This is a genomic window from Thermophilibacter sp. ZX-H3, assembly GCF_052599055.1.
On record NZ_JBQXES010000003.1, the window covers coordinates 111,142 to 162,617 of the forward strand.

General features: G+C 68.6%; 41 protein-coding genes and 2 tRNA genes. 31 read left to right on the forward strand and 12 right to left on the reverse strand.

Annotated elements, in window-relative coordinates; translation table 11 throughout:
• The first annotated feature begins 288 nt into the window (after positions 1-288).
• The 8 genes from ACULPM_RS02280 (at position 289) to ACULPM_RS02315 (ending at position 7,589) form a co-directional block, all read left to right on the forward strand.
• Positions 289-1,230 carry a phosphate ABC transporter substrate-binding protein PstS family protein gene (locus ACULPM_RS02280; RefSeq protein ID WP_167929552.1) on the forward strand — a complete coding sequence of 314 codons (942 nt, stop codon included), beginning with the start codon at positions 289-291 and terminating at the stop codon, positions 1,228-1,230.
• 71 nt (positions 1,231-1,301) lie between these two features.
• Positions 1,302-2,201, forward strand: coding sequence for a phosphate ABC transporter permease subunit PstC (pstC, locus tag ACULPM_RS02285; protein ID WP_445331238.1), 900 nt, complete (start codon positions 1,302-1,304; stop codon positions 2,199-2,201).
• A complete protein-coding gene (pstA, locus tag ACULPM_RS02290; protein ID WP_167929554.1) occupies positions 2,194-3,123 on the forward strand; it encodes a phosphate ABC transporter permease PstA in 930 nt (309 codons plus the stop codon). The genes pstC and pstA overlap by 8 nt, the downstream gene beginning before the upstream one ends.
• Positions 3,120-3,926, forward strand: coding sequence for a phosphate ABC transporter ATP-binding protein (locus tag ACULPM_RS02295; protein WP_445331237.1), 807 nt, complete (start codon positions 3,120-3,122; stop codon positions 3,924-3,926). Before pstA ends, ACULPM_RS02295 begins: the two co-directional genes overlap by 4 nt.
• Before the next feature lie 11 nt (positions 3,927-3,937).
• Positions 3,938-4,732, forward strand: a complete 795-nt coding sequence (gene pstB / locus ACULPM_RS02300; protein WP_167929556.1) for a phosphate ABC transporter ATP-binding protein PstB — start codon at positions 3,938-3,940, stop codon at positions 4,730-4,732.
• A complete protein-coding gene (locus ACULPM_RS02305) occupies positions 4,732-5,427 on the forward strand; it encodes a phosphate signaling complex PhoU family protein (RefSeq protein WP_167929557.1) in 696 nt (231 codons plus the stop codon). Before pstB ends, ACULPM_RS02305 begins: the two co-directional genes overlap by 1 nt.
• Before the next feature lie 38 nt (positions 5,428-5,465).
• A complete protein-coding gene (locus ACULPM_RS02310) occupies positions 5,466-6,146 on the forward strand; it encodes a response regulator transcription factor (protein WP_445331236.1) in 681 nt (226 codons plus the stop codon).
• 51 nt (positions 6,147-6,197) lie between these two features.
• A complete protein-coding gene (locus tag ACULPM_RS02315; protein WP_445331235.1) occupies positions 6,198-7,589 on the forward strand; it encodes an ATP-binding protein in 1,392 nt (463 codons plus the stop codon).
• 165 nt (positions 7,590-7,754) lie between these two features.
• Here the strand turns inward: ACULPM_RS02315 and ACULPM_RS02320 are convergent, their stop codons facing one another.
• Together ACULPM_RS02320 and ACULPM_RS02325 are read right to left on the reverse strand one after the other, a co-directional pair.
• Entirely contained in the window at positions 7,755-9,248 is a 1,494-nt protein-coding gene (locus tag ACULPM_RS02320) for an alpha/beta fold hydrolase (RefSeq protein ID WP_445331234.1), read from the reverse strand.
• Positions 9,249-9,653: 405 nt separating this feature from the next.
• Entirely contained in the window at positions 9,654-11,681 is a 2,028-nt protein-coding gene (locus tag ACULPM_RS02325) for a class I tRNA ligase family protein (protein WP_445331233.1), read from the reverse strand.
• 165 nt (positions 11,682-11,846) lie between these two features.
• On the opposite strand from ACULPM_RS02325, the gene ACULPM_RS02330 reads away from it, so the two are divergent.
• The 4 genes from ACULPM_RS02330 (at position 11,847) to queA (ending at position 15,794) form a co-directional block, all read left to right on the forward strand.
• Positions 11,847-12,377: a DUF3267 domain-containing protein gene (locus tag ACULPM_RS02330; RefSeq protein WP_445331232.1), complete on the forward strand. Its 531-nt coding sequence runs from the start codon at positions 11,847-11,849 to the stop codon at positions 12,375-12,377.
• Positions 12,378-12,475: 98 nt separating this feature from the next.
• Positions 12,476-13,198, forward strand: a complete 723-nt coding sequence (locus tag ACULPM_RS02335) for an epoxyqueuosine reductase QueH (protein ID WP_445331231.1) — start codon at positions 12,476-12,478, stop codon at positions 13,196-13,198.
• A gap of 100 nt (positions 13,199-13,298) precedes the next feature.
• On the forward strand, positions 13,299-14,273 hold the full coding sequence (locus tag ACULPM_RS02340; RefSeq protein WP_445331230.1) for a magnesium transporter CorA family protein: 975 nt from the start codon (positions 13,299-13,301) through the stop codon (positions 14,271-14,273).
• A 354-nt stretch (positions 14,274-14,627) separates the two neighbouring features.
• The gene (gene queA / locus ACULPM_RS02345; RefSeq protein ID WP_445331229.1) at positions 14,628-15,794 is read left to right on the forward strand and encodes a tRNA preQ1(34) S-adenosylmethionine ribosyltransferase-isomerase QueA; all 1,167 of its coding nucleotides are present in this window, start codon (positions 14,628-14,630) and stop codon (positions 15,792-15,794) included.
• Between the two features lie 17 nt (positions 15,795-15,811).
• Here the strand turns inward: queA and ACULPM_RS02350 are convergent, their stop codons facing one another.
• Positions 15,812-17,083 (reverse strand): hypothetical protein, encoded by a 1,272-nt coding sequence (locus tag ACULPM_RS02350; RefSeq protein WP_445331228.1) that lies wholly within the window; start codon positions 17,081-17,083, stop codon positions 15,812-15,814.
• A 247-nt stretch (positions 17,084-17,330) separates the two neighbouring features.
• Between ACULPM_RS02350 and ACULPM_RS02355 the strand changes: the two genes are divergently transcribed.
• The 6 genes from ACULPM_RS02355 (at position 17,331) to ACULPM_RS02380 (ending at position 26,956) form a co-directional block, all read left to right on the forward strand.
• A complete protein-coding gene (locus ACULPM_RS02355) occupies positions 17,331-17,603 on the forward strand; it encodes an HPr family phosphocarrier protein (RefSeq protein WP_075280393.1) in 273 nt (90 codons plus the stop codon).
• Positions 17,604-17,830: 227 nt separating this feature from the next.
• On the forward strand, positions 17,831-18,970 hold the full coding sequence (gene tgt / locus ACULPM_RS02360; RefSeq protein WP_445331227.1) for a tRNA guanosine(34) transglycosylase Tgt: 1,140 nt from the start codon (positions 17,831-17,833) through the stop codon (positions 18,968-18,970).
• A 113-nt stretch (positions 18,971-19,083) separates the two neighbouring features.
• Positions 19,084-20,499, forward strand: coding sequence for a SecDF P1 head subdomain-containing protein (locus ACULPM_RS02365; protein WP_445331226.1), 1,416 nt, complete (start codon positions 19,084-19,086; stop codon positions 20,497-20,499).
• The gene (gene recJ, locus ACULPM_RS02370; protein ID WP_445331225.1) at positions 20,500-23,790 is read left to right on the forward strand and encodes a single-stranded-DNA-specific exonuclease RecJ; all 3,291 of its coding nucleotides are present in this window, start codon (positions 20,500-20,502) and stop codon (positions 23,788-23,790) included. It abuts the gene before it with no gap.
• A gap of 17 nt (positions 23,791-23,807) precedes the next feature.
• Positions 23,808-26,171, forward strand: coding sequence for a RelA/SpoT family protein (locus ACULPM_RS02375; protein WP_167929569.1), 2,364 nt, complete (start codon positions 23,808-23,810; stop codon positions 26,169-26,171).
• 149 nt (positions 26,172-26,320) lie between these two features.
• Positions 26,321-26,956, forward strand: coding sequence for an MBL fold metallo-hydrolase (locus ACULPM_RS02380; protein ID WP_445331790.1), 636 nt, complete (start codon positions 26,321-26,323; stop codon positions 26,954-26,956).
• A 265-nt stretch (positions 26,957-27,221) separates the two neighbouring features.
• On the opposite strand, the gene ACULPM_RS02385 is transcribed toward ACULPM_RS02380, so the two are convergent.
• A tRNA-Leu gene (locus ACULPM_RS02385) sits at positions 27,222-27,303 on the reverse strand.
• A gap of 110 nt (positions 27,304-27,413) precedes the next feature.
• Here ACULPM_RS02385 and ACULPM_RS02390 point away from each other — a divergent pair.
• The 5 genes from ACULPM_RS02390 (at position 27,414) to ACULPM_RS02410 (ending at position 31,002) form a co-directional block, all read left to right on the forward strand.
• Positions 27,414-27,932 (forward strand): ferritin, encoded by a 519-nt coding sequence (locus tag ACULPM_RS02390; RefSeq protein WP_445331791.1) that lies wholly within the window; start codon positions 27,414-27,416, stop codon positions 27,930-27,932.
• Positions 27,933-28,278: 346 nt separating this feature from the next.
• Positions 28,279-28,851, forward strand: a complete 573-nt coding sequence (infC, locus tag ACULPM_RS02395; RefSeq protein WP_075280386.1) for a translation initiation factor IF-3 — start codon at positions 28,279-28,281, stop codon at positions 28,849-28,851.
• A gap of 1 nt (position 28,852) precedes the next feature.
• Positions 28,853-29,050: a 50S ribosomal protein L35 gene (gene rpmI / locus ACULPM_RS02400; protein ID WP_075280385.1), complete on the forward strand. Its 198-nt coding sequence runs from the start codon at positions 28,853-28,855 to the stop codon at positions 29,048-29,050.
• A 46-nt stretch (positions 29,051-29,096) separates the two neighbouring features.
• Positions 29,097-29,462 carry a 50S ribosomal protein L20 gene (gene rplT / locus ACULPM_RS02405; RefSeq protein WP_075280384.1) on the forward strand — a complete coding sequence of 122 codons (366 nt, stop codon included), beginning with the start codon at positions 29,097-29,099 and terminating at the stop codon, positions 29,460-29,462.
• 178 nt (positions 29,463-29,640) lie between these two features.
• Positions 29,641-31,002 (forward strand): LuxR C-terminal-related transcriptional regulator, encoded by a 1,362-nt coding sequence (locus ACULPM_RS02410; RefSeq protein WP_445331792.1) that lies wholly within the window; start codon positions 29,641-29,643, stop codon positions 31,000-31,002.
• A gap of 593 nt (positions 31,003-31,595) precedes the next feature.
• On the opposite strand, the gene ilvC is transcribed toward ACULPM_RS02410, so the two are convergent.
• The 7 genes from ilvC to ilvA all read right to left on the reverse strand — a co-directional run bounded on the left by ilvC (position 31,596) and on the right by ilvA (position 40,344).
• Complete coding sequence (ilvC, locus tag ACULPM_RS02415; RefSeq protein ID WP_445331793.1) at positions 31,596-32,594, reverse strand: ketol-acid reductoisomerase; 999 nt, start codon at positions 32,592-32,594, stop codon at positions 31,596-31,598.
• Between the two features lie 133 nt (positions 32,595-32,727).
• Positions 32,728-33,207 (reverse strand): acetolactate synthase small subunit, encoded by a 480-nt coding sequence (gene ilvN, locus ACULPM_RS02420; protein WP_075280381.1) that lies wholly within the window; start codon positions 33,205-33,207, stop codon positions 32,728-32,730.
• Entirely contained in the window at positions 33,207-35,087 is a 1,881-nt protein-coding gene (gene ilvB / locus ACULPM_RS02425; protein ID WP_445331794.1) for a biosynthetic-type acetolactate synthase large subunit, read from the reverse strand. The genes ilvN and ilvB overlap by 1 nt, the downstream gene beginning before the upstream one ends.
• A complete protein-coding gene (ilvD, locus tag ACULPM_RS02430) occupies positions 35,084-36,748 on the reverse strand; it encodes a dihydroxy-acid dehydratase (protein WP_445331795.1) in 1,665 nt (554 codons plus the stop codon). Before ilvD ends, ilvB begins: the two co-directional genes overlap by 4 nt.
• Before the next feature lie 620 nt (positions 36,749-37,368).
• Positions 37,369-38,544, reverse strand: a complete 1,176-nt coding sequence (locus ACULPM_RS02435; RefSeq protein WP_445331796.1) for a hypothetical protein — start codon at positions 38,542-38,544, stop codon at positions 37,369-37,371.
• A gap of 133 nt (positions 38,545-38,677) precedes the next feature.
• The gene (locus ACULPM_RS02440; protein ID WP_445331797.1) at positions 38,678-39,079 is read right to left on the reverse strand and encodes a hypothetical protein; all 402 of its coding nucleotides are present in this window, start codon (positions 39,077-39,079) and stop codon (positions 38,678-38,680) included.
• 44 nt (positions 39,080-39,123) lie between these two features.
• On the reverse strand, positions 39,124-40,344 hold the full coding sequence (gene ilvA, locus ACULPM_RS02445) for a threonine ammonia-lyase (protein WP_445331798.1): 1,221 nt from the start codon (positions 40,342-40,344) through the stop codon (positions 39,124-39,126).
• A 119-nt stretch (positions 40,345-40,463) separates the two neighbouring features.
• On the opposite strand from ilvA, the gene ACULPM_RS02450 reads away from it, so the two are divergent.
• A complete protein-coding gene (locus tag ACULPM_RS02450) occupies positions 40,464-41,312 on the forward strand; it encodes an ABC transporter ATP-binding protein (protein WP_445331799.1) in 849 nt (282 codons plus the stop codon).
• A gap of 149 nt (positions 41,313-41,461) precedes the next feature.
• Here the strand turns inward: ACULPM_RS02450 and ACULPM_RS02455 are convergent.
• Positions 41,462-41,537, reverse strand: a tRNA-Ala gene (locus tag ACULPM_RS02455).
• A 498-nt stretch (positions 41,538-42,035) separates the two neighbouring features.
• Here ACULPM_RS02455 and ACULPM_RS02460 point away from each other — a divergent pair.
• The 7 genes from ACULPM_RS02460 (at position 42,036) to rho (ending at position 51,385) form a co-directional block, all read left to right on the forward strand.
• Positions 42,036-43,205, forward strand: a complete 1,170-nt coding sequence (locus tag ACULPM_RS02460) for a glycosyltransferase family 4 protein (RefSeq protein WP_445332312.1) — start codon at positions 42,036-42,038, stop codon at positions 43,203-43,205.
• 1 nt (position 43,206) lies between these two features.
• Positions 43,207-44,193 (forward strand): radical SAM protein, encoded by a 987-nt coding sequence (locus ACULPM_RS02465; protein WP_445331801.1) that lies wholly within the window; start codon positions 43,207-43,209, stop codon positions 44,191-44,193.
• Positions 44,194-44,231: 38 nt separating this feature from the next.
• On the forward strand, positions 44,232-44,522 hold the full coding sequence (locus tag ACULPM_RS02470) for a hypothetical protein (RefSeq protein WP_167929580.1): 291 nt from the start codon (positions 44,232-44,234) through the stop codon (positions 44,520-44,522).
• 8 nt (positions 44,523-44,530) lie between these two features.
• Entirely contained in the window at positions 44,531-46,018 is a 1,488-nt protein-coding gene (locus ACULPM_RS02475; RefSeq protein WP_445331802.1) for a nicotinate phosphoribosyltransferase, read from the forward strand.
• Positions 46,019-46,416: 398 nt separating this feature from the next.
• Complete coding sequence (locus ACULPM_RS02480; RefSeq protein ID WP_445332309.1) at positions 46,417-48,261, forward strand: arginine--tRNA ligase; 1,845 nt, start codon at positions 46,417-46,419, stop codon at positions 48,259-48,261.
• Positions 48,262-48,504: 243 nt separating this feature from the next.
• Positions 48,505-49,212, forward strand: coding sequence for a MarR family transcriptional regulator (locus ACULPM_RS02485; RefSeq protein WP_445331804.1), 708 nt, complete (start codon positions 48,505-48,507; stop codon positions 49,210-49,212).
• A gap of 196 nt (positions 49,213-49,408) precedes the next feature.
• Positions 49,409-51,385 (forward strand): transcription termination factor Rho, encoded by a 1,977-nt coding sequence (rho, locus tag ACULPM_RS02490; RefSeq protein ID WP_445331805.1) that lies wholly within the window; start codon positions 49,409-49,411, stop codon positions 51,383-51,385.
• Positions 51,386-51,476: the final 91 nt, after the last annotated feature.

The window sequence follows — 51,476 nt, forward strand, 5'->3', positions numbered from 1 at the left end:
GCTTCTGTCCCCCTTTCAAATAACGTGGGAAGGGGGGACGGCAATTTTTCCACGGTCGGCGCCGTTTGTAAGGCGCGCCAAGAGAGAAGCCCCAGCTCGGCGGCAATTGTAAGCTCGCCTCGGCGCGAGCTTACAAACACCCCAGCGTTTGTAAGTCAAATGTAAGCCGCCGTCAGCCCCCCGTAAGAGATGGCCGATCAGAGCGGGGAGAAGAACGCGCCGCCCTAGGATGCACTTGACACGGCCGGGGTCGGGGACCCCAGGCCCACATCCTTGGGAAGGAGAACCATGTCTGATATCTCTCGTCGTCAGTTCCTCGGCCTCTCGGGCGCCGTCGCCGCCGTGGCCGGTCTCGGCCTCGTCGGCTGCGGTGGGTCCGGTGACGCCGCCCCCGAGGGCGACGCCTCCGGCGAGGCCGCGCTCGTCGGCTCCATCTCCTGCTCCGGCGCGACCTCGTTCCAGCCGCTCGTGGAGAAGGCCTCCGACGCCTTCTGCGAGGCCAACCCCGACGTCTCCATCGCCATCTCCGCCGGCGGCTCCGGCCAGGGCCTCTCCCAGATCGCTGAGGGCTCCGTCCAGATCGGCCGCTCTGACGTCTACGCCGAGGAGAAGCTCGAGCCCGAGCAGTGCGAGGGCCTCGTCGACAACCAGGTCTGCATCGTGGGCATGGGCCCGATTGTGAACGCCGAGGTCGACGTCGACGACCTCACGCTCGACCAGCTCAAGGGCATCTTCCTCGGCCAGATCACCGACTGGTCCGAGGTGGGCGGCACCGCCGGCACCATCCAGGTCATCCAGCGCGAGGCCGGCTCCGGCACCCGCGCCACCTTCGAGGCCGCCGTCCTCGGCGGCGAGGTCGCCCCGGACAGCTTCCGCCCGGTCGCCGAGGTCGACTCCTCGGGCACCGTCGTGGAGCAGGTTGCCGCCACCGCCGGCTCCATCTCCTACGTGGCCTTCAACTACATGGAGAACGACGGCGTCAAGGCCCTCACCGTTGACGGCGTCGAGCCCACGCAGGCCAACGTCGAGTCCGGCGACTTCACCATCTGGGCGTACGAGCACATGTACACCCGCGAGGACGAGGACGAGTCCACGGCTGCCGTGACCAAGGCCTTCATCGAGTTCATGATGTCCGAGGACTTCGCGGCCACGGTCGTGGAGGAGGGCTTCATCCCCATGACCGACATGCAGGTCAAGAAGGACGCCGACGGCAACATCACCGCCGCTTAGCACGGATTCTCCCTCCCTTCGGCGGCATCCCCCTGCGGGATGCCGCCGCGCTATGAGAAAGGCTCCTCCATATGGCAAACCTCATGCCCAAGCGGAGGCTCGAGAACATCGGACTGGGGATCACGGGCTTCTGCGTCGCGCTCGTGGCCCTCGTCGTCGTCACGCTGATCTTCATGGTCGCCCAGCAGGGCCTCACCACGTTCTTCGTCGACGGCATCAACCCGATTGACTTCTTCTTCGGCCAGAACTGGATCCCCGAGCAGGAGCGCTACGGCGCCCTCCCGATGATCGTGGGCTCCTTCGCCGTCACGCTGCTCTCGACCGTCTTCGCCCTGCCCGTCGCCATCGGCTCCGCGATCTTCGTCGTCGAGGTGGCCCCCGGCTTCGGCCGCCGCGTCTTCCAGCCGTTCATCGAGCTTCTCGTGGGCATCCCGTCGGTCGTCTACGGCGTGCTCGGCCTCTACGTGATCAACTCGCTCATCAAGGCCGTCTTCGGCGAGGCGGCGCCCACCGGTGCGGGCATCCTCTCCGGCTCGCTCGTGCTCGCCATCATGATCCTGCCGACGATCACCACGCTCTCCATGGACGCGCTGCGCGCCGTGCCCAACCAGTACCGCGAGGGCTCCTACGCCCTCGGCTGCACCCGCTGGCAGACGGTCTGGCACGTGGTCCTCAAGAGCGCCACGCCCTCGCTCATGACGGCCGTCATCCTGGGCATGACCCGCGCCTTCGGCGAGACCCTCGCCGTCCAGATGGTCATCGGCGGCGTGGAGCGCTCCATGCCCACCGGCCTTCTCGACCCGGCCTCAACGCTCACGGCCGCGCTCACCGCCGGCCTCTCCAACGCGACCTCCGGCTCGGTCTACTACCACGCGCTGTGGTCGCTCGGCCTGATCCTTCTGGCCATGTCGCTCGTCTTCATCCTGATCATCCACCTCATCGGCCGGAAGGGGGCGAAGGCCAATGGCTAGCGAGAACAGCCGCGCGCTCTCCCTGGACGCCCACGTCAAGCGCATCAACTCCCAGGACAAGGTCGCGACCGGCGTCCTCACCGTCATCGTGGGCCTGGTCATGCTGCTCGTCGTGGCGATCATCGCCTACATCCTCGTCCGCGGCGCCGGGCGCGCGCTCACGCCGGGGTTCCTCACCAACCCCTACAACGACGACGTGCTCCCCGGCATCGTCTACCAGCTGTGGGACTCGTTCTACCTGCTGCTCGTCACGCTCGTGATCTCGGTCCCCATCTCGCTCGGCGCGGCCATCTTCCTCGTCGAGTACGCGCCGGACAACTGGGTCACCTCGGCGGCCAAGACGGCCATCGAGACGCTCTCCTCGCTGCCCTCGATCGTGGTGGGCATGTTCGGCTCCCTCTTCTTCGTGGTGACGCTCGGCTGGAAGATCTCCATCCTCGCCGGCGCGTGCGCGCTCACGATGTTCAACATCCCCATCCTGGTGCGCACCATCCAGCAGGCGCTCGAGGACGTTCCGCGCAGCCAGCGTGACGCCGCGCTCGCCATGGGGCTCACACGCTGGGAGACCACGATCAACGTCCTTCTCCCCGCCGCCATGCCCGCCATCGTGACCGGCATCGTGCTCTCCGCCGGCCGCGTGTTCGGCGAGGCCGCCGCGCTCATCTTCACCGCGGGCTCCGCCCCGGCGCGCCTGAACTTCGCGAACCCGTTCAACTTCGTGAGCCCCACCTGCCCGTTCAACATCTTCCGCCCGGCCTGCTCGCTCGCCGTCTACATCTGGCGACTCACCTCCGAGCCCACGGCCGGCTCCACGGAGATCGTCTGGGGCACCGCGACGGTCCTTCTCGCCTGCGTGCTCCTGTTCAACCTGCTTGCCCGCCTGCTCGGCAAGCTCCTCTCGAGGAGGCTGACCGCAGAATGACCGACACCATCACCCCGGCAGCCCCGACCGGCGAGAAGAACGTGCCGCTGCTGCGCACCAAGGACGTGACCGTCACCTACGACCTCACGCACGAGGCGCTCCACAAGACCTCGCTCACCTTCGAGGCCGGCCAGGTCACGGCCCTCATCGGCCCCTCGGGCTGCGGCAAGTCCACGTTCCTGCGCTGCCTCAACCTCATGAACCGTGAGATCCCCAAGTGCTCCATCGGCGGCGAGATCTACTATCACGGGCATGACATCAACACGCCCAAGGAGAACCTCTTCGAGCTGCGCAAGTCCATCGGCATGGTCTTCCAGCAGCCCACGCCCTTCCGCAAGTCCATCCGCGAGAACATCCTCTTCGCGCCCAAGAAGCACGGCCGCGTGAGGACCAAGGCCGAGGAGGACGAGCTCGTGGAGACGTCGCTTCGGCAGGCGGCGCTCTGGGACGAGGTCAAGGACAAGCTGCGCCAGTCCGCCCACGCCCTCTCCGGCGGCCAGCAGCAGCGCCTCTGCATCGCGCGCACGCTCGCGATGAAGCCCGACGTGGTCCTCTTCGACGAGCCCTGCTCGGCGCTCGACCCCATCTCCACCTTCGCCATCGAGGAGACCATCCGCGACATCGCCTCGAGCGGCATCTGCGAGATCATCGTCACGCACAACATGGAGCAGGCCACGCGCGTCTCCGACCGCACCGCCTTCTTCTACGTGGGCGACATGGTGGAGACGGGCACCACGCAGCAGATCTTCTCCGATCCGCACGACCAGCGCCTGGTCGACTACCTTACGGGCCGCTTCGGCTGATGGGAGGCATCATGGACACGGATAACACCCAGAACGCCCAGCGCGGCATCGAGGGCGCGGAGACGGCCATCAGCGTCCGCGACTTCAACCTCTGGTACGGCGACTTCCAGGCGCTCAAGGGCGTCAACCTCGAGATTCCCAAGAACCGCGCCACGGCCTTCATCGGCCCCTCCGGCTGCGGCAAGTCCACGCTGCTGCGCACCTTCAACCGCATGTGCGACTTCGTCGAGTCCGTGCGCACCGAGGGCACGATCGAGTTCGGCGGCCAGGACATCTTCCAGATGGACTCCAACGCCCTGCGCGTCTACGTGGGCATGGTTTTCCAGCACCCCAACCCGTTCCCCATGAGCATCCGCGAGAACATCCTCTACGGCCCCAGGCGCCAGCGCCGCATCTCCAAGTCCGAGGGCGACGAGATCTGCGAGCGCTGCCTCACGCGCGCCGCCCTCTGGGACGAGGTCAAGGACGACCTCAACAAGAGCGGCCTGGGCCTATCCGGCGGCCAGCAGCAGCGCCTCTGCATCGCCCGCGCCCTCGCCACCGACCCGGACATCCTGCTCATGGACGAGCCCACCTCCGCCCTCGACCCCATCTCCACGAGCATGGTCGAGCAGCTCATGAGCGAGCTCGCCACCGACCACACCGTGGTCGTCGTCACCCACAACATGCAGCAGGCCGCCCGCGTGGCCGACAAGACCGCCTTCTTCTATCTGGGCGAGCTCATCGAGGAGGGCCCCACGCGCGAGCTCTTCGGCAACCCCAGGGAGCAGCGCACGCAAGAGTATCTCTCAGGGAGGTTCAGCTAATGGTCATCAGCACCCGCACCAAGTTCACCGACCAGCTCAACGAGGTCGAGGTCCTCATCCGCCGCTTCAGCGAGAAGACCGTGGCGGACGTCCGCGCCGCCGGTCTCGCCGTGACGGGGGACAGGGGCGCCGCGGAGGGCGTCATGGAGGGCCGCAAGGCGGAGGACCGCCTGCGCTCCGCGATCGAGAACACCTGTCTCGACATCATGCTGCTCCAGCAGCCGCTCATCGGCGTCGACCTGCGCTTCGTCTCGGGATCCTTCCGCATGGTGAGCGACCTCTCGCACATCGACTCCATGACGCGCGACGCGGTCTTCCTGGCCGAGGACATCCCCGCCAAGGCCGCGAAGAAGCTCGAGAAGGAGTTCACGACGCTCTCCGCCTACGCGGCCAACATGGTTGACAAGGCCGTCGACGCCTTCTGCACCTCCGACGTGGAGAAGGCCCAGCAGGTCATGGAGGCCGACACGGCCGTGAACGACCTCTACGCCGAGGCGGAGGAGAAGCTCGTGGGCCTCATCCGCGACGGCAAGTCCTCCGCCCAGTATCTGCCCGAGCTGCTCATGGTGGCCAAGTACTTCGAGCGCATGGGAGACCTCGCCAAGCGCATCGCCGCCTGGGCTGTCTTCCGCGTGACGGGGGAGCATACCGTCGCCGAGAAGGCGAGCCAGCAGCAGGCTCCCGCGGAGCAGTAGAATCGAGAGTCGAGGACGCGATGGGGAAGGCGGGCAGCGTGGTCTACTACGTCGAGGACGACAAGAACATCCGTGAGCTCACGGTCTATGCGCTGGGCCAGGGCGGCATCGAGGCGCGCGGCTGCGCCGACGACGCCGAGTTCCGCCGCGCCTGCGCCGAGCGCACGCCCGACGCCGTCCTTCTCGACATCATGTTGCCCGACACCGACGGCCTCCAGATTCTGGCGCGCCTGCGCCGGACCCCGGGCCTCTCCCACGTGCCCGTCATGATGCTCACCGCCAAGGACACCGAGCTTGATACCGTGAAGGCGCTCGACTCCGGCGCCGATGACTACCTCTCCAAGCCCTTCGGCATGATGGAGATGGTGAGCCGCACGCGCGCCCTCCTGAGACGCGCCGCCCGCGATCAGGCGGTGCGGGAGGAGCCCGCCGCGCTCACGATCGGTGGCGTCACCCTCTGGCCCGACCGCCGTGAGGTGACGGTCGACGGCCAGGAGGTGCAGCTCACCATGCGCGAGTTCGACCTGCTGGAGTTCCTCATGCGCTCTCCCGGCGTGGTGTTCTCCCGCGAGACGCTCCTCCAGCGCGTCTGGGGCTGGGACTTCGACGGCGGCTCCCGCACCGTGGACGTCCACGTGCAGCAGATCCGCGCCAAGCTCGGCGACGCCTCGGACCTCATCGAGACCGTCCGCGGCGTGGGCTACCGCGCCCGCGGGTGATAACCTGACAGAGGTGTCCGGGTCGTTCGTCATGATCTGAGGAGGGGTGCCATGACTCGGGAGCCCGGGGCAAAGGGTTCGCTCTCGCATCGCATGTTCGTGGCGCTCGTCGTGGCGTGCGCCCTCGTGGCCGTCGCGGTTACCGCGGCGGCCTCCCTCATCTATCAGTCCGCCTTCCTCTCCGACGAGCACGAGCAGCTCGCGAGCGAGTGCCGCACCATCGCCTCGCTGCTGGACCTCGCCGAGGACGACACGACCGTCCTCGGCGAGCTGGACATGGGGGACATCCGCGTGACCCTCGTCAGCCCCGACGGGACCGTCACCTACGACTCGGGCGCCGACGCCGCCGCCCTGCCCAACCACGCCGAGCGTCCCGAGGTGGCCGCAGCGCTCGCCGAGGGCGCGGGCTCCTCCGAGCGCTCGAGCGACACCGTCGGGTACATGAGCCTCTACGAGGCCGTGCGGCTCGAGTCCGGCGAGGTGGTCCGCCTGTCCGTGGACCGCGCCGGGGTCGTCGCCTTCCTCTTCCAGGACCTGGCGATGCTCTGCGGGCTCGCCGTCCTGCTCGTGGGGGCGAGCTGGGTGGTCTCACGCCGCCTCTCCCGGCGCTTCGTGCGCCCGATCCTCGAGATCGACCCGGCCTCCGGCGACGGCGTGGCGCCCTACGAGGAGCTCGACCCGCTCGTGAGCCGCCTCAACGAGCAGCACAAGGAGCTCGTTCAGCGCATGAACGCCATTCAGGACGCGGCCGACATGCGCCGCGATTTCACGGCCAACGTGACGCACGAGCTCAAGACGCCCATCGCCTCCATCCAGGGCGCCGCCGAGCTCATCCGCGACGGCATCGCCCGTCCCGAGGACGTCCAGGGCTTCGCCGGGCGCATCTACAAGGACGCGCACCGCCTGTCGCTCCTGGTGAGCGACATCCTCACGCTCTCCCGCCTCGACGAGTCGGAGCGCTCGGGCGACCGCGAGGTCTTCGGTGCCGCCGAGCGCGTGGACCTCCTCTCCGTCGCGTCCGACGCGGTGGAGCGCCTGCGGGGCAGGGCGCAGCGCAAGTACGAGGTCACGATCTCGCTCTCCGGCGTCTCCACGCCCATCATGGGCAACGCGCGCCTGCTCGACGAGCTCGTGAGCAATCTCATCGAGAACGCCATCCGCTACAACCACCCGGGTGGGCGCGTCTTCGTGTGGGTGCTGCCGCAGGGTGGCCGCCCCTGCCTGCGCGTGAGCGACACCGGGATCGGCATCCCGCCCGAGGCGCAGGACAAGGTCTTCGAGCGCTTCTACCGCGTGGACAAGGGGCGGAGCCGCGACATGGGCGGAACGGGCCTGGGCCTGGCCATCGTCAAGCACGCCGCCACCTACCACGGTGCGGACATCCGGCTCGACAGTACGGTCGGCAAGGGCACCACGATCACGGTGACGTTCCCCAGGCAGTAGGCGCGTCCTTCTCGCCACGCGCCCCGGTTGGGGAGCGAATATCAAATCTGGCTGCGGATTTCCGGCACTTTCCTGGCTCAAAACGGGTCCCAAAGTGCCAGAAATCCGCGGCCAGATTTGATGCGGAGAAGTCGGGGCCGCGAGAGGCGGGCGCCTCCGGACGCGCTAGAGCTCCAGCTCCCAGAGGTTGGTCCAGCCGGGCAGGGGCAGCCCCGGGTAGGGGAGCCAGAGCGGGCGGTGCCGCGTGAACCCGCGGCTGGCGTAGAGCGCGTTTGCGGGCACGTTGGCCACGCTCGTGTTGAGGCGCACCGCGCGGGCGCCGATCTCCCGCGCGCCGCGCACGCCGGCGACGAGAAGGGCGTCGGCCACGTGGCGGCCGCGGGCGGCGGGGTCTGCCGCGAGGAGGTGCCAGCACGCCACGTCCTTCTCGGCTCGCCTCTCCCAGGAGGGGCCGCCGAGGCCGGAGCCGTGCCCGGGCGCGTTGCCGTCCCCCATGTCCGCGTCGTGGTTCACGGCCACGGCGCCGAGAAGGGCGGCGTCGTCCGCGGGCCTGCCGTCGCGCACGCCGGCGGCGTCGAAGGCGCCCCAGTACGCGCCCGCCGCCAGGAGCTCCGCCGCCATCCCGACGGGCGGCCACACGTCCTGAACCCAGCCCGAGGTCCCGGGCTCGGCGTCCACGCGCCGGTAGAGCTCGTCGAGCTTCTCCGCCCAGAGCCCGGAGATGGGGATGCGGCAGACGGCGAGGCCGGCGGGCATCTCGATCGGGCGACGGGGGTGTCGCACGTCGTCCCTCTCGATCGTGGATAAAAGCTCGCGCGCCACGGCGGCGGGCGCCATCTTGGGCAGGTTGTGGTCGATGCCGGGCTCCACCACCTTGCGGGCGCCGGCGATCGCCGCCACGATGCGGTCCGTCTCCTCGGGGAGGATCTCGTCGAACTCCCCGACCATCACGGTGACGGGGCAGCTCACGGAGGCGAGCGAGGCTGCGTCTATCTGGGGGTTCTCAACCATGAGCTGCAGGAGCTCGGCGATCTGCGCGGACTCGGCGGGGGAGGGCACCGGCGTGCCGTCCTCGAGCGCGGCGCCCTCGAAGCCCTCCTCGGCCCAGCGGCGGTTCTCGGCCGCGGCGAAGGCCATCCAGTCGGTGTCCTCCTTCGGCAGGCCCGCCGGGGTGAGGTTGGCCCCGAGCGCGGTGAGGCTGAGGACGTGGTCTCCCCAGTCGCGCGTAAGGAGAAGACCCAGGATGCCGCCGTCGGAGAAGCCGAGCACGTGGGCCTGCCCCACGCCCAGCCGAGCGCAGGCCTCGATGGCGTCGGCCGCCATGAGCTCGTAGGTGAGCGGCCGCGCCGTGCCACGCGTGCTCGCGCCCTGCGCGCGGGAGTCGAGCGCCACGACGGAGCGGCCGGTTGCGCAGACGGCGTCGATCACGGGGCCGAAGATGCCGTGCTCCTCGCCGTTGCCATGCAGCATGAGGACGGGCGGCACGGCGAGGTCGATGCCAAAGGGCGTGCCCGGCGCGTCCGCCGCGCCCTCGGGCGCATAGGTCCAGGCCACGATCGTGGCGCCGTCGGGCATCGGGCACTCGACGCGCGCCGCGAGCGCGGTCTGCGGGAGTGCGTACGGACGCGGGACGTGTACCGGCGGAAACTCGACGGGCATGGGGGCTCCTTCTCCTGTTGGCCTTCGAACATGATAGCCTGCCTGCTGCGCCCGCCCTGCCGCGGCTCGGCGGAAAGCGTCGCGACGGCCCCGCAGGACCGGCGTGCGGGGGATTGGCGACGCCCCGTCCGCGAAGAACGTCGCGACGGCCCCGTGGAGTTGAGTTGCGGGGGATTCGCGACGTTCCTCCCGTGCCAAATGTCGCGACGCCCCCGCGGAGCGGTGCTGCGGGGGATTGGCGACAGAACTGGCGAGAAGAGCGTCGCGACGGCCCCGCGGAGCGCCGCTGCGGGGCCTTTGCGACAGAACTGGTGAGAAGAGCGTCGCGACGCCCCCGCAGGATGAGGCTGCGGGGGCGTCGCGACGCTTTGCGCGGACGGGGCGGCAGACCGCCCGTTCTTCTCGTTACTTTCCCTTGACCTGCGACGGGTGCTTCTCGAAGAAGTCGAAGCGCGGCGGCAGCGGCACGATTTTGTGCTCCGCGGGCGCCTCCCCGAGCGAGGCCGCCAGCTCGACCGGCCCCTCGAGGGCGTGCCCCCACGAGAAGAACAGCTCGGGCGAGAAGCCCATGTGCTCGCAGATCCTCTCGCAGCCAGCGGGCACGGCCGGGTGCATGAGCAGCGCCGTCGTGCGCAGTGCGACGAAGGCGTCGGCGAGCGCGGCCTCGTAGGCGGCGTCGTCGCCCTTTGCGGACTTGGACGCCTCGTCCCAGCGCTTGTTGGCCGCGCGGCAGAACTCCTCGGCCACTGCCAGCGCGCCATGGGCGTCGAACTCGTAGGCGCGGCGCTCGAACTCGAGCGTCGCCTCGCGCGCTGCCTCCACGGCCTCGGCGGACGGCGTCGCGGAGGGCAGGTGAGCGTCGCAGACGTTGGCGGCGCCGTAGAAGCACGAGCGCGCCAGGCGGTTGAAGATGTTGGTGAGGAAGGCGCTCTCCTTGAGGGCGGGGTCCACCACGCGCGGGTCATCGCGCACGAGCACGTCCTCGCCCGTCTTCTTGTCCTTGTGGCTGACGGAGGTGTCGAACGCCTTGGGGTTGAAGGAGACGGCCTTCTGGTCGAGGCCGAGGGACAGCCAGTGCGCGCGCAGCTGCTCGGGGGTGTAGTGCTCCAGCAGCTCGGCGGCCATGGGCGGGGTGATCTTGCCGGAGCTCGAGGCCTTCTTGTTCATGAACAGGATGTGGTAGTTGGCAACGGGGACGTCCTGCGTGAGGCCCCAGCCGAGCGCCTCCCAGAGCGCCGGCTGCGCCACGCAGTAGAAGTAGATGTTGTCCTGCCCGATGAACTGGTAGACGCGCGCGTCCTCGGAGCACCACCAGTCGCGCCAGTCGCGGCTGGAGTAGCGGCCGTCCTCGGCGAGGCCGAGCGCCGTCTGCGTGAAGGAGATGGGCGCCCACAGGCTCTCGGGCCACACCCACACGGTGAGCCCGGAGCTGCCCTCGAGGTCAGGCGCGGGCACGCCCCACTCGATGTTGCCGGTGATGCGCAGCGGCAGCAGGCACTTGCCCGTGCGGAAGCGCACGCCGGCGGCGTCGAGCTTCTCGCGCGCCTCGTCGCGCGCCTCCCAGCCGGAGAAGGTGAGCGAGAAGGACTGCTGGCCCTTCTCGGCCTCCGCGAGCACGTGCTCGGGGAGCTCCGCGGCGACGGCGTCGTAGGCCTCGCGGAACTTGGTCTGGATATAGATCACGGGGTCGACGAGGCTCTCGCGCACGGTCTTGGTGACCACGGCGCGCACCTGCGGGTCGACGTCCCACTCGTCCATGAGGCGCTCGAGCTCCTCGCGGAAGGCGGGCAGGTCGAAGTACCAGTTGTCGACCGGGCGCAGCTCGGGCGTGGTGCCGGTGAGCTGCGAGACGGGGGCGATAAGCTCCTCGGGGTCGAACTGGTGGCCGAGGTCGCACTCGTCGGCGTATGCCTTCTCGGACTTGCAGCCTCGCACGGGGCAGCGGCCCTGCACCTGGCGGCCGTTGAGGAAGGTCCCGGCCTCGACGTCATAGAACTGGCGCGTGGTGCGACGGTGGAGGTAGCCGCGCTCGTGGAGGCGGCGGATCAGCTCGTCGGTGAGGCGGGCGTGGACCTCGCGCGCGGGCTCCAGGCCGGAGCCGGCGAAGAGGTCGAGCGAGATGCCATAGGCGTCGAGGGCCGCCTTCTGCGCGTCGTGGTTGGCGCGAACGTAGTCCTCGATGGTGCCCGTGTAGCCCTCGTTCTCGACCTTCTTGCGAAAGCCCTCCGCGATGGGGGAGCCGTAGCAGTCCGTGCCGGAGACGAAGAGCACGTTCTCGGGCCCGATGCGGTCGCGGAGGAACCGCGCGAAGAAGTCGGCGGGCACAAAGACGCCGCCGATGTGGCCGAAGTGCAGGTTCTTGTTGCCGTAGGGCATGCCGCCGGTGATGACGGCGCGGCGGGGGAAGCTCGGGCGTGAGCTGGTCTCGGGCATGGGCGCTCCTTATTGCTCGGTTGCAGCATCCCATTCTCGCACTTCTCACGCTCGGGCGCACGGGTGCCGTCCCCGGACGCGCGGGCTCGTCCTTGCCTAAAAGGGGCCAGGCCCCTTTTAGGCGGTGCCGTCCCCGGGCGCGCGGGCTCGTCTAGAATGGGTGCCATGAGACTCGTGGAGCGCATAGACATCCTGGGGGACGAGGGGCTGCAGCGACGCGTCGGGCGCCTCTCGCTCGTGCTCGTCGTGGCGGCGATCGCGCTCGCCGTGGCCGTTGCCGCGGTGCGTGGCGACGAGCGGGTCGACGTGTGGTGGTGGGTTGCGCTCGCCGTGGGCACGCTCGTGGCGCTCCCGGTCCACGAGCTCGTGCATGCCGCGGGCTTCAGGCTGCTCTGTCCGGGCTGCCGCGTGAGCTTCGGCTTCCAGGACGCCTTCCTCTACACCAAGACCGACGGTGCCGTGACGTCCCGCGGGCGCATGGTGGCGGTCCTGCTCGCCCCGGCGATTCTGGTTACCGGCGCGCTTGCGGCGGCGGCGCTCTGCGCGGGCCGCCCGGCGCTCGCCGTCCTCCTCGTGGGCGTTCACCTCTCCGGCTGCGCCGGGGACCTCATCATGGCCGCCGTTGCCCTGCGCGAGCCCGGGTGCACGCACGTCCGTGACACGGACGTCGGCCTGGACCTGCTCGCCGAGGGCTGAGCCGCGATTGTCGGTGATTTTCGCGGCGCGCCTCAAGTACTATCTCCTAGATGGCATTTTTTGAGCAGGCCTTTTCGAGCGCGCGGAGGAGGGGTGTCATGGGGTCACTGCAAAAATCACCGACAATCGGAGGGGCGGGCGCGGCGGGGGAGCGCGTGCCGTTGCTGCTGCACGCCTGCTGCGGCCCCTGCTCGCTCGAGCCGGTGAGGCTGCTGCGTGAGGAGGGCTTCGAGCCCACGATCTGCTGGACTAACCCCAACATCCAGCCCGTCTCCGAGTGGCGCCGCCGCCTGGACACGCTGCGCGCCTGGGCGGAGGAGGTCGCCCACGTGGACGTCATCGTGGCGGGGGACGACCGCGCCGCCTGGGAGCGCGCCGCCGCGCCCGCCGGCTTCGACCGCGAGCGCCGCTGCCGGGCGTGCTACGCGCTGCGGCTCGCCGAGGCGTGCCGTGTGGGGCGCGACCGGGGCTTTGCGTACGTGTCCACGACGCTCGTGGTCTCCCCGTACCAGCTCTTCGACGCCTGCGGGGAGATCCTGCGCGCGACGGCCCCGCGCTACGGGCTCATCCCCGTGTGGCGCGACTTCCGCCCCCTCTACCCCGAGGCCACGCGCGAGTCCCGCGAGCTGGGAATGTATCGTCAGAACTACTGCGGCTGCCGCTTCTCCGCCGCCGAGGCCGCCATCGAGCGCCACGAGGCCCGCGACGCCCGAAAGCGCGCCAAGGCCCAAAAGGGGACCGTGCAAAGGGGACAGTCACTTTTGCACGCCGGGCCGTGCCCGCGAGAGAATCAGACGCCTCGTCGACGGCCGTGCGTGTAAGGATTTGACAAGGGCGGTCGCCCCGCCCCGCCCCTCGCGCCCGATTGGGCTACCGTGATAGGGCCCGACGGACCCGATTCGCGAGAAGGACGGTGGAAAAATGATCGAGTGCCTGATGACCGGCGCAAACGGAACCATTACGAGAGCGGAGGCCCCGTGTCCGGGGTGCTGGATCAACGCCGTGGCGCCCTCGGAGGAGGAGCGCGCCTGGCTTGAGCGCGAGATCGGCGTCCTGCCGGAGTTCGTGCGCTCCGCCCTCGACGAGGAGGAGACCTCGCGCATCGACTACGACGAGGACGCGCGCCAGATCTTCGTCATCGTGGACTACCCGGTCGTGGACGAGGACGGCACCGCGGCGCGCACCTCGCTCCCGCTCACGTACGACACCATGCCCCTCACGATGATCTTCCTGCCCGAGAAGGGCATGTTCGTGACCATCTCTATCAACGAGAACGAGGTCGTGGACGACCTCAAGGGCGGTCGCGTCCGCAACGTGGACACGCGCTACCGCACGCGCTTCCTGCTGCAGATGCTGCTGCACATCTCGCAGCTCTACCTCGTCTACCTGCGCCGCATCGACCGCCTCTCCTCCAGCACGGAGGCCCGCCTGCATGCCTCCGTGCGAAACGAGGAGCTCATCCAGATGCTCAACCTCGAGAAGTCGCTCGTGTACTTCTCCACGTCGCTCAAGTCCGACGAGGTGACGCTCAACAAGATCGCCCAGGGCCGCATCATCCCGCTCTATGAGGACGACCAGGACCTGCTCGAGGACGTGCTCGTCGAGGTGCACCAGGCCATCGAGATGGCCAACATCTACTCCGGCACCCTCTCCGGCACCATGGACGCGTTCGCGAGCATCATCTCCAACAACCTCAACATCGTGATGAAGGTGCTCTCGGTCATCACGATCGTCATGGCGATCCCCAACATCGTCTTCGGCTTCTACGGCATGAACGTGGGGCTTCCCTTCGAGGGCGTGCCCCTGCTCGACAACTGGGCGTTCCCGCTCCTGCTCGCCGTGGCCGGCTGCCTCGTGGCCGCCTGGATCTTCAATCGCAAGGGCCTCTGGCACTAGCGGCGTTTCCCATGCAGGCCGCACTCGTTGGGGGCACTCGCGAGTGCGCTCTTCAAATTTGCAGGTAGATGCCTCGGGCGCATCGAGTGCTCTCCGGGAGTGCCCGCCCCACATTGAGAGCGCCCCGTCCGGTCCGCCCAGGATTGCGGCGGCGGGCAGGGCGCCCGGAGTGAGGGTCCTCCGCGAGTTCTGCAGCGCGCGTTCTGTGCGTGCGAAGCTGTCTGCGTGGAAAAGTGCCTGTCCCTTTTCCACGCTCGACGCGCGTTCTGTGCGCGCGAAGCTGTTTGAGCGCCGGGCCCTCACGCCGGGCGCCCTGCGCGTGCTATCGTAGTGCGCTGGACCAAGGAGGAACCCATGCGCACCGACGACTTCGACTACCCGCTTCCCGACGAGCTCATCGCCCAGGCTCCGGCCGAGCCGCGCGACTCCTGCCGCCTGCTCGTGCTGCACCGCGAGGACGGCTCCGTCGAGCACCGTCGCTTCGCGGACATCCTCGACTACCTCGAGCCCGGCGACCTGCTCGTGGCAAACCGCACGCGCGTCATGCCGGCGCGCCTCGTGGGCCGCAAGCGCGGCACGGGCGGCGTCTGCGAGACGCTGCTGCTCAAGCGCCGCGAGGACGTGGACCCGCTCGGCGGCGTCTGGGAGTGCCTGGTCAACCCCGGCAAGCGCCTGCGCCAGCCGGGCATCGTGATCGAGTACCGCGCCGGCGGCCTGCACGCCCCGGAGTCGGCGCCGGTCGTGCTCACCGGGGAGATCGTCGACTTCGTCGAGGGCAGCAAGGGCGGCCGCCTCGTGCGCTTCTCGCCGGCGGGCGAGAAGGACGACGGCACGCCGCGCACGCTGGACGAGGCGATCCACGCCGCCGGCCACGTGCCGCTGCCTCCCTACATCATCCAGTACGAGGGCGACCCCGAGAAGTACCAGACCGTCTACGCCATGAGCGAGGAGCACTCCGCCGCGGCGCCGACGGCAGGCCTCCACTTCACGCCCGAGCTCATCGAGCGGATTCGCGAGAAGGGCGTGGGCTGGGCGACGGTGGAGCTCGAGGTGGGCATCGACACCTTCCGCCTGGTCACCGAGGACGACCCCACGCAGCACGTGATGCACACCGAGCGCTATCACGTGCCCCAGGAGGTCGTCGACGCCGTGCACGCCACCAAGGCCGCGGGCCGTCGCGTGATCGCCGTGGGGACCACCTCGGTCCGCTCGCTGGAGAGCGCCTGGGAGGAGGGCACCGCGCCGAGCGAGCCGCCCGTGGCCGCGCGCCGCTTCGAGGGTGCCGCCGGAACGGGCGACATCGTGGCGCGCGAGAACGCCACCACGAACCTCTACCTCATGCCGGGGTCGGACTTCCACGTGGTGGACGCGATGATCACGAACTTCCACGTGCCGCGCTCGACGCTCATGATGCTCGTCTCGGCCTTTGCCACGCGCGACCAGATCATGGCCGCCTACGACGCCGCCATCGAGGAGCGCTACCGCTTCCTCTCCTTCGGCGACGCGATGCTGATCGAGTAGGGCGCCCCGGGGCCTCGCTACAGAACGATAAGGACGACGATCAGGACCAGGATGACCGCGACGGCGACGATGACGGCGCCGAACGCGACGCGCTCGCGGCGCGTGCGCGCCCTCAGGCCGCGCTCGGCCTCCGAGAGTCCCTCGACGACGGCCTCCTGGTCGGCGATCTGGGCGCGGAGCCCCTCAATGCTCTCGCGGAGCTCGGCGGTCACCTCGGGCGTCGCGTGGATCTCCTCCGCCTCGTCGATGAGGGCCTGTGCGCCGTCATGCCGCTCCGCCGCCTCGTCGTAGGCGGCCTTGGCCTCCTCGGCGCCGCCGCGCGCGGCGGAGATCTGCTCCTCGAGCGCCTTCTCCTCGGCCTTGGCCTTGGCCTGGAGCTCGTCGTACTCGCCCTTCTTCTCCTCGTACTCCCTGCGGGCGTCGTCCGCCTCGCGCTGGGCGCTCTCGAGGGACTGCTTCTGGGTCCAGAGGTGCGTGCTCGCCGCGTCGACCGCCTCCTGGGCGTCGTGCGTGGTGGCGCTGACGTCGGACCGGGCGGCCTCAACGTGGGCGAGCTCGGTCACGATCTCGTTCTTGAGCTGGGTCACGGCGTTGGAGGAGGGGTCGGCCTCCTGCGCGCGCCTGAGCTCCTCCTGCACCTTGCGCAGGCGCGCCTGGGAGCTGTCCACCGCGCGGTTCGCCGCGGCGATGCCCTGCTCCCTGCGGTCGGTCGCGCTCTTCAGCTGCCCCTCCGCGGTCTTCACGGCGCGCTTGGCCTCGGCCACGACGCGACTTGCCTCGTCGTGGCGCTCCCGGGCCGAGTCGGCGAGCCGCTTGTAGGGCCGCAGCTCCTGCTCGTGGTCACGCCTCATGCCCGCGAGCCGTTCCTCGAGCGCCTTCGCCTCCTCCTCGAGCCGCTCGACCTTGCCCTGCTCGGCCACGAGCGTCTCGTTGGACTCCGACACGATCGCGCCCTGCTCGCGGATGATGTCCCCGTAGCCGGACTCGACCTCCTCGCGGTGGGAGAGCTCCGCCTCGTCGGCCTCGAGCGTCTCGCGCAGCTCGCGGAGCCGCGCGCGAGCGGACCCGTGCCGCCTCGCCGCCTCGCGGACGTCCTTGACGGCGGAGAGGCCGTTCATGAAGGTCGTGGCGGCCGTCCCCGCGGCGCCGCGCGCCGCCCCGAGCGCCGCGTCAAGCGCCCGCGACGAGCCGCGCGCCTCGGCCTCGCCCGCCTCGGGGGCGGTGGCTTGGTCGGTCGACGGCGCGTCCGTCTCCTTGGCGTTCTTCAGCTCCTCGGGTTCGTGTGCCATGGGTCCGCTCCTCTCAGCCGCGAGCGCTCGCGGCGCGCTGTCTCGTGTGACGGCGACGCCGTCATCAACATTGTCTCGCACGACCGCCCGCCGCCTGCCCTGATTCCGCTTATCCCCAGAGATTGCACCCTTGGCCAGAAGTTTGGCGCCAACTCGTTCCTTGTTTGCTAGGATGTGCTATGTGTTTCTCAGGGGGGATGCAGACGTCCCCGATTGTTCTGGAGTATTTGGAAAGGGAGTCCGCAACATGGTTTCTAAGCAGACGAGCATCATCAACGCCACCGGCCTTCACGCCCGTCCCGCGTCCGTCTTCGTGACCGAGGCCAAGAAGTACCAGTGCAACGTCACCATCAAGAACGTCGACAAGGACTCCGCTCCTGTCAACGCCAAGTCCATCATGATGATCCTGGCCGCCGGCCTCGGAACCGGCACCAAGGTCGAGGTTGCCTGCGACGGCGCCGACGAGCAGGAGGCCCTGGACGCCCTGATCGCCCTCATCGACTCCGGCTTCGGCGAGTAGTCGACCGGCGACACCCCATCACCTTTTCTCGATGGTTCGACCCGGCGTCACTGCGACGCCGGGTCCTTTTGTGTAGGATGGGCACGCCAAGTTGCGACCACGAGGTCGCCGAGAAGAACCGTGTGGCCCGCCGCGAGTTCTGCAGCCGCGCTCTTTGCGGCGAAGCTGTCCGAGCGCCGGGCCACACGGTTCTTCTCGACGACCTCCCCACGCGAGCGGAGGAAGCCGTGGATACGAGCCTGTTCAAGTACGAAGTCCTCGCCGAGGACCCGGCGACGCACGCGCGCGCGGGCGTCCTGCACACGCCCCACGGCGACGTCCCCACGCCGATCTTCATGCCGGTGGGGACCAAGGCAACGGTGAAGGGCCTGCTTCCTTCAACGCTCGAGCAGCTGGGCACCAAGATCCTGCTCGCCAACACCTATCACCTCTCCATGCGCCCGGGCGCCGACCTCGTGGCCGAGATGGGCGGCCTTCACGACTTCATGGGCTGGCGCCATCCCATCCTCACGGACTCCGGCGGCTTCCAGGTCTTCTCCCACGAGGAGTTCTTCAGGCTCTCGCGCGACGGCGTGCGCTTCCGGGCGGTGGACTACGACGGCCGCTGGGTCGAGTGGTCGCCCGAGGAGAACATGGCGATCGCCCAGAAGCTCGGCGCCGACATCGTGATGCAGCTCGACCAGTGCGTGGGCTACCCGGCGCCGCGCTCCAAGGTGGAGCGCTCCGTCGAGCTCTCGAGCCTGTGGGCCGAGCGCTGCTACGCGGCGCACACCCGACCCGACCAGGCGCTCTTCGGCATCGTCCAGGGCGGCATGCACCTAGACCTGCGCCTGCGCTCCCTGCGCCACCTCGAGGAGATCGGCGACTTCCCCGGCTACGGCATCGGCGGCTACTCGGTGGGGGAGGACCACGACACGATGTTCGAGTCCCTCGCGCCGCTCGTCTCCGAGCACATGCCGCGCAGCAAGCCGCGCTACCTCATGGGCGTCGGCAACCCCACCACGCTCGTGCGCGGCGTCGCCTGCGGCGTGGACATGTTCGACTGCGTGCTGCCCACGCGCACGGCGCGCACCGGCTCCGCGTTCTCGAGCGAGGGCCGCCTGAACTTCCGGCACGCCCGCTTCACCCACGACCACGGCCCGCTCGACCCGGCGTGCCCCTGCCCCACCTGCACCGGGGGCTTCTCGCGCGCCTACCTGCACCACCTCGTGCGCCAGAAGGAGATGCTCGGCTCGATCCTCATCTCCCAGCACAACATCTACTACCTGCTCGACCTCATGCGCCGCGCGCGCGAGGCCATCGTGGCGGGCACCTACGCCGCCTTCGTCGAGGACTGGATGGCGTCCCCGGCGGCGCGGGACTGGTAGGCGCAGGGAGGCCCCTCGCCCGGCCGGCCGGCTTTCGGGGCGCCCCGCCCGTTGCGGTATGATTGTTCGGATTGACAGGGCGCTGAAGCGCCACCCAACCGAAGAGGCATGCCATGAGAGACGAGAAGAACGGGAAGGGCGCCACGGGCGTCAGCCGCTGGGGAGCGGCGGCAGGCCCCGCGCCGAGGAGCCGGGCCGGGCAGGCGGGCCGTGGGGTCCCCTCCGACGCGCGGTCGCAGATTGCCGCACTGGCGGTGGCCGTCGTCCTTCTCGTCGCCTCCGTCCTTCTCGCCCTGCCCCCCGCCGAGGTCCTCGGCTGGGGCGTCGACTTCGCCGGGGGGACGTCCTACTCGTACCCGCTCGCCGATGGCGGCGCGGACTCCGCGGCGACCGCCGCCGCGGTCAGGTCGCGGCTCTCCGCGCTCGGCGTGCGCGGCGCGCGCGTCGGCTCGGGGGAGGGCGTGACCGTCGAGGTCCCCGCCGGGCAGGATGCCGCCGACGCCGTCGAGGTCGCCACGAGGCCGGGCAGGGTCGAGCTCGTCCGCCTCGACGCCATCTCGGACGCCGACGCGCTTGCGCGGGTGCAGGCGGGCGCATCCGGTGTGGCGCTCGCCGAGGGCAGCTACGAGGCGTTTCTCGACAACTCCTCCATCGCCTCCGTCCAACCGGTGAGGCTCTCCGCCTCCTCCGACCTCTACGGCATGCAGATCACCTTCACCTCCGAGGGCGCCGAGGCCTTCGCCGAGGTGACGTCCGAGCTCGCCCCCGTGGGCGGGCAGGTCGCGGTCGTCTTCGACGGCACCGTGGTCGCGGCGGCCGGGGTGAGCGACCCCATCACCGACGGCGTGGTCACCGTCTCCGCGGACCTCTCCCTCACGGACGCCGCGGGCATGCAGGCCGCGGTCAGGACCGGCGTGCTGCCGGCCGAGCTCGGCGAGGGGACCGTCGCGCCGCTCGCCGCGTCCGTCTCCGGCGCCGGCCTCCTCCGGGCGCTCGTCGTCGCGGGCGTCGTGGCGCTCGTTGTGCTCGTGGCGCTGCTCGCGACCATGCGCCTGCTCGGCCTCGTCGCGTACGCCGGCCTGGTCAGCGTCGCCGTGCTCGAGGTGGGCGGCCTCGCCGCGCTCTCCCGCGCCGGGCTCTTCGTGCCCACCGTCACGGCCTACGTCGTGGCCGCCATCGTCGTGTGCGCGGCCTTCCTCGAGCTGCTTCGCGTCCTCTGGCGCGTCCGCTCGTGCGTGCGCGGCGGCACCGACCCGCGCGACGCCGGGCGCGTCGCGCTGCGCCGCCTCGCGCGGGAGCTCGGCGTCATCGCGGTGGCGTTCGTGGCGGGCGGCATCGCGCTCTTCCTCCTCGTCCCCGAGGGCGGGCTCGCCTCCAACCCCGCGGGCCTCGCCTGGCCCGTCGCGGCCGTCGCCGGCGCGCTCGCGCTGCTGCTGGTCTGCCTGCCGCTCACGAGGGCCTGCTCCCGCGCCATGCGCGCGAACCCCGACGCCTGGGGCGTGGCGCCGCGCGACGAGGGCGACCGCTAGATGTCCGGCCTCGCCAACACCCGCCGCTGGGCGGTGCTCGCCCATGACCCGGCCGCCGAGTGCGCGCTCTCGGACGGCCTCGGCGTCAGCGCGCTCGTGGCCCGCGTCCTCGCGGCGCGCGGCGTGACCGACGTCGACGAGGCGCGCGCGTTCCTCACGCCCTCGCTCGAGCGGGACTGGGCGGACCCGCTGCTCATCCCGGGGATGGACGCCGCGGTCTCGCGCGTCGAGCGCGCGCTCGACGCCCACGAGGCGATCGCGGTCTTCGGGGACTTCGACGTCGACGGCATGAGCTCGACCTGCCTGCTCACGCTCGCGCTCCGTCGCCTCGGCGCGGACGTCCACCCCTTCATCCCGCACCGCTTCGGCGAGGGGTACGGCCTCTCCCGCGAGGCGCTCGCCCGGGTGCGCGCGGCGTGCGACCCGGACCTCGTGGTGACCGTCGACAACGGCATCGCCGCCGCCCGCGAGGTCGCGTGGCTCGTGAGCGAGGGGATCGACGTGGTGGTGACCGACCACCACGAGCCCGCCGACCTCGTCCCCGAGGGCGTCCCCGTCACCGACCCCAAGCTCGACGAGGGCTGCCCCTCGCGCGACCTCGCGGGCGCCGGCGTCGCCCTCAAGCTCGTCTGCGAGCTCGGGCGCCGTCGCGGGGCCCCCGACCTCTGGCTCGAGTTCATCGACGTCGCCGCGCTCGGCACGCTCTCGGACATGATGCCGCTCTCGGGCGAGAACCGCGCGCTCGTGGCGGAGGGGATCGCGCGCATGCGGGAGACCTCGCGCCCCGGCCTCGTGGCCCTCGCGGCCACGGCGGGCGTCGACCTCGCGCAGGTCACGGCGGACGGCCTGCCGTTCTCCGTCATCCCGCGCCTCAACGCGGCGGGGCGCATGGGCTCCACCGACGTGGCGCTCGAGCTGCTCCTCACCGACGACGTCTCCGAGGCGACGATCCTCGCCGGGAGGCTCGAGGCGATAAACGCCGAGCGCAAGGAGACCGAGTCTGCCCTCTCCGAGGAGGCGTTCGCCGAGGCGGAGCGCACCTATCGCGGCGGCCGGGCCGTCGTCGTGGCGGGGGAGGGCTGGCACGAGGGCGTCAAGGGCATCGTGGCATCGCGCCTCGTCAACCGCTATCACGTCCCCGCCATCGTCTTCTCCGTGACGGACGGCGTCGCGCGGGGGTCGGGGCGCTCCGTGGGCTCCGTGGACCTCTTCCATGCCGTCGAGCAGTGCTCCGACGAGCTCGTGCGCTTCGGGGGGCACGCCGGCGCGGTGGGCGTGACCTGCGAGGCGTCCCGCGTCGACGAGTTCCGCGAGCGCCTGTGCCGCGCGCTCGGGGAGCTCCCCGACGAGCAGTTCGAGGACACGGGCGAGGTCACGGCCATCGTGCGGCTCGGGGAGCTCTCCGTCGAGAGCATCGCCTCGCTCGAGCTCCTCCAGCCCTTCGGCCAGGGCAACAAGAAGCCGCTTTTCGCCTCCGTGGGGGTGAGCATGAGGAACCGCGCCCGCGTCGGGGCCGACGGCGCCCACGTGCGCTTCGTGGCCACCGACGGGGCGGGCTGCGTCCCGGCGATCATGTTCCGCGCGCCCGACGCCGAGCGCGCCAGCTCCTGGGAGGGCGTCGTCGACCTCGTCTACGAGGCGGTCAACGAGACCTGGCAGGGCAGGACCAAGCCCAAGCTCATGGTGAGGGACATCCTGTACCGCCTGCCCGACGCCCCCTCCCGGCCCGCGGTCCCCGACGGCGTGCTCGAGGCGCCCCCGGCGCCGGGTGACGACGCCGTGACCCCCGCGGCGGGCCGTCGCGCGGAGCTCGCGCGCCTCTCCTACGAGGATCTCACGGGGGCCCTCCGTCGCTCGCTCATCGGCGACGCGCCGCTGCTCCCCGCGCAGCGCGCCGCGCTCGACCGGCTCTCGGCCGGCCGCTCCTGCCTCGCCGTCATGGCGACGGGGCGGGGCAAGTCGCTCGTGTTCCACCTCCATGCAGCGCGCGAGGCCATCTCGCGCGGCAGGGCGAGCGTCTTCGTCTACCCGCTCCGCGCGCTTGTCGCCGACCAGGCATTCCACCTGCGAGAGGGCCTTGCGGCGGATGGCGTCTCGGCGGAGGTGCTCACCGGGGAGACGCCCGCGGCCGAGCGCGCCCGCGTGCTTGCCGGGCTCGCGTCGGGATCTGTCGACGTCGTGCTGACCACGCCCGAGTTTCTCGCCATCCACCGAGCCTCCTTCGCCGAGTCGCGGCGCGTCGGCTTCGTCGTCGTGGACGAGGCGCACCACGCCGGGCTCGCCAAGCCCGGAGACCGCGACGCCTACCTCGAGCTGCCCGCGGTCCTCGAGGAGCTCGACCGTCCCGTGGCGCTCGCCGTGACGGCCACGGCGGCGCCGGACGTGGCGTCGCGCATCTGCGAGCTGCTCTCCATCGGCCGCGCCGACGTGGTGGTCGACGACGCGTCCCGGACCAACCTCGCGATCGACGACTGCCGCGAGCTCAGGGACCGCGACGCGGCCCTCGCCTCGATCGTGGCGCTCGGCGAGAAGACCATCGTCTACGTGAGCTCGCGGGACCAGGCGGTGTCGCTCGTGCGCGCCCTGCGCCACCGCGTGCCCGAGCTCGCCCACCGCGTGGCCTTCTACCACGCCGGCCTCTCCCGCGACGCCCGCGGCCGCGTCGAGCGGGCGTTTCGCGCCGACGACCTGGCGTGCATCGTCTCCACGAGCGCCTTCGGCGAGGGGGTCAACCTCCCGGGCGTCCGCCACGTGGTGCTCTTCGGCCTGCCGCTCGGCGAGGTCGAGTTCAACCAGATGAGCGGCCGGGCCGGGCGAGACGGCGCGCCCGCCACGGTGCACGTGCTCTTCGGCTCGCGCGACGTCTACGCCGGCGAGCGCATCCTCTCGGCGGCCGCGCCGGCGCGGCCGCAGCTCGTGGCGCTCTACCGCGCCCTCTCGTCGCTCTATCGCTCCGGCGGCCCCATCGCCCTCGACGACGAGGGCATCGCCCGCGAGGCGTGCGCGCTCGAGCCGCGCGTCGCGCTCGACGCCTCGGAGGTCGCCTCCGGGCTCGCGGTCTTCTCGGAGCTCGGCTTCGCCTCCGTCACGGGCTGGGGCGACGCCCGCCGGGTCTCCATGGCCTCCTCTCCGGCGCGCATGGAGCTCTCCCAGTCCGCGTGCTACGCGGAGGGGCAGCGCGCCCAGCGCGCCTTCTCCGAGTTCTGCTCCTGGGCGCTCGAGGCGACCCCGGACGAGCTTCTCGCCCGCGTGAGCCGGCCCATCACGCCCGACTTCGGTATCATCGTGTGAGGGGAAGGAGGGGAGCCATGAGCGCTAACGAGTACACGGCCGCCCCAACGGCGGCGCGAGACCCCAAGAGGGGGGTTCCCGACGCGGCGAACTATCGGCTGCTCCAGGCGGCGTGCGCGGCGTATCTCGACGAGGAGGGGAGCGAGAAGGTCGAGCGGGCCTATCGCTTCGCCGCCGAGTACCACCGCGACCAGCGCCGCCGCTCCGGCGAGCCCTACATCAACCACCCCGTCGAGGTGGCGCTCATCCTGGCGCACGACCTGCGCATGGACGAGGACACCATCTGTGCCGCGCTGCTCCACGACACGGTCGAGGACACCCCCGCGACCAAGGACGAGCTCGCCGAGCTCTTTGGGGCGACCGTCGCCGACCTCGTGGACGGCGTGACAAAGCTCACCTCCATCCAGGTCTCCTCGATGGACGAGAAGCAGGCCTGGAACCTCCGCAAGATGTTCCTCGCCATGAGCCGCGACATCCGCGTGGTCATCATCAAGCTCGCCGACCGCCTGCACAACATGCGCACGCTCGCGGCCCTGCCGCCCGACCGCCGCCAGTTCAAGGCGCGCGAGACCATGGACGTCTACGCCCCGCTCGCCGACCGGCTCGGCATCTCGTCGGTGAAGTGGGAGCTCGAGGACCTGGCGTTCTTCTGGCTCGAGCCGGAGGAGTACCAGCGCGTGGCCCGCATGGTCCAAGACAGCCGCGCGCAGCGCGAGGACGACACCGAGGCCGCCATCAAGACGCTCGACGACGAGCTCAAGGCGGCCGGCCTCAGGAACTACCAGATCACGGGACGGCCGAAGCACCTCTGGAGCATCTACCAGAAGATGACCCGCAAGGGCCGCGAGTTCGCGGACATCTACGACCTCATCGCCCTGCGCGTGATCACCCAGACGGTGGGGGACTGCTACTCGGCGCTCGGCGCGGTGCACTCCCTGTGGAACCCGATGCCCGGCCGCTTCAAGGACTACATCGCCACGCCCAAGGCGAACCTCTACCAGAGCCTGCACACCACGGTCGTGGGCCCCGACGGAAAGCCCATAGAGATCCAGATCCGCACCGTGGAGATGCACGAGGCCTCCGAGTACGGCATCGCCGCCCACTGGCTCTACAAGAAGGAGGGCAACTCGCGCGGCCGCATGAGCGCCGAGGACCGCGCCATAGACTCCACGATCAACTGGATCCGCAAGACCCTCGACTGGGCCGCCGAGGACGACATCGACGACCCGCACGAGTTCCTCGACAACCTGCGCGTGGACCTCTTCGAGCACGAGATCTTCGTCTTCACGCCCAAGGGCGAGGTCATGAGCCTGAGGCGTGACGCCACGCCGCTCGACTTCGCCTACGCCGTCCACACCGAGGTGGGCAACCACTGCGTGGGCGCCAAGGTAAACGGCTCGGTGGTGCCGCTCTCCTACAAGCTCAACATGGGCGACCGCGTGGAGATCCTCACCAACAAGAACGCCAAGCCGTCGCGCGACTGGATGCAGCTCGTGGCCATGCCGTCGAGCCGCGCCAAGATCCGCAAGTACTTCTCCACCCAGACCAAGAACGACGACGCCGAGCAGGGCAGGACGGAGCTCGCCCACGAGCTGCGCAAGCGCGGCTACGGCATCTCCACGCGCCGCACGGTCAAGGCCATCGAGCGCGTCTGCGAGCACTTCGAGCTGAGGAGCCCGGAGGACCTCTTCGCCTGCGTCCACACCGGCAAGGTCTCGGTCAAGCAGGCGGCCAACCGCATCGAGGAGATCCTCGAGGAGGGCTCGCCCGAGCAGCTGGCCGCTGCCGCCGCCGAGGCGGAGCGCCACGCCGCCCACGAGCGGGCCATGTCCTCGGGCGCGCCGGTCATGAAGTCCTATGCGCTCACTCAGGCCACGCGCGGCAAGCGCCGCAAGAGCAACTGCGGCGTGGTGGTCAAGGGCGACGCCGACCTCCTCGTGCACCTCGCCCACTGCTGCAACCCCGTGGCGGGAGACGAGATCGTGGGCTTCATCACGCGCGGCCGCGGCGTCTCCGTCCATCGCGCGAACTGCCCCAACGTGGCCGACCTCAAGCGCAACCCCGAGCGGATGATCGAGGTCGCCTGGGACACCTCGGGCGCCACCGAGTTCCGCGTGGAGATCGTCGTGGAGGCCACGGACCGCATGGGCCTGCTCAGGGACATCACCGTCGCCGTGGGCGACGCCGGGGCGAACATCCTCTCCGCGGCGACGCAGACCACGGCGCAGGGCGTGGCGCGGCTGCGCTTCCTCGTGGCGATCTCCGACGCGAGCCTGCTCGACGTCCTTCTCGCCGCCGTGAGCCGCGTCCCCTCGGTCTACGACGCCCGTCGCATCATGCCCGGCGAGGGCGCCAACCAGATGAAGCAGCGCGTGAAGTAGCGGGTGAGACAAGGGGGGCGCGTGAGACAAAGGGGACGGGTTCTTTTGTCTCATTGGAGTACATGAGACAAAAGAACCCGTCCCCTTTGTCTCACGCGCCCCCCTTGTCTCGCCGTCCCCTTTGTCTCACCCTGTGAAGGAGGGCCGAGATGGCCGAGAAGAACGATGAGCTGCGGCAGTTCGTGGTGACCCCGCTGCAGACCAACTGCTATGCGTACGTGAGCGCGGGGGAGTGCCTCGTGGTGGACCCCGGAGGATCCGGCGCGGCCGTGGCCGAGCACCTCGCGGGCGTCCGCGTGACCTGTGTGGCGGCCACGCACGGCCACGGCGACCACGTCGGCGGCGTGGCTGCCCTCGTCCGCGCGACGGGCGCCCCCTTCGCCATCCACGCGGCGGACGCCAAGCTTGCGGCCCGCGCCGGCGAGATGAGCGAGGTGGGCAGGAGCTACGACGAGAACGCCCCGGAGCCGGACGTCCTTCTCGCCGAGGGCGACGTCCTCTCTGTGGGGACCGCCACGTTCACCGTGATGGAGACGCCGGGCCACACGCCGGGCGGCGTGGTGCTCGTGGGCGGCGGCACGGCCGAGGGCGTGGCCTTCGTGGGCGATACGCTCTTTCCCGGCAGCCACGGTCGTACGGACTTGGCGGGCGGTGACGAGGGGCAGATCATGGCGTCGCTGCATCGGATGGCGCTGGAGATTCCGCCCGCGACCACGCTGCTCTGCGGCCACGGCCCGGCCACGACGATGGCCCGCGAGCTCGCCCAGAACCCGTTCCTGCTGTAGGAGCGCCGCGGGCGTGGCCCCGTCTCGGCGTTCCTTCCTGCCCCCGCACTCTTAGGTGAGCAAATTTCCGCAACTGTCTTGCATGGTTTTCCTAGGTGAGTCGCGTTTGCGCAGCTTGTGAGAGGAACATCTCCTTAGGTGAGCGGCGATGGTTCAAATAATGTGCTCACCTAAGCGGGAGGGCGCCATGCGGGAGGGCGCCATATCTGTGCAGAGGGGCCCGCATCTGGGCAGGACATCCATGTGAGGGGGTAGGCGAGGAAGGTGCCCGAGGCGGGGCTCGAACCCGCACGAGTTTCCCCAACGGTTTTTGAGACCGTCGCGTCTGCCAATTCCGCCACTCGGGCCTGAGGGCGCATGTCGCATGCGAGAAGAACTATACCAGACCGCGCGTTTTTGTCGCCAGCGGGGTATATAGTCAGCGTAGTCGAACATCCCACGAGAGAGAGGAACTCCCATGGCGCTTTCCAACGAGGTCACCACGGTTCTGAACGAGCAGATCAACAAGGAGCTGTACTCCAGCTATCTCTACCTCACCTTCGCCGACTACTACGAGGACCGCGGCCTCAAGGGCTTTGCCAACTGGTACGAGATCCAGGCCAAGGAGGAGATGGACCACGCGCTGGCCATCCGCCGCTACCTGCTCGACAACGACTTCAAGCCCACGATGGAGGCCATCGCCAGGCCGGACAAGACCTTCGACAACGACCTCGCGCCCCTCGAGGCGGGCCTCGAGCACGAGGAGTACGTCACGAGCCTCATCCACCACTGCTACGAGGTCGCGCACGCCGAGCACGACGTGCGCACGATGAAGTTCCTCGACTGGTTCGTGGAGGAGCAGGGCGAGGAGGAGACCAACGCCCGCGACATGATCACCAACATGAAGCTCTTCGGCTGCGACCCCAAGGGCCTCTATGACCTCGACCGCGAGTACCAGGCCCGCACCTACGTGCAGTCCGCCTCCCTCAAGCTCTAGTCGATTTGGGGACGGGTTATTCCCGGCAGAGGAAACGGGACAGGCCTCCCGCGTGGCCTGTCCCGTTTCGTCTGCCGGGAATAACCCGTCCCCAAATCCTTATTGTGGAGGTTGTCTGGCGAGAAAAACCTGTTGCCGTAGCACTTCTCGCGTGCTATTCTCCTCTAGTGTGCTTTTTGCGAAGCGGGACTTCGGTCCCCACCTACACGGCGCCTGCGGGCAGCTGTCTGGTCAGACAACGTAGCTTTCTCGTCCCCTCGGGGACGTGTGTCGTCTCCCGGATGCTGCATGGCGTCGGGAGTTTTTTCTATGCGGCGGGAGCCGCAACGAGAGGAAGGTGTGAACGATAGCCAGGAACGACGGTCCTCGCATCAATGAGGAGATCACTTCCCGCACGTGCCGCCTGATTGGCATCGACGGCTCGCAGCTTGGTCTGTTCGGCGTGCGCGACGCTCTGCGCATTGCTCGTGACCAGGGTCTCGACCTCGTCGAGATCGCGCCGAACGCGGAGCCCCCGGTCTGCAAGATGCTCGACTACCGCAAGTTCAAGTACGAGCAGGACCGCAAGGCCAAGGCCGCCCGCAAGAACCAGGCTAGGGTCGAGGTCAAGGAGATGAAGTTCCGCCCCAAGATTGATGTGGGCGACTACGAGACCAAGAAGGGTCACGTCATCCGCTTCCTCAAGAAGGGCGCCCGCGTCAAGATCACGATCATGTTCCGCGGTCGTGAGATGGCCCACCCCGAGCAGGGTCGCATGGTGCTCGATCGCCTCGCCGAGGACCTGAAGGACGTGGCAACGGTCGAGCAGAAGCCTCTCATGGAGGGTCGCAACATGCACATGACGATCGTCCCGATCAAGGGCGCCTTCGAGAAGAAGGCTGATGGGGACGGCGATGTCACCACGGAGAAGGAGAACTAGCATGCCCAAGATGAAGACGCACAAGGGTACGGCCAAGCGCTTCCGCCGCACCGGCTCTGGCAAGATCATGCGCGCCAAGGCGTTCAAGAGCCACATCCTGACCAAGAAGTCGCCCAAGCGCATCCGTGGCTTCCGCCAGGAGACCGTCATCTCCCCCGCGGACGTCAAGACCGTCTCCCAGCGCATGGGTTCCAACTAGGCGCGCGAGCGTCCTCGATTCAGTCTCACCAAGGAGTTGATCAGATATGGCACGAGTCAAGCGCGCCGTCGCCGGCCGTAAGAAGCGTCAGACGCTCGTCGAGCGCACCAAGGGCTACTACGGAGTCCGCTCCCGCACCTTCCGCGGCATGAAGGAGCAGGCCCAGCACTCCGGCCAGTACGCCTACCGCGATCGTCGCAACAAGAAGCGCGAGTTCCGCGCCCTGTGGATTCAGCGCATCAACGCCGCCGCCCGCATCAACGGCCTGTCCTACAGCAAGCTGATGCACGGCCTCAAGCTCGCTGGCGTCGAGCTCGACCGCAAGGTCCTCGCTGAGATTGCCTACAGCGACGAGCAGACCTTCGCCGACATCGCCGAGGTCGCCAAGAAGGCCCTCGCTGACGCGGAGTAGATGAGGCAGGGGGACCGTCCCCTCGTATCATGTGCGCCCCGGGTTTCTCGCCTGGGGCGCTTTTTTTGGCTGGTCGGGTCGTGTCGTGCCACCCGCATAACCTTTACGACATGACATCCGACCTGCTCGGGGCCTACGATTCGGTAGTCAGGCGAGAAGGACGGAAGAAGGGGGTCCCATGGGCGAGCGATCACGGACGGCGGTTCGGACGGTGCTGTGGGTGGCATGGGGGCTGGCGCTCCTGCTGCTGCCGGCGCTGCTTCAGTCGTATCAGTACAACGCGCAGCTGTCTCCCGGCCGGGACGACTCTGCGATGCCGCTGAGCTACTTCCTCTGGACGTCGGCCATCCCCCTTTCCGTGGTGACGGCCGCGCTTGCGTGGGCGCTTCGCGACCGTCTGGGGCGGCGGAGGCGCGCTCTGGCGGGCGCGGGCATCGTGGTCCTTCTCGCGTACCTGGCCGCTGCGGCGGCGTACTACCTGTGGTTCCCCTGGGAGATGGGCGGCCTCGTGCGCGCCCTCGGCTGGGCCGAGCGCATCCTGCGCTGGGGGTCGTGGGCCCTCTGGGGCATGGCGCTCCCCGTGTGGGCGCTACGTGCCGCGCCGGCCTCCGCGGCCCCGGCCTCCCTGCTCGACGGGATCCGCGGGGCAGACGCCCTCAGCGAGCGCGAGCGCGCGATTGCTGAGGCGCTCGCCACGGGCAGCACCGTCGCGCAGGTGGCGGCAGCGCTGGGACTGAGCTCGTCCACCGTGATGACATATCGCTCGCGCGCGTGCGAGAAGCTCGGCGTGACCTCGCTCGACGAGCTGCGCCCGGCCGTTCGGGGCGCAGCCGCCTCGCCGGCGGCCTTTGACGTGACGTCTCCTGGCGCGCCCGCGCTCATGGTCATGACGCTCTGCGTCGGTCTCGTCGTGCGGCTCCTCGCCCGCGTGACGCTTTCGAGCGGCAGCTCCATGGACCAGGCGCTTGGGCTCCTCCTCGTCCCCGTCGCCCTAGCGTTCCCCTGGCTCGTGCTCCTCGCCTACGCGCGCCTTCGCAGCATGCACGTTCGCCCGCGCTGGGTCACGATGCGACTCGGGCTTGTCCTTCTTGCGCTCGCCCTCTTCGGGCTGCTCGCCGGCGGCGGAGGGTATGGGCTCGAGATTCAGATGCCCGGCGGATTCATCAGCCTCAACGCGCTCGGCATCATCGGCAACGCCTGCGCGGTGGCGGCACTGGCGCCGTACCTCCTCTGGCCGCACGAGCGCGTGACCACGACCCTCGACGAGGAGCGCTGCGTGCTCTACCTGCGCGGTCGCGGGGCAGGGGAGCTTCAGGCCCATGTGCTCACGCAGATCGCGCTCGGGCGCAGCGCGCCCGATATCTGCGAGTCGCTCCATGTGGCGCGCGGGACCGTGAACGCCTATCGCGCGCAGGGCTACGAGCTGCTTGGGGTGCACAGCAGCCGCGAGCTCACCGACCTGCTTGCCCGTGACGTGGGGAGGGTGCCGTCCGCCGGCAAAACGCGACCGTCCGCGGATGACTCCGTCACGACTGAGTAAGCCGCCGCATGGAGGGAAGAAGAGCAGTAACAAAGAACATCGTCGCTACCCACAAAGCGACCGTCAGAGGAGGCGAGTCCAGTGAACACAGAAGATATAGCAGGGTTTGGACCCGCCTTCCGCGTGACCGAGACCCGTTAGACACTGGGCGAGCGCACTCGCCGACATTCTCCGACATCAGCATCGGATTTGGGTCGTTGAAAGAAGCGTCTGGAGCGGGTCCAAGCATTGAATTGCCTTGTCAGCCCACCAACTCCTGAGACAGGTGATTCCACCCTAATACGCAACGATGCGGGGCGGCGCAATGGGGCGCCGCCCCTGTTTCTGTGTCGGTGAAACGCGCCACGCATGACTTCGGCGGATACCGTCACGGGGAACGTCTGCCGGCACTCATGAGTGCCGGCAAGGAGTGTCGGCCGAACCTGCTGGCGATGGGCAGGAGTGTCGGCTTCTTCTCGGACTTTATCGAGAAGTGCCGGCTCCAACCGGTCGTCGGGCCGGCACTCATGAGTGAGATCGGAAGGAGGACAAAAGGGGCCGTCGCCAATCGTGGCGACGGCCCCGTGACGTGCCGAGAAGAACGTTCTTCTCGCCTAGTCCTTCTTGATCCAGCTGAACATGGAGCGGATCTTCTCGCCGGTCTTCTCGATCGGGTGGGAGTTGATCTCCTCGCGCTTCTCGAGCAGCCACTTGTGGTCGTTGTTGCAGTCGTCGACGAACTCCTGCGCGAAGGAGCCGTCCTGGATGCGGGCGAGGATGCGCTTCATGGCCTCGCGGGACTCAGCGTTGATGACCTGCGGGCCGGCGTAGTACTCGCCGTACTCGGCGGTGTTGGAGATCGAGTAGTTCATGAAGTGGATGCCGGACTCGTACATGAGGTCGACGATCATCTTCATCTCGTGGTAGACCTCGAAGTAGGCCAGCTCCTCGGGGTAGCCCGCCTCGGTCAGGGTCTCGAAGCCGGCCTTCACGAGCTCGACGAGGCCGCCGCAGAGCACGGCCTGCTCGCCGAAGAGGTCCTCCTCGGTCTCCTCCTTGAAGGTGGCCTTGATGATGCCGGAGCGGGCGCCGCCGACGCCCCAGCAGTAGGACAGGACGATGTCCCAGGCGTCACCGGTGGCGTCCTGGTAGACGCAGGCGAGGTCGGGCACGCCGGAGCCCTCGGTGTACTGGCGGCGCACGATGTGGCCCGGGCCCTTGGGGGCGCACATGATGACGTTGACGTCCTCGGGGGCCTTGATGTAGCCGTAGTGGATGTTGAAGCCGTGGGCAAAGGCGAGGGTGTCGCCGGCCTTGAGGTGCGGCGCGACGTGCTCCTCGTAGACCTTGGGCTGGGTCTCGTCGGGGACGAGCATCATGATGACGTCGGCCTCCTCCGCCGCGTCGTCCATGCTCATGACCTTGAGGCCGGCCTCCTTGGCGGCCTGGGCGCTCTTGGAGCCCTCGCGCAGGCCGACGCGGACGTCAACGCCAGAGTCCAGGAGGTTCAGCGCGTGGGCGTGGCCCTGGGAGCCGTAGCCGATGATGGCGACCTTCTTGCCCTGGATGACGCTCGGGTCCACGTCCTTCTCGTAGTAGATGTCGACGGCCATGTTCTTCTCCTTTGCTGCGATGAGACAATGGGGACAGGTTCATTTGTCTCATCACGCACGTTGTCGTGACGGTACGTTCCTATGTGAGATGAGACAAATGAACCTGTCCCCATTGTCTCATGTGACACCTTGCCTACTGCGCGCCGCGGGACATCGCTATCTTGCCGGTGCGCGTGAGCTGCTTGATGCCGTAGCTGCGGAAGAGGTCCTCCATCGCGTCGAGCTTGCTCGCGGTGCCGGTGGCCTCGATCGTGAGCGTGTTCCTGCCCACGTCCACCACCTTGGCGCGGAAGACGTTGGCGATCTCGATGACCTCGTGACGGCGCTCGGGAGCTGCCTGGACCTTGAAGAGCACGAGCTCGCGCTCGACGGCCTCCTCGTAGGTGAGGTCGGAGATCTTGTAGACCGAGACGAGCTTGTGCAGCTGCTTGGTGATCTGCTCGAAGCCGACCTCGTCCGCCTCCACGATGATGGTCATGCGCGAGAGGCTCTCGTCCTCGGTGGGGGCCACGGTGAGCGACTCGATGTTGAAGCCGCGGCGGCTGATGAGGCCCGTCACGCGGGAGAGCACGCCCGGCTTGTTCTCAACGAGAACGGAAAGCAGGTAGTTCATCACTCATCAACTCCTTCGTGGGACGGCTTGACGCGGGGACGGCCCGCCTCGCCGAAGCCCTTCTCGCTGACGCGCACGCCGCCGAGCGTGACGTCGAGGGCGCCGATGATGTCGTCGATCGGGGCGCCGGGCGCGACCATCGGGTAGACGGTCTGCTGGGCGGGGATCATCACGTCGAGCAGGTAGGGCTCGTCGGAGGCGAGCATCTCGTCGAGGGCGGCGTCGACCTCCTCGGGCTTCTCGATGCGGCGGGCGCGCCAGCCGTAGGCGTCGGCGAGCTTGACGAAGTCGGGGTTGTCGGCGAGCTCGGTGAACGAGAAGCGGTCGTTGTAGAAGAGGTGCTGCCACTGGTGGACCATGCCGAGCGCGCGGTTGTCGATGATGAGGACCTTGACCGGCACGTTGTTGATCTTCGCCGTGGCCATCTCCTGGCTGTTCATCTGGAAGGAGCCGTCGCCGGCGATGCAGACGACCTGCTCGTCGGGGCAGCCGATCTTGGCTCCGATGGCCGCGGGGAAGCCGAAGCCCATCGTGCCGAGGCCGCCGGAGGAGAGGAACGTGCGCGCGTGCTCGCGGTGGATGTTCTGGAGCGCCCACATCTGGTGCTGGCCCACCTCCGTGGTCACGATGGAGGCGTGCGGGTCGAGCTTGTCGGAGAGCGTCTCGAGAAGGACCTCGGGCGCGATCTTGCCCTCGTAGTCGGCGAAGTCCGGGGTGTAGAACGGCCAGCGCTCGCGCCAGCCGAAGACCTCGTCGCGCCATGCCTCGCACGCGGGCCGCGCGCCCATCTTCTCCAGGCGCTCGTTCACGGCGGCGAGGACCACCTTGACGTCGCCGACGATGGGGACGTTGGGGTTGATGATCTTGCCGATCTCGGCGGGGTCGATGTCGATGTGGATGATCTTGGCGTGCGGTGCAAACTCGGAGACCTTGCCGGTCACGCGGTCCGAGAAGCGCGCGCCGCAGGCGATGATGAGGTCGGACTCGGTGACGGCCATGTTGGCGTACTTGGAGCCGTGCATGCCCACGGGGCCGAGGTTGAGCGGGTTGGAGCAGGGGATGGCCGCCTTGCCCATGAGGGTGGTGACCACGGGGATCTGCATGCGCTCGGCGAGCTCGACGAGCTCGGGGCAGGCATGCGACGCCACGATGCCGCCGCCGGCCATGATGAGGGGGCGCTTGGCGCCGCAGATGAGCTCGGCGGCCTGCTTGACCTGCTTGGCGTTGCCCTTGTAGGTGGGACGGTAGCTCGGGATGCTCACGGTGTCCGGGTAGTGGAAGACCATCTCGGAGCCGGAGAGGTCGCTCGGGATGTCAATGAGGACGGGGCCCGGCCGTCCAGTCGAGGCGATGTAGAAGGCCTCGCGGAAGGTGCGCGTGAGCTCGTCGGTGGACTGCAGGAGGAAGCTGTGCTTGACGATGGGCATGGTGATGCCCACGATGTCGGACTCCTGGAAGGCGTCCGTGCCGATGACGCCGCGTGTGACCTGGCCCGTGATGACGACGAGCGGGACGGAGTCCATGTAGGCGGTGGCGATGCCCGTGACGGTGTTGGTGGCGCCGGGGCCGGAGGTGACGAGCACTACGCCCACCTTGCCCGTGGCGCGGGCGTAGCCGTCCGCCATGTGCGTGGCGCCCTGCTCGTGGCGGGCGAGCACGTGGTGGATCTTCTTGGAGTCGTAGAGGGCGTCGTAGATCTTGATGGCCTGGCCGCCGGGGTAGCCGAAGATGGTGTCCACGCCCTCGGCCTCGAGGCTGGCGATGATGGCCTGCGCCCCGGTCATGGTCTTGCCCTCGTGCTCCGTCTTGCTTCCGGGCCCGAACGGGCGCCCCTCGATGGCGCGCTGCCGCCGGGCGATCTTCTCCTCGGTGGTGATCATGAGAGGTAGGCCCCCTTGTCTGCGCTCGTGACCAGCTTTGCGTAACGGGAGAGGACTCCCGTGGTGTACTTGGGCGCGGGCGGCTGCCACGCGGCGCGTCGCTCGGCGAGAACCTCCTCGGGGACGCGCAGCTCGAGCGTGCCCGCCTGGATGTCGATGTCGATGACGTCGCCCTCCTCGACGAGCGCGATCGGGCCGCCGGCGGCAGCCTCAGGGGAGACGTGGCCGATGCACGGGCCCTTGGAGGCGCCGGAGAAGCGCCCGTCGGTGATGAGGGCCACGGAGCTCGCGAGGCCCATGCCGCAGATGGCGGAGGTGGGGGTGAGCATCTCGCGCATGCCGGGGCCGCCCGAGGGGCCCTCGTATCGGATGACCACCACGTCGCCCGGGTTTATCGCCCCGCCGAAGATGGCCTTGCAGGCCTCCTCCTCGGAGTCGAAGACGCGCGCGGGGCCGCTGTGCCGCCACATGCCCGGGTCCACGGCGCTCTTCTTGACGACGCCGCAGTCAGGGGCGAGGTTGCCGCGCATGACCTTGAGGCCGCCGTCGGGGGAGTAGGCGTCGTCCACGCTGCGGACGACCTCGCCGTCAACGGGCGGGCAGGCCGCCACCCACTCGGCCATGGTGCCGTGGCAGGTGAGGGCGTCCATCGCGAGGTGCCCCGTGCGGCCGAGCTCGCCGATGATGGCGGAGACGCCGCCCACGTCGTTGAGGTCCTGGATGTGGAGCGGGCCTGCCGGCGCGATGCGCACGATGTTGGGCGTCTCGGCGCTGGCGCGGTCCCAGTCGTCCATCGTGACGGGGCAGCCGGCGGCCTGCGCGATGGCCGTGAGGTGGAGCATCGTGTTGGTGGAGCCGCCGAAGGCCATGTCGAGCACCATGCCGTTGTGGATGGCCGCGGAGGTGATGATCTGGCGGGCCGTCACGTTCTTCTCGACCAGCTCCATGACCTTCATGCCGGCCTGCTTGGCGAGGCGGATGCGCTCCGAGTAGACGGCGGGCACGGTGCCGTTGCCGGGAAGGGCGATGCCGAGGGCCTCGGCGAGGCAGCAGATGGAGTTGGCGGTGAACATGCCCGAGCAGCTGCCGCAGGTGGGGCAGGCCGTGCCCTCGAGCCAGTGGCACTCCTCCTCGCTCATGGTGCCGGCGGTGACCTGGCCCACGGCGTCAAAGAGGGAGTTGAGGTCGGTCTGGCTGCCGTCGCGCCCGCGGCCGGCGAGCATCGGGCCGCCGGAGACGAGCACAGTCGGGATGTCCAGGCGCGCCGCGGCGATGAGCATGCCGGGGACTATCTTGTCGCAGCTGGGGATAAGGACCATCGCGTCGAACTGGTGGCCCTGGATCGCGCACTCAACGGAGTCGGCGATGACCTCGCGGGAGGTGAGGCTGTAGTGCATGCCCTCGTGGTTCATGGCGATGCCGTCGCACACGCCAATGGTGTTGACCTGGAGCGGCGTGCCGCCAGCCATGCGCACGCCGGCCTTGACGGCGTCGGCGATCTGCTGGAGGTGAAGGTGGCCGGGGATGACCTCGTTCTGGGCGGAGACCACGGCCACGAGCGGCCGGTCGAGCTCCTCGTCAGTGAGGCCGTCCGCCTTGAGAAGGCTCCGGTGCGGTGCGCGTGCCAGGCCCCGCTTGATCATGTCGCTTCTGAGTTCCACGTCCTCCCTCGCTTTCTCTTGTCGCTGGCGAGAAATGCGAGGCGCAGAACCTCGAAGCCGTAACGGTGGCTGCCGGCGCGCGGTACTTCTCGGCGCGTCGGCGGGGTTGGCCCGCTGCCCGCGCGGAGGTTCTCGCAAGCTGCTCGAGGGAGTCTTCGGGGCCGTCCGGCGCGGGTTCTCACGCTGCCCGCTCGCTGTGGGACGGATGCGGCCCGTACTGGCCCTGTCATCGCATTTGCTCGTTGGCGGACACTCTACGCGGCGCGTGTTTCCGGGACGTAATCACCCGTGAACGGCGCGGTTTCGCCCGCGAACGGTGAGGAAGGCCGTGGGCTAGGAATCTATGCGTCTCCAAGATCAGGGTGTTGCACCGTGAAAAACTCAAAGCATGAGAAAGAACAGGCAGCATGCGGAAATGAGCGCTATAGCAAAGAGTGCAACCAAAGTGAGGCAACCGCCCTTTGTTGCTGGTGCTTCTATAGATGGCTTGGTGTCGACAGATGGCTTGGTGGGCTCTTTCCTCTGGTCACGTAGTCTCACGGCTTCGCTGGTTACCAAATCTTGGGGGTCGAGCCTTCCGTTGCCGTTCCAGTCCAGAAAATTCATTACCTTATCCGATCTCACGCCTGTATTTCATTGACTGGATATAGCTGAGCAAGCCGCTCGAGCTCTTTTGCTCGCCAAGATAAAAATGCATCGATATGCTCGATAGATCCTACGGGTTCGGCCCACTCGAACTCTTCAATTTCCCACCGTGGGTCTTCATTGTTTGCCAAGTCTCGGGTGGGGGGAAGTATCGAACAAATCCCGTTGTAGAGCGCTGCGGCCTTCCTTTGAAGAAGCTTGCGAAGAGGCTCGCACTTATCGGTTGGCTTCATGAGGCTGTCACATATATAAATCGTGTTGCTTGCTGAAGTGAACAGACCGGGAAGTGCCTGACGATCTGTCCCGAAACCCGTATAAGGGGCTTCTTCGAAGAATCTATCTTCGCCCTTGTGGTCAAGCAGGTGCGCAAGGGAGTAGCCTTCCGGCCCTTTGTTAGAGAAGCGCCTCCCTGTGAACGCGAAGGCCCAGATCTGTTTTGGATAGGAGTTGTCATCGAGGGTCAGAGCACCATTTAGCTTCTTGAACCAATTCTCACGATTTCGGTTCCTAAACTGATTTATCTCGTCTGTGCCGCTATGGCGTCTTACCCCAGGAAATGCACATGCGGAGCCGGACCAAAGATACAAATCTGGACTGATGCCGCGAATCGCCAGCATCTCCTGGAATGCGGGGCGATTCCGTTCATTGTCTAGGACGATAGCCTCAACTATATCTGGGCTCAAAAAGCGTACGTACTTTGTGGTTGTGCGAGCGAGTGCAAGAAGGTCGTCTTCTGTTGGCCGGTCCCACTTGGGCCAATGTGATACGGGGCGTTTCCGCGTAGCAGTCCTGGGGGAGTTTAATGGGGAGAATATCTGCACACCCTCAGAGCCTACTCCGCGTTTTGACAGGCGAAAGTCGCGGTATAGAACTAGAGCGTTTCTGAGCGAGGCAGTTCCGCTTCGAGTGTCTCCCTTGATTTTTATCGAGTGACGTGGTGATTGATTGACGCGAGCATCGTCTGCCGAGTATTCGAATTTCTCCAAAAGTGAGACGAGCTCATCTCTTTCGAAGTTCTTATCGATATTCTCCTCTTCGTCGTTGATGCGACGGCAGCGTGAGACGGCATTGGATACAGCTGCTTCGCTGAGATGCCTGGTGTGCCTAAGAAACTGGATGAATTCATCCTCATACTCAATCGGATCTCGCACTATTGCCTCCTTGTCATGTGTTTGGCCTAGGTATGGTCACGAGCTTGCGCTAGATTTCGCCGTCGGCCTACGATGACGTCCGGGTGAGGGTGTGGGCGAGAAGGACCGCGGGTCTCTGGGGGTCGCTGCCGCGCTAGGCGAGCGCGGCGTCCATGAGCTCCATGAGGCGCGCGGCGGCCTTCTTCTTGAGGTAGAAGCGAAATCCGCTCAGCGTCTCCTGCTCGGCGCCGTAGGAAAGCGCCCCGTTCAGGCCGACGCACACGACGGCGGACGAGAAGAAGGTCACCCCGCGACGCTCGAGCTCGCAGCTTGCGACGTCATCGGCAAGGTCTACGGTCCACAGGCCCACGGGGTTTTTGGCGATGACGCTCCTGTTCGTCAGGTACAGCCGTGAGCCGGCGCCGCCGAGGAGCTGGTCCGTCTCGGTCCCGAAGCACGAGAGCGGGGCCTCGAACACGACCTTTTCGCCTTCCGCCAGGCTAAGGTCGATGTTCACGTGCAACTCGGGCAGCGAGTCGAGGTACGCAGCGCTCATAGCGCTTCCTTCCACGAATGATACGAAGGAACTGTCCCAACGTATCACAGCGAAGTCTGGGTGAGGGTCGGCGAGAAGCCCGCGGCCTCGAGGGCGTCCACGATCTGCGCCTTGTGGTCGGTGCCGAAGGCCTCGATCGTCACGCGTAGCTCCACCGCGGCGTTGCGGTTGGTGCTCACGAACTGGTTGTGCTCGAGCTTGATGACGTTGCCGTTCTGCTCGGCGATGACGCTCGCCACGCGCACGAGCATGCCGGGGCGGTCGGGCAGAAGCACGCTCACGGTGAAGATGCGGTCGCGCTGGATGAGGCCGTGCTGCACCACCGAGCTCATCGTGATGACGTCCATGTTGCCGCCCGAGAGGATGGCCACCACGCGCTTGTTCTCTGCCGGCAGGTGCTTGAGCGCGGCCACCGTGAGCAGGCCGGAGTTCTCCACGATCATCTTGTGGTTCTCGACCATGTCGAGAAACGCCACGATGAGCTCCTCGTCGGGCACGGTCATGACGTCGTCGAGGTTCGCCTGCAGGTAGGGGAAGACGGCGTCACCCACCTCGAGCACCGCGGTGCCGTCGGCGATGGTGTTGGCGCTCGGCAGGCGCACGGGATGCCCCGTCTCGAGCGCCGCCGTGAGCGAGGGCGCGCCCGCCGGCTCCACGCCAATCACGCGGATCTTGGGGTTGTAGAGCTTGGCGAAGGTCGCCACGCCGCACGAGAGGCCGCCTCCGCCCACGGGCACGAGGATCGTGTCGACGAGCGGCAGCTCGGAGACGACCTCCATGGCAATGGTGCCCTGGCCGGTGGAGACCACGGGGTCGTTGAAGGGGTGGATGAAGGTGTAGCCCTCGCGCTCGGCGAGCTCGAGGGCGTAGTCGCAGGCCTCGTCGTAGACATCGCCGTGGAGCACGACCTCGGCGCCGTAGTGCTTGGTGCGCTCCACCTTGATGAGCGGCGTCGTCTCGGGCATCACCACGACCGAGCGTGCGCCGGCGCGCGTGGCGGCAAAGGCCACGCCCTGCGCGTGGTTGCCGGCGCTCGCGGTGATGATGCCGCGGGAGAGCTCCTCGGGCGAGAGGGTCGAGATCTTGTAGTAGGCGCCGCGGACCTTGTAGGCGCCGGTGCGCTGCAGGTTCTCGGGCTTGAGCCACACGCGGTTGCCCGTGCTCGCCGAGAAGTGTGGGCTCTCCACGAGCTTGGTCTCGAGCGTGACCTCACGGACCTTCTCGGACGCCTCCTCAAACGCCTCGAGCGAGAGCATCTCTGCCATGGCGGGCTCCTTTGCTAGTTGGTGACGGCGCGCAGAAGGCCGCGCCGGCGCGGTTTCGGTCTGCCTATAGTAGACCTCGCCGCGCGCTTGCGCGCCGGCACGCCGAAAGGGGGCACACAATGGAAACCAACAAGGGACGCCCGGGCGAGAAGGACCTCGCGGGCGAGAAGGACCTCGGCACGCCGCTCTTCCAGATCCACGACGCGAGCGTCGTGCGCGGCGGCAAGACCATCCTGCACGTGGGCGACTTCAGCCTCGCGGAGGGTGAGCACGTTGCCCTTCTCGGTCCCAACGGCGCGGGCAAGTCGACCTTCATCCAGCTGCTCACGCGCGAGGTCTTCCCGATCTGGCGCGAGGAGCCCCCGGTGCGCTTCCGCGGTGCCGCGCGCCCGCAGCTCGCCGATATTAAGCGCACGCTCGGCATCGTGAGCTCGACGATGCACGACCAGGTGCGCGTTCACCTGCCGGTCATTGACATCGTGGTGGGCGGCCTGTTCGGCACGCTTGGCGTTCCTTTGCGCGGCGAGGTGGGCGAGAAGGACCGCGCGCTCGCCGGGGACGCCCTCGAGCGGCTCGGCATCGCCGAGCTTGCCGGCCGCGACGTGATGACGCTCTCCACGGGGCAGGTGCGCCGCGTGCTCGTTGCCCGCGAGCTCGTGCGCGACCCGCAGGTCCTCATCTTCGACGAGCCGTGCACGGGCCTCGACCCCGAGGGCATGTACCACGTGCGCAAGACCATGGGGACGCTCGCGGCGGAGGGGCGCTCGGTGGTGCTCGTGACGCACTACCCCGAGGACATCATCCCCGCGATCGGGCGCGTGCTTCTCATCAAGGACTCCGAGGTCTTTGCGGACGGCCCCAAGGCCGAGCTTCTCACGAGTGGGGTCATGAGCGAGCTCTTCGACGTGCCCCTCATGGTGGGGGAGTCGTGCGGCTGGTACTCGCTGCGCGGCGAGTACGGGGAGTAGCGCGCCCTTCTCGATCGCCCTGCACTCGAGCATGCCCGGGCGCACGGTTCTTCTCGCCAGAGGGCCCGGTCCGTGCGCCGGGGCATGCTCGCTCGTGACGCCGCACGAAAAAGGCGGGCACCCGTACCGGGCACCCGCCTGACGTTTCCTGGTGGAGACGAGGGGATTCGAACCCCCGGCCTCTGCCTTGCGAAGGCAGCGCTCTCCCAGCTGAGCTACGTCCCCAGGCGCATTGCGCGTTGGCTATTGTGGCAGGGCGCCCCGACGATGTCAAGCGCCAATCGGGAATTGCCCCTCAGGGTGCTCCTACCTTGCCGCGCCGCCGCCGGGCGAGAAGAACGTCGCCTCGGCACAAAGACGCCCCCTGCGGCGAATAATGAACCCACCTCTCAGAAGGTGGGTGTCCCCATCGCGCGTTCCGGCTTTCCCATCAACGGGGAATACCCGTACTGAACACGAGATATCGGACTCCCTCGTAACGCTTGTCGGTTCACCCAGTTTGACCGCAGGGGGACGACACCACCTACTATAGGGGTTCTTGCGGGGGATACCAGTCTTGACATGGGGCTTCTTCTCGGCAACAGTTAGGGAGAACGTGTGCGTCGCGCGGTTATGCCGCAGCTCAAGCTCCCCTTCAGCTCATATGTGACCCGTTTCCGCTATCATGGCAGGGCAGCTGCTGGGACCGCGTGCCGGGGAGGGGACGAGGTGGATTCAGACCTGATGCCATATCTGTGCCTTCTCGCGGCATCCTTCCTCGTCTCGCTCGCATCGACGCCGCTCGCGCGCCGAATCGCCGTGTGGTGCGGCGCCGTTGACTACCCCAATGCCCGCAGGATCAACAAGAAGCCCATCCCGCGCATGGGGGGCGTCGCCATCTTCCTCGGCATCGTCGCCGCCTTCGTCGTCCAGTACCTGGGGACCACCTTCTGGGGATGGCCCGTGGTGCTCGTGCCGTCTCCGCGCCTCGAGGTCAACTACTGGCTGCTCGTCCTCGCGTTTCTCGTCATCTTCTTCACCGGCCTGCTCGACGACCGCTTCTCGCTCTCGCCGCGCCAGAAGCTCTCCGGCCAGGCGCTCGCCGCCGTCATCGCCGTGGCGGGTGGCCTCGTCATCGGGGACATCTCCAACCCCTTCGTTCCCGGCGGGTTCGTCCACCTGGGGTGGCTCGCCTACCCGGTGACCGTGGTCTACCTCGTGGCCTACACCAACATCATCAACCTCATCGACGGCCTCGACGGCCTCGCCGCCGGCATCTCGGCCATCGCGAGCTTCACCATGTTCGTGCTCTCCGTCTGGGCGGGCCGGCTCGACGCCGCCGCGCTCTCCGTCGCCGTGGCGGGCTCGTCGCTCGGCTTCCTCCGCTTCAACTTCCACCCGGCATCCATCTTCATGGGAGACTCGGGCGCCCTCACGCTCGGCTTCGCCCTCGGGACGGTGTCCCTGCTCTCCGTCACGCGCTTCGCGGGCCTCACCACCATCATCGTGCCGCTCGTGATCGCGGCCGTGCCCATCATCGACACCTTCTCCGCCATCGTGCGGCGCCTACGCGGGCACACGGGCATCGGCCACGCGGACCGCGGGCACATCCACCACCGCCTCATCGACGAGGGCTTCGACCAGCGCCAGGCCGTGCTGCTCATGTACGGGTGGACGGGGCTCATGTGCGTGGGGTCGCTCGTGATGACGCAGGTCGAGACCGTGCCGCGCATCGCCATCTTCTGCGTGCTGCTGGTGGTCTCGATGGCCTTCGCCCGCCACCTCCACCTCTTCGAGCCGGTCCTGCTGCATCACTACAACCCCAAGACCGGGGCGGACGAGCTCGTCGCGCCGGGGGACGCCGCCTTCGAGGAGGAGAAGAGGAACCTCCGCCGGCGCAGGGGGGACGACTAGCGTGGCGGGCGAGAGGGACGTCGCCCCGGAGCTCGGCCCCGCGGCCTATGACCGCTGCGAGCTCTGCCCGAGGCGCTGCGGCGCCGCGCGCTCGGAGGGCCGTCCCGGGATGTGCGGCATGACCTCGACCCTGACGGTGGCGAGAAGCGCCCTGCACTTCTGGGAGGAGCCGCCCATCTCCGGCGAGGCGGGCTCCGGCGCCATCTTCTTCTCGGGCTGCCCGCTCCGCTGCGTCTTCTGCCAGAACCACGAGATCTCGAGCGGCGGCTTTGGCCTGCCCGTTACGGCGTCGCGCCTCGCGGAGATGATGCTCGAGCTCCAGGCGCAGGGCGCGCTCAACGTCAACCTCGTGACCCCGCTTCACTTTGCCCCGCACGTCCGCGAGGCGGTCCTTCTCGCGCGGGGCGCCGGGCTCGAGGTGCCGGTGGTCTGCAACACGTCCGGCTACGAGCTGCCGGGGGTAGTCCGCGCCCTCGCGGACGTCGTCGACGTCTGGCTCACCGACTTCAAGTACGCGAGCCCCGCGCTCGCGGCCGAGCTCTCCCGCGCCCGGGACTATCCCGAGCTCGCCGCGGCCTCGCTCGCCGTCATGGTCGACGCCGTGCGCGCGGCGGGCGGCCGCTCCTGCGCGCCCGACGGCGCCATGCGGTGCGGCGTGATCGTCCGTCACCTCGTGCTCCCGGAGCATGTCGACGACTCCTGCGCCGTGCTCGACCGCGTCTGGGACATCGCGGGCAACGACGTGGACCTCTCCGTGATGAACCAGTACACGCCCAACGAGGCGTGCCGCCGCGCGGGCGGCGCGCTGGCGCGCGGCGTCACCGACGAGGAGTACGAGCTCGTGCTCTGCCATGCCGACGACCTGGGCTTCGAGAGGATCTGGTGGCAGGAGGGCGGGACGGTCTCGGAGAGCTTCGTGCCCGCCTTCGACGCCACGGGCGTGGAGGGTCCCGAGCTCGGCGCGGCGGGCGGAGCTCCTGGGGTATAAACTGTTGTCACTGCAGGGGCACGACTGACGGAGGTCGCATGGCGGACAGGACCGGTCTCACCGACGAGGAGCGCGCGGAGCTCGAGGAGCTCAGGGCCGAGAAGGCCGCGCGCGAGCAGGCCGAGCGCGCGGCCGCCGAGCGCGCCGAGCTCGAGCGCCTGCGCAGGCAGAAGGCCGAGGACGAGGCCATGAGGGCCTCCGTGGAGCGCGGCCGCGCCCTCATGGAGCCCGACGACGATGACCTCAGGATGCCGCTCGGCCAGAAGGTCGTCATTCTCGCCGTGGTGGGCGTCGCCATCGTCTGGCTCGCCGCCACGGTCCTCGGATAGGAGGAGCCATGTCTCTCACCGACCGCACCAAGCCCACCGACGTCTGCCTCAACACGGACCTCTATGAGCTCACGATGGCCCAGGGCTTCTGGGAGGCGGGGCTCGCCGACGGGGAGGCCTGCTTCAACGCCTTCTTCCGCGACTGCCCCTTCGACGGCGGCTACGCCGTGTGCTGCGGCACCGGCCAGATCGCCGACCTCGTGGAGAACTTCGTCTTCGAGGACGACGACATCGCCTACCTCGCCGGCATCCAGGCGCCCGGCGGCGGCCCCATGTTCAAGCCCGCGTTTCTCGAGTACCTGCGCGACCATCGCCTCGACCTCACGATCCACGCCGTCCCCGAGGGGCAGGTCGCCTTTGGGCGCGAGCCCATGGTGCGGGTGGAGGGCCCGGTCATCGACTGCCAGCTCATCGAGACGGCGCTGCTCAACCTCGTGAACTTCCAGACGCTCGTGGCCACCAAGACCGCCCGCGTGGTGCGCGCGGCGGAGGGCCACCCCGTCTCCGACTTCGGCCTGCGCCGCGCCCAGGGCCCTGACGGCGGCCTCGCCGTGGCGCGCGCGTCCTACATCGCCGGCGCCTCGTCCACGTCGAACGTCCTTGCGGGCAAGATCTACGGCATCCCCGTCTTCGGCACGCACGCCCACTCCTGGGTCATGGCGTTCCCGAGCGAGCTCGAGGCCTTCCGCGCCTTCGCCAAGTCGAGCCCCAAGAACTGCGTGCTCCTGCTCGACACCTATGACGTGCACCAGGGCATCAGGAACGCCATCACCGTTGCCAAGGAGATGGAGGCCGCCGGCGAGCGACTCTCGGCGGTGCGTCTGGACTCCGGCGACCTCGCGCGCCTCTCCAAGGAGGCTCGCGCCGCCTTCGACGAGGCCGGCCTGCCCTACGTCAAGATCTCGGTCTCCAACGACCTCGACGAGTACACCATCCAGTCGCTCTTCGCCCAGGGCGCCCCGATCGACTCCTTCGGCGTGGGGACCAAGCTCGCCACGTGCGACCCGCAGCCCTCGCTCGGAGGCGTCTACAAGCTCTCCGCCGTCCGCCGCCAGAAGGGCGAGCCGTGGACGCCCGTGATCAAGCTCTCCGAGCAGTCCTACAAGCGCACCGTCCCGGGCGTCCAGCACGTCCTGCGCTACTACGACCAGGCCGGCCGTCCCACGGCCGACATGCTCGTCGTCGACGACGTGGCGCGCGAGGGGACGCCGCGCGAGATGGTCGACGTCCTCGACCCGTACCTGACGCACCGCCTCTCGGGCGAGCCCGAGGAGCTGCTCGTCAAGCTCGTCGAGCACGGCAGGCGCGTCGGCGAGCCCGAGGGCATCGAGGTCGCGCGCGAGCGCTGCCGCGAGGCCCTCATGCGGCTCGACCCGGCGGTCGCCCGCTTCCTCAACCCGCAGACCTATCCCGTGGGCCTGGAGCTCGGCCTCGCCGACCTGCGCAGCCGTCTCGCCCTCGAGGAGCGCGCGGAGTCCGGGCGCCCCACGGCGTAGGCAGACGAGAAGAACCGAGAAGGACGAGGCCCCGACGTCTCCGCGCGAGCGTCGGGGCCCTCCCGTGCCGTGCCGTCCTTCTCGCCCCGCGCTCTTCTCCCCGTCTCCTCCCGTCGTCCGTCCTTCTCGCCGTCTCCTTAAGATTCGAATATTTATTACATGGAAAAGAAGGGGGCAACGGGACTCCTGCGCCCAAAATCGGGTCATCGAGCCCCGTTGCCCCCTTCTTTTCCATGTAATAAATGATGGAAGCTCCCACAGGGTGCGCGTGCCGGGGGTCCATCCGGCCCGCGTGGGCGGGCGCTTTGCTACAATCACACAGTTACCCGCGCAACCGAGTTGCCGCCCCGACGCCGCCTTCGGCGACCGCGGCCACGATGCAAGCAAGAGGAGAATCCATGCCCGAGAAGATCGAGGAGCTCGTACGAGCCGCCATCGCCGCCGCGCAGGAGGCCGGCGACCTGCCTGAGTTCGAGGTCGGCGACCTTGGCTTCGAGCGGCCGGCCGACCCCTCAAACGGCGACTGGAGCTCGACGGTGGCCATGCGCTCCGCCAAGCTCGCCCGCCGCGCGCCGCGCCAGATCGCGGACGCCATCGTCTCCCACCTTCCCGAGGATCCCTCCGTCGACCGCGTGGAGGTCGCTGGCCCCGGCTTCATCAACTTCTACCTCGCCACCGCCTCGGCCAACGAGGTGTTCCGCACCGTGCGCGAGCAGGGCGCCGACTACGCGCGCTCCAGCATGGGGGCGGGGACCAAGGTCCAGGTGGAGTTCGTCTCCGCGAACCCCGTGGGCCCGCTCCACATCGGCCACGGCCGCTGGGTCGCCATCGGCGACTCGCTCTGTCGCGTGCTGGAGCACGTGGGCTACGACGTGGAGCGCGAGTACTACGTCAACGACCACGGCTCGCAGATGGACGTCTTCGGGCACTCCATCTCGATGCGCTACCAGCAGCTGCTCTCCGTGATGGGGGAGCGCGGCGTCTCCCTCGACGGCTCCCGCGAGGTCCTCCTGGCAGATCGCGAGGCCTTCGTGGCCGACGAGGGCGACGAGCGCCCCGAGACCCACCCGCTCACCGACGCCTTCAACGAGGCCCTGGGCGGCAACGCCTACGGCGGCGACTACATCGTCGACATCGCCGCGCGCTTTGTGACCGAGGACGGCGACAGGTGGCTTGCGACCTCGGAGGGCGAGCGCATGGCGGAGTTTCGCGAGCGCGCCTACCTCTGGATGCTCGACTCCATCCGCGGCACCTGCCACGAGGCGCGCTGCGACTTCGACGTCTGGTTCTCCGAGCGCAGCCTCTACGTGAAGGGCGAGGACGGCACCTCGGCCGTCGACCGCGCGCTGGCCGCGCTGGACGAGATGGGCCACCTCTACCGCGACGAGGCGGGCGCCCTGTGGTTCCGCTCTACGACCTTCGGCGACGACAAGGACCGCGTGCTCATCAAGACCAACGGCGAGTACACCTACTTCGCCTCCGACGTCGCCTACCACTGGAACAAGTTCCAGCGCGTCGACCACGTGATCGACATCTGGGGAGCCGACCACCACGGCTACATCCAGCGCGTTCAGTCCGCCTGCGAGGCGCTCGGCTACCCCACGCAGTTCGAGGTGCTCCTGGGCCAGCTCGTGAACCTGCTGCGCGACGGCAGCCCCGTGCGCATGTCCAAGCGCAAGGGCACGATGGTCACCTTCGACGAGCTGCTCGCCGAGGTGGGTGCCGACGCCACGCGCTACACCCTCATCTCCAAGTCCTCCAACCAGATGATCGACTTTGACATCGAGCGCGTGAAGCGCCAGGACAACACCAACCCGGTCTACTACGTGCAGTACGCGCACGCGCGCATCTGCTCGATCCTGCGCCGCGGCGCGGGCGTCACCGTGGAGGAGGCCGCCGAGCTCGGGATGGACGAGGTCGCGCGCCGCGCGGTGGGGGAGTCCTACGACCTCGGGCTTCTCTCGGACGCCTCCGAGGCCGCCCTCGCGCGCAAGATAGGCGAGCTTCCGAGCCTCGTCGAGAGCTGCGCGCGCGACCGCGCCCCGTTCCGCCTCACGCACTACGCCGAGGAGCTCGCCGGCGAGTTCCACTCGTTCTACGCCGCCTGCCAGGTGCTCCCGGGCAAGGGGAGGCCGATGGACGAGGAGCTCTCGCACGCGCGCCTCGCCGCGTGCGACGCCACGCGCCGCGTCCTCGCGCTCGTCCTGACGCTCGTCGGCGTCGACGCCCCGCAGAGCATGTAGGGCCTCGCTCGCCTTAGGCCTCGTGCCCCGGGCCCCGGCGCCACAGCGGCGCCGGGGCCCGTACCATTTGTGTAAGGATTGCGAATAACCGAATTGTTATCTAGGATTTTTATTGCTTGAGAGCATTAACAATGGTTAATGCTCTCAAAATTATGTATACTGCCTCCTATCAAGGAAGCAGTTTTTCTCAGCTGCTTTGCAGGAAGTCCTTCGTGCTAGCGAAGGTGTGTGAGAGGCGGGGCCGTGGACCTCAAGGAATTCATGTCCGTCAGAAGGGCGTACAACATCGTCAGGCAGGCGGGCGCCTCGGATGAGCGCCTCACCTTCGAGGAGTTCGCGATCCTCTGCCGGCTCGAGATCGCCGACGAGCCGATGAAGACCTCGGCGATCGCCGAGTACCAGGGTGCGCTCAGGCCCACGATGACCCATCGCACGAACCACCTCGCGGCGCTCGGCCTCATCGAGCGCGCCGAGGGCGCCGAGGACCGCAGGAACGTGGTCTGCTCCATCTCCGAGCGCGGCCGCGCCCGCGTGGAGGAGCTCTCCGACCTCACCCGCGCGCAGATCCCCACGGGCCGCGCCCTCTCCCGGACGTCGGCGGAGCGCATCAGGAAGTACGTCGACGCCATGGGGTCGCTCTTCTGCAAGGCCGGTGACCTCGTGCTGCTTGGCCTCTATGCCTCCGAGAGCGACTCGCTCACCATCATGCAGATCGTCGACGCGCTCGGCCTTCTGCAGCCCACGGTCTCGATGTCGGTCTCCTCGCTCGTCGAGCGCGGCCTTGCGACGCGCTCCCACGACTCGGCGGGCGCGCACACCACGAGCGTGAGCCTCACCGAGGAGGGCGTCCGCGCGGCGGAGGCGCTCGTCGAGACCATCGAGGGCGTCGTCGTGCGCCGCAAGCTCCGCGGCAGCCGCAAGGCGGCCGGCGCCGAGGACGACGTGGCGTAATGCAACGTTTTTGCTGCGCCATCGTCTGATACGTGCTATAGTCTGAAGGCGGTCCCGCACGGTAGGTGCGCGGCCGCCTTCATCCGTTTTATGGGGATGCGTTCCCCGAACCCATATGAGAGCGCACATCGCACCCGGGCCATTTCTGACGCCCGTGCCGTGGCGCATGTGGGGTCGCAACAAGAGAGGTAGTTATATGTCGGACGCCGAGACGCCTGTTTCCGTGCCTGGCCAGGCCGATTCCGTGACCGCCGCGCCTGAGACGACGCCGGCAAAGCCACGTCGGCGCCGCCGGACCAAGGCGGAGATGGAGGCCGCGCGGGCCGCGGAGGCAAAGGCGCGCGAGGAGGCCGAGGCCGCAGGCGAGCCCGTCGTCCCCAAGCGCCGCCGCGGCAGGCCACGCAAGGCGGAGCAGGCCGCCGAGCCGGAGGCGCCGGTCGCGCAGGCGACCGATGGGGCGGACGCTCCCGCCCAGCAGGCCGACGAGGCCGCCCCGGCCCCCAAGCGCCGCCGCGGGAGGCCCCGCAAGGCCGACAAGGCGGCGGAGGCGCCCGAGCAGCCCGCGAGCCCGCAGCAGCCGTCCCCTGCCGACCCCCAGCCCGACGAGATGACCCGCGCGACGGAGGCGGCGACGCGCGCGAGCTCCGAGCCCACCCCCATGCCCGCGCAGACCCTCGACGAGGGCGCTTCCGGAAAGGACGCCGCCCAGGGCGAGCAGCCGCAGCAGGAGGCCGCCGAGCAGGCCCCGCGCCAGGGGCGCAAGCGTCGCCACAAGGGCGACCGCGAGGCCTCCGGCGGCGGTGCCGGCCAGGGCCCCTCGGGCGGCTTCGCCGGCCAGGGCCGTCGCCAGAACGGCCAGGGCCGCCGTCGCAACCGCCGCCAGCAGGAGACCGCCGAGCCCTCGCTCACCCGCGAGGAGCTTGCCGAGATGAAGGTCGCCGAGCTGCGCGCCAAGGCCGCGGAGCTCGAGATCGACTACGTGGGCGTGCGCAAGCCGGCGCTCGTGGAGGCCATCTACGAGGCGGCCGCCCGTGCGGAGGGCTTCCGCCCCGTCGAGGGCATCCTCGAGATCGGCAACGAGGGCTACGGCTGGATTCGCACCGGCAACTACATGGAGGGCGACGACGACGCGTTCGTCCACCAGCAGATGATTCGCTCGCTCGGCCTGCGCGCCGGCGACCGCGTGTCGGGCACCGTCGGCCCCGGCCGCTCCAACAGCAAGTACCCGCCCCTCATCCGCGTCTCCGCGGTGAACGGCCGCGCGCCAGAGAACCTCAAGGCGCGCCCCCGATTCCGCGACCTCACCCCGGTCTATCCAAACGAGCGCCTGGTCATGGAATGCGGCAAGGACTCCATCACCGGCCGCGCCATCGACCTGGTCTCGCCCATCGGCAAGGGCCAGCGCGGCCTCATCGTCTCCCCGCCCAAGGCGGGCAAGACCACGGTCCTCAAGAAGATCTGCCAGTCCATCGCCGCTAACAATCCCGAGGTGCACCTCTTCTGCCTGCTCGTGGACGAGCGCCCCGAGGAGGTCACGGACATGGAGCGCTCCATCAGGGGCGAGGTCGTGGCCTCCACCTTCGACATGCCGGCCGAGAACCACACGCACGTCTCGGAGCTCGTGATCGAGCACGCAAAGCGTCTCGTCGAGATGGGGGAGGACGTCGTGGTGGTGCTCGACTCCATCACCCGCCTCGCGCGCGCCTACAACCTCGCGCAGCCCGCGAGCGGCCGCATCCTCTCCGGCGGCGTCGACTCCGCCGCGCTCTACCCGCCCAAGAAGTTTCTCGGCGCCGCGCGCAACATCGAGAACGGCGGTTCGCTCACCATCATCGCCTCCGCGCTCGTGGACACCGGCTCCAAGATGGACGAGGTCATCTTCGAGGAGTTCAAGGGCACGGGCAACATGGAGCTCAAGCTCGACCGCGACCTCGCCGACAAGCGCATCTTCCCGGCCATCGATCCGGTGGCGTCCGGCACGCGCAACGAGGACCTGCTGATCGACCCTGCCTACCAGCCGTTCGTCTGGGGCATCCGTCGCGTTCTCGCCAACATGAACAACGTGGAGCGCGCCGCCAACGCGCTCGTGCGCGGCCTCAAGGAGACCGAGTCCAACGAGGAGTTCCTGATCAAGAGCGCCAAGAAGGCCAACCAGACCGGCTACATCGCCTAGGACGGGGCCGTCCCTCCCCATCGATCCTCTCAGGCGCGGGGACCATTCGTTTGGGGGGAGGGACTGTTTTGTTCGTTTGAGCTGGTTAGAA

Excerpts from the sequence above, each read along its gene's own strand:
- ilvB (WP_445331794.1), bottom strand. The coding sequence starts at position 35,087 with ATGATCACCACCGAGGAGAAGATCGCCCGGCGGCAGCGCGCCATCGAG.
- ACULPM_RS02305 (WP_167929557.1), top strand. The coding sequence starts at position 4,732 with ATGGTCATCAGCACCCGCACCAAGTTCACCGACCAGCTCAACGAGGTC.
- ACULPM_RS02380 (WP_445331790.1), top strand. The coding sequence starts at position 26,321 with ATGGCCGAGAAGAACGATGAGCTGCGGCAGTTCGTGGTGACCCCGCTG.
- ACULPM_RS02280 (WP_167929552.1), top strand. The coding sequence starts at position 289 with ATGTCTGATATCTCTCGTCGTCAGTTCCTCGGCCTCTCGGGCGCCGTC.
- pstB (WP_167929556.1), top strand. The coding sequence starts at position 3,938 with ATGGACACGGATAACACCCAGAACGCCCAGCGCGGCATCGAGGGCGCG.
- ACULPM_RS02475 (WP_445331802.1), top strand. The coding sequence starts at position 44,531 with ATGTCTCTCACCGACCGCACCAAGCCCACCGACGTCTGCCTCAACACG.
- ACULPM_RS02460 (WP_445332312.1), top strand. The coding sequence starts at position 42,036 with ATGCCATATCTGTGCCTTCTCGCGGCATCCTTCCTCGTCTCGCTCGCA.
- ACULPM_RS02480 (WP_445332309.1), top strand. The coding sequence starts at position 46,417 with ATGCCCGAGAAGATCGAGGAGCTCGTACGAGCCGCCATCGCCGCCGCG.
- ilvN (WP_075280381.1), bottom strand. The coding sequence starts at position 33,207 with ATGAACTACCTGCTTTCCGTTCTCGTTGAGAACAAGCCGGGCGTGCTC.
- ilvA (WP_445331798.1), bottom strand. The coding sequence starts at position 40,344 with ATGGCAGAGATGCTCTCGCTCGAGGCGTTTGAGGAGGCGTCCGAGAAG.
- ACULPM_RS02365 (WP_445331226.1), top strand. The coding sequence starts at position 19,084 with ATGAGAGACGAGAAGAACGGGAAGGGCGCCACGGGCGTCAGCCGCTGG.
- ACULPM_RS02410 (WP_445331792.1), top strand. The coding sequence starts at position 29,641 with ATGGGCGAGCGATCACGGACGGCGGTTCGGACGGTGCTGTGGGTGGCA.
- rpmI (WP_075280385.1), top strand. The coding sequence starts at position 28,853 with ATGCCCAAGATGAAGACGCACAAGGGTACGGCCAAGCGCTTCCGCCGC.
- ACULPM_RS02355 (WP_075280393.1), top strand. The coding sequence starts at position 17,331 with ATGGTTTCTAAGCAGACGAGCATCATCAACGCCACCGGCCTTCACGCC.
- ilvC (WP_445331793.1), bottom strand. The coding sequence starts at position 32,594 with ATGGCCGTCGACATCTACTACGAGAAGGACGTGGACCCGAGCGTCATC.
- ACULPM_RS02440 (WP_445331797.1), bottom strand. The coding sequence starts at position 39,079 with ATGAGCGCTGCGTACCTCGACTCGCTGCCCGAGTTGCACGTGAACATC.
- ACULPM_RS02330 (WP_445331232.1), top strand. The coding sequence starts at position 11,847 with ATGAGACTCGTGGAGCGCATAGACATCCTGGGGGACGAGGGGCTGCAG.
- ACULPM_RS02340 (WP_445331230.1), top strand. The coding sequence starts at position 13,299 with ATGATCGAGTGCCTGATGACCGGCGCAAACGGAACCATTACGAGAGCG.
- ACULPM_RS02335 (WP_445331231.1), top strand. The coding sequence starts at position 12,476 with ATGGGGTCACTGCAAAAATCACCGACAATCGGAGGGGCGGGCGCGGCG.
- ACULPM_RS02320 (WP_445331234.1), bottom strand. The coding sequence starts at position 9,248 with ATGCCCGTCGAGTTTCCGCCGGTACACGTCCCGCGTCCGTACGCACTC.
- ACULPM_RS02450 (WP_445331799.1), top strand. The coding sequence starts at position 40,464 with ATGGAAACCAACAAGGGACGCCCGGGCGAGAAGGACCTCGCGGGCGAG.
- ACULPM_RS02470 (WP_167929580.1), top strand. The coding sequence starts at position 44,232 with ATGGCGGACAGGACCGGTCTCACCGACGAGGAGCGCGCGGAGCTCGAG.
- ACULPM_RS02375 (WP_167929569.1), top strand. The coding sequence starts at position 23,808 with ATGAGCGCTAACGAGTACACGGCCGCCCCAACGGCGGCGCGAGACCCC.
- ACULPM_RS02325 (WP_445331233.1), bottom strand. The coding sequence starts at position 11,681 with ATGCCCGAGACCAGCTCACGCCCGAGCTTCCCCCGCCGCGCCGTCATC.
- pstC (WP_445331238.1), top strand. The coding sequence starts at position 1,302 with ATGGCAAACCTCATGCCCAAGCGGAGGCTCGAGAACATCGGACTGGGG.
- pstA (WP_167929554.1), top strand. The coding sequence starts at position 2,194 with ATGGCTAGCGAGAACAGCCGCGCGCTCTCCCTGGACGCCCACGTCAAG.
- queA (WP_445331229.1), top strand. The coding sequence starts at position 14,628 with ATGCGCACCGACGACTTCGACTACCCGCTTCCCGACGAGCTCATCGCC.
- ACULPM_RS02350 (WP_445331228.1), bottom strand. The coding sequence starts at position 17,083 with ATGGCACACGAACCCGAGGAGCTGAAGAACGCCAAGGAGACGGACGCG.
- ACULPM_RS02315 (WP_445331235.1), top strand. The coding sequence starts at position 6,198 with ATGACTCGGGAGCCCGGGGCAAAGGGTTCGCTCTCGCATCGCATGTTC.
- recJ (WP_445331225.1), top strand. The coding sequence starts at position 20,500 with ATGTCCGGCCTCGCCAACACCCGCCGCTGGGCGGTGCTCGCCCATGAC.
- ACULPM_RS02390 (WP_445331791.1), top strand. The coding sequence starts at position 27,414 with ATGGCGCTTTCCAACGAGGTCACCACGGTTCTGAACGAGCAGATCAAC.
- rplT (WP_075280384.1), top strand. The coding sequence starts at position 29,097 with ATGGCACGAGTCAAGCGCGCCGTCGCCGGCCGTAAGAAGCGTCAGACG.
- rho (WP_445331805.1), top strand. The coding sequence starts at position 49,409 with ATGTCGGACGCCGAGACGCCTGTTTCCGTGCCTGGCCAGGCCGATTCC.
- ACULPM_RS02295 (WP_445331237.1), top strand. The coding sequence starts at position 3,120 with ATGACCGACACCATCACCCCGGCAGCCCCGACCGGCGAGAAGAACGTG.